Here is a 56,321-nt window from a genome sequence, read left to right as displayed (position 1 = left end):
GAGCTTTGCCAGTTCAGATTCTGCATTTCTTAGTTTTTCGTGACAGAGTGCGGATAATTCCATTCCAAGTTTGTATTCTGCGAGTGCTTCTTCAAGCGGAACATCTCCTTCTTCCAGACGAGCTGTAATTTTTTCAAGTCGTTCCATCGCCTGTTCAAAACTTAATTCATCAAGTTTCATCTCTATTCCCCCTGATTAATTGAACGTCTGTACAGAGTGTTCCATCTGCAAGACGAACACGGATTTGATCCCCTTTTTTGACGTCTTTCACCGATTTAATCAATGTATCATTTTCACTGTACGTTAAACTGTATCCTCGTTCCATTACTTTGAGCGGACTGAGTGCATGAAGCATCGAAATTGAATTTTGAAAACGAACCTTTTTGTCATCGACCGCAGATTCAGCTGAAAATCGAAGTCGCCGATTCAACTGCTCCAACTGTGATCGTTCCACTTGAATACGCCGCTGAGGACCTATACGCCGGAGCTGGATTGCTGTGTGATTTGCTGCTGTTTTTTTTCGGTCTAGAATCGATTTTACACTTCGGATTAACTGTTCAGTCTGTCTGTCTGTCTTCTCGGATTGCTGTCTGTACAATGCCTGCGGGTTTCGGATAATATACGAGTTCATGGCCGTTTGATGACGGTTTCTCGACACGCGTATCGTTTCGGCTGCCGCCCGTATTAGACGGTTTTGTTTTGACTGAAGACGTTCGAGAACTTCCTCTATATGCGGCACCGCCATTTCTGCAGCAGCGGTCGGTGTTGGAGCTCTCAGATCAGCCACAAAATCGGCAATTGTAAAGTCCGTTTCATGGCCAACGGCTGAAATAACGGGTATACGCGAGTCAAAAATCGCTCTGGCAACCGCTTCTTCGTTAAATGCCCACAATTCTTCAATCGACCCGCCGCCGCGTCCGGCAATCAATAGTTCTGCCCGTCCATCCGTATTGGCTTTCTGGATTTGTGAAACAATCGATTGAGCAGCCTTGTCTCCCTGAACAAGAGCCGGGTAAATCAATATGGCAACAGCGGGATAGCGGCGTTTGATCGTCGTGATAATATCACGAACAGCGGCACCGGTTGGCGAAGTAATCACAGCCACACATGTGGGGTACGCTGGAAGAGGACGTTTCCGTTCTGCTTGGAACAGGCCTTGCTGTTCCAATTTTTTTTTCAGCTGTTCATATGCAAAATAAAGATCACCGACACCGTCTGGCTGCATTGTTTTTACGTACATTTGATACTGGCCGCTTGATTCATAAACGGTAATCTCACCAGTCAGCACAACCTGCATTCCGTTTTCTGGACGAAATTTTAATGCGCGATTAGAAGCAGAAAACATAACAGCCAGAATGCGCGCACTGTCATCTTTTAGCGTAAAATACATATGCCCGCTTGAGTGATGCTTAAAGTTTGAAATTTCCCCTTTTACGGCGACATTTTTTAAATGTGGATCTGCATCAAATTTTCGTTTTATGTATTTTGTTAAAGCTTTTACAGTCAAGCATTGATTGGCTTCCATCTCTGTTCACCTTTTTCTTCAAATAAAAAAACTGTCTTTCCGATTATAGCATGATCGGAAAGACAGATTCATCAATCGGTTTCGCTGTTTATTTTACAGCAAATGCTTTTGCTGATTTCACTGTATTGTATAGAAGCATCGTGATCGTCATTGGACCAACGCCGCCTGGTACAGGTGTAATCGCTCCTGCAGCCTCTTTTACTTTTTCAAAGTCAACATCTCCGCACAATTTGCCGGCTTCATTACGGTTAATACCCACATCAATGACGATAGCACCCGGTTTTACATGATCAGCCGTAACGTAACTTGCTATCCCGACCGCAGCAATAATGACGTCCGCTTGACGTGTAATTGACGGTAGATCTTTTGTACGTGAGTGGCAAATTGTCACAGTTGCGTTGTTCATTAATGACAGAAGTGCTGCCGGTTTGCCGACAATATTACTGCGGCCGATTACCACTACATGTTTTCCTTCAAGTGAGATATTTTCGTGTTCAAGCATTTTTATGATTCCATATGGTGTGCATGAATAAAACGAATCTTTCCCGATTACCATTTTACCAACATTAACCGGGTGAAAACCGTCGACATCTTTCTCTGGTGCAATCGCATCAATTACTTTATCTTCAGAAATATGCTTTGGGAGCGGCAATTGGACGAGAATACCATGAATGCGGTTATCATTGTTCAATTCCTCTACTTTCTGAAGCAGTGCTTCTTCTGAAAAATCTGCTGGATAGCGGTGAACTTCAGAGTGGATGCCAATTTCTTTACTGCTTTTTTCTTTGCTATTCACATACGTATGTGACGCCTGGTCATCTCCCACAATGACAACGGCTAGGCCTGGAGTAATGCCAGACTTTATTAAAGCGTCTATTTCTTCTTTTAATTCAGCACGAATATCTTTTGCAATTGCTTTTCCATCAATAATTGTTGCTGTCATAAAAAAACCCCTCACTTATTTCATCGATTGATTTATTTTCGATAACACACCGTTAATAAATTTACCCGCGCGTTCATCACTGAAACGTTTTGCTAATTCGATCGCTTCATTCATTGCGACTTTCGATGGGACATCTTCAACATATGTCATTTCATATACAGCCAGCCGCAAAATATTCCGGTCCACTTTTGCAAGACGATCAAACGACCAATTTTCTAGATTTTCTTTTATGCTTTTGTCAATTTCTTCAAGATGGTCTTCCACCCCGAGAACAATGTTGTGTAAATAGCCGCTCTCACTGCTGTCACCGTTCAGAACGTTTTCAATTGCTTCTGCTGCTTCCGCTCCACTTAAATCCATTTGATAAAGTGCCTGGATGGCCTTTTCACGTGATGCCCGTCTATTCATTCATGTTAACTCCTTTTTATTTAATGCCCTTCTGATCATAGCATAAATCAAGACGGGGGAAAACATGAGAAAAACGCCCCGGCTTTGCCGGAGCGTCATTTTAAACTTCATCTTGATATTCAGGTTCCGGCTGCTTTGTTTCAAATTGAATGCCGACAATGTGAATGTTCACTTCATCCGCTTCGAGCGCTGTCATATTAAGAAGCGTCTGACGGATTCCTTCCTGCATTAACTTCGCAACACGAGGAATTGACACACCAAATTTCACGACACAGTAAACATCTACTTTAATGCCGTCCTCTGTGAGATGAACGCGCACACCTTTACCGTGATTTTTTTTCCCAAGACGTTCCACTACGCCCGATGCAAAACTTCCGCGCATTTTTTCAACGCCATCGACTTCTGATGCAGCAATACCAGCAATGACCTCTATCACTTCTGGAGCAATTTCAATGCGGCCATGACCATTTTCCCCGTCACTCATTTCAAGCACTTGATTTGTTACATCCTGTTCTGCCATGTTACAACACCTCCGAAATTAAGATTGGGATTTCATCACGTCATACGTTTCAAGAAACTTAGTGTTGAACTCGCCGTTGATAAACACGTCATGTTCAAGCAATTTTTGATGAAAAGGAATGGTCGTATGAACGCCCTCAACAACGAATTCAGACAGTGCCCGTTTCATGCGTGCAATAGCTTCCTCACGCGTTTTGCCATGAACAATCAGCTTCGCTACCATCGAATCATAAAAAGGCGGGATCATGTAACCCGGGTACACAGCTGAATCGATGCGTACGCCATAACCGCCCGGTGGCAAGTAGCCTTCCACGCGGCCGGGAGATGGCATAAAGTTTTTCTCCGGGTTCTCTGCATTGATCCTGCACTCAATTGCCCAGCCGTCAAATGTCACTTCATCTTGAGTAAGCGAAAGCTTTTCACCGGCTGCAACACGAATCTGTTCTTTTATCAAGTCAACTCCTGTAACCATTTCCGTTACGGGATGTTCTACCTGAATACGTGTGTTCATTTCCATAAAGTAGAATGAATTTTCGTTTGCATCATAAATAAATTCTACTGTACCAGCACCTGTATATTCAACCGCTTTAGCTGCTTTGACTGCTGCTTCGCCCATGGTCGCTCTCGTTTTAGAATCGAGTGCAGGTGAGGGCGTCTCCTCAAGAAGCTTTTGCATCCGCCGCTGGATTGTACAGTCACGCTCTCCGAGATGAATAACGTTTCCATACGTATCTGCAAGCACCTGAATTTCTACATGACGGAAGTCTTCAATAAATTTTTCTAAATATACACCCGGATTTCCAAATGCAGTTGCCGCTTCCTGCTGCGTCATATTCACGCCTTTTTCAAGCTCTCCAGGGTCCCGGGCAACACGGATTCCTTTCCCCCCGCCGCCTGCTGTCGCCTTAATGATTACCGGGTAACCAATTTGTTCAGCGATTTTCAGGCCTTCTTCCACGTCTTTAATGATACCGTCTGATCCTGGAACAATTGGGACACCCGCTTTTTCCATCGTATCCCGTGCTACATCTTTCGTTCCCATCTGTGTAATTGCTTCAGGAGATGGACCGATAAAAATGATATTACATTCACGGCATAGTTCCGCAAAATCGGCGTTTTCTGCAAGAAACCCATATCCCGGATGTATGGCATCCGCTTCTGTTAGTTTTGCGACACTGATGATATTCGTAAAGTTTAGATAGCTGTCTTTTGAAGCTGTTGGTCCAATGCAGTACGCTTCATCTGCTAGTTGAACGTGTAAAGCATCCCGATCTGCCTCAGAAAATACTGCAACTGTTTCGATATCGAGCTCTTTGCAGGCGCGAATAATGCGCACTGCAATTTCACCGCGATTGGCAATTAACACTTTTTTAATCATTCACATATCCTCCTTATTCGGGTTTCACTAAAAAGAGCGGCTGTCCGTATTCGACGAGCTGTCCATCTTTAACAAGGATTTCAACGATTTCGCCGTCTACTTCCGCTTCAATTTCGTTAAATAATTTCATTGCTTCAACAATACAGACTATGGAGTCTGAATTGATTTTATCACCTGGTTTTACGTACACATCAGCATCCGGTGATGGTGATTGATAAAATGTTCCTACCATTGGAGACGTAATTTTATGTAAATTAGAATCGTCTGCTGCTGATTTCGGTGCTTCCGGAGCCGGAGCATCTTGTATAGCCGGTGCCGCCGGTTTTGGTGCTTCTTGAACTGGTGCAGGCTGTGCAACCGGTGCTTCCGGTGCTGCAGCGTATGTAGTCGTGCCTGTTGATTTTTTCATTTTCAATTTGCTGCCTGCTGATTCAAAAACGAATTCCTCAATCCCCGATTGATCAACGAGTTTGATTAGTTCTCTAATTTCCTGTACTTTCATCTTTAAAACACCCCTTCAAAAATAAATGATTTCCGGAACATCTTCATTAGAAAATGAGGAAACTCCTTATCTCATTTTATCTTTTTTTCGTCAATTAGCAAATACGAATCAAAACGAAAAAGGGCTCACCCGTTCAAAGGCGAGCGTTTTTTACCTATTTGAAGGGCTGAAATTCAACAGAAACAGGCATTTTTTCGTCCATTTCTTCTTTTGCAAGCCGGATAATTTCATTCGCGGCTTCAGCTGAATGACTGTCCGCTTTCACCGTAATCCGAACTTCACCGTCACTCGTCCGCACAAGTGCATCTTCGTAGCCTTTCGATTTAATAAGCGTCTCTAACATTTGTTCTTTCGATGCCAGTGCATCAAGTTCCTGTATTTCGTCATAAGCTTCGTTTTTCGCTTCAGCGGATACGTCAGCAGATGCTACTTTTGCCGTTAATTCCTCTTTTAATCTACTGCGTTCATCTTCCGCTTCAAGCCGGATAAGCTCAAATACTTCATCACCCGCAGTTTCTTCTATCTTCACATCTACATCCTCTGCAGGAGCGTCCGGCATTGATTCTTCAAGTGTAGATGCTGGCAGAAGTTTCTCGGGGCCTGTCACATAATACACGCCTAAAACCGCCGTTAAACTTACCATTGTAAACAGCCAGACTGTTTGTTTTTTTGGCATCACTCATTCTCCTCCATTTTTTCCCGGCATAACGGCAACGCGATGTACTGGTACCCCAAGCACGCGTGTCACCGCTTCAATGATCCGTTTTTTCACTTGCACCTTTTCCGCTCCTTCTGCGACAATTAGAACGCCTTGAATCTCCGGCTTACGCACTTCTAAAATAACCGGATTTTCTGCGTCTCCTGACCGGACAACAGCCATCTGTTCCTCTTTTGTTTCATCATCACTTCCTTTTGACGATGAAGTATTTTTCTCCAGCACTTTCCGTTCAGATGATGCAAGATTTACAATGACTGATACATTTTTAGCTCCCGCAATTTCATTTAATGCCATAGTAAGCTCCCGCTCATATGCACTTTTTACGTCGACTTCCGAAGTGGTTTCTTTATCCGTTTTTTTTTCGTTTTCCGGTGGATCGGCTCCTTGTAAGTCCCCAAGTGCCATTAAGGCAATGCCGCCACCAAGCAGAATTGCCGCCCATTTTAACGGCTTGTCTGCTTTGCCTTTTTGCAGAAAGGAAAATAGACGCTTCCGCTCACTCACCTCCCGCATCCCCCTTTTGAATCACAATATTCAATTGACCGGCATCCATATTCCACTTTTGTGTCAACACATCCATTATTTTTTCTTCCGGACAGCCGCCCCTTTCAACTTCCTCAACCGTGACTTGTAGATGGTTAAGGTCATTTTGCTGAACGTCCGCTTCAACGTGTCCTATCAAACATGATGGATAGGATCGAAGAGCTGCTTCTGCTTCAGCATATACTTGCTGTTCCATATAAGGATTTGCTGTTAAGGATTCCGTTTCCATTAATTGATTAAGCTGGTCATCCGTTTGCTGCTGGAAAACATTTGTTCTTTGTTCGTTTTCCAGCTGTAATGAAAAATCAACATTAGTTAGGAGTGAAAAAACAGGTGAAACAATCGCCGTCATAATAACAAGACCAGTCACAAGGCGAACGTATTTTTGCATGACTGACTCTGGAATCAACATATCGATGGCTGCGGCGCATAACAATATGGCGAGTACACTGGTCAGCCAGTCAAAAATCGATTGCATATACTCACCTCATCATGTATGCTGCATTGCCAGCTGCCACGACGGCTGCCATCATTAAAAAATACATAAACGATACAAGTGCCAGCGCTGCAAGAACAAAAGACATCGTTTTCCCAATTATTTCCAGGCAGGATGCAGCCGCGGAGTCTCCAAGCGGCTGAAGGACTGCAGCTGCGACTTTATACAAAAAAACGAGTACCATAATTTTCACTACGGGAAACATTGCCGTTAATAAAAGCAGCCCGATGCCAGCGGCACCTGCAGTATTGTTAATCATTAAAGCTGCACCAGAAGCAGTATCGGCTGCGTCTGCCATCATTCGTCCAACAACCGGGACAAATGTGCCGCTTAAAAATTTAGCGGTTTTCACTGTCAATCCGTCCGCTGTTGCCGCAGCCATGCCTCTCATTGTGATAACAGCCAGAAAAACCGCCATAAATGCGCTGAGAAGTGATACACTGAGTGTCCTCAACAGACCAGCAATCCGGTCGGCCTTATAATGATCGGACAGAAGCCCGACTAAACTGAATAAAACCGAAAAAATAAGGCTTGGCAGTACAATTTGATCAATTAAAATACCCGAGGCATTCATCAAAAACAAAAGCAGTGGAGGAAACAGTGCAGCTGAGGCAACTGCTCCCGAAAGTGTAAGCAACGCAATCAATACCGGCATAAAAGCGGTCATAAAAACCGTCATATTTTCAATTGCACCGGATGCTGATTCGACCGCAAGGCGGAATGTATTCATCGCCAGAATGAAAACGGGAATCAATATGGCGGCCTCTGCTGTTTTACTCACAGTTTGATGTCCGAATGCATGTCCCATCGTTTTTAATACAGATGCTAAAACAGATAGCAAAAAAATGATCGATAAAAGCCTTATATGTTCTGTTACTTCAAAGAGAATATATGCTTGGATTGCATCAATCCATTTCTCTAATGAAAAAAAATCAGCTATGTTAAGATTATCTGTATCCATTTCAAATTGTTGAGGCAAAAACGAGCCATATGTTTGCTTTATTTCACGCCACCGTTGTTCAATTGCTGTTAAATCTACATTTTCCATTAGCGGCTGCATTACTTGTCCCATTTATTCACCGCCCCGGCAGCATTGCGATAACCGTTTCAATGAGCATTGCTAAAATTGGTAAAACGAGTGTCATAATGATGATTTTTCCTGCTATTTCCATTTTTGATGCAAGTGCATTTTGACCAGCATCTCTTGCGATATTTGCGATAAACTCAGAAATATAAGCAACTCCAACTGCTTTTAACACCGTTTCGACATAAATTTTTTCCGCTCCGGCATACGCAGCCATTTTTCGAATCGCTGCAATAAGTGATCCCATTTCTCCAGCGATACCGTATAAAAGCAGACCGCAGACGAGAAATACAAACAACAATGAATAACCCGCACTGTATTCACGCAGCAAAACAGCAAGAAAGACGGCAACGAGAATAATGGCGGCGATGTGTGTGATAGCAATGGTTTGACCGCTCCTGTCACTGGAATAAAAATACTGATTTTATTCTGTCAAACAGCTGTCCAACAATGGTTGCTGCCAGAAATAAAATGTACAAAAAGCCAAACAATGTCACCCACTGGGCATATTCTTTTTTGCCAAGCTGTTCCAAAATAGTATGCAAAAAAGCGGCGATGATCCCGATTCCTGCTATTTTAAAAATTAGATCTATGTCCACATTCATGTCATTCCCCGCCTTACATAAGCAAAATGGCTGTCAATAAACCCGATAGAACGCTGACAGCACGAACCATTCCCCCAAAACGTTGTTCTTCCGCAACCGCTTCTTCCCGCCTTTTTTCAAGCTGCTTGATCACATGTTTCAACCTTCGTTCTTCGGCTTCCTGTGTACAAGATCCAAGCATGTGACCCGCTTGTTCAAGAAGACGTATATCTGTCGGTTTGAGAGCCAGCAGGTCTTGGTTTTGCTGAAGGGTACTTGTCCATATATGATCCGCACTCGTTTCACTTGATGCCAGCCGATCTGCAAAGTCACGAAAAAATACCGAAGCCGGTTTTTCACCTGTTTCTGAAATAAAGCGGGCGGTCGTTTCAATTGAATCCGCCCCGAATAAAATAGCGGATTCCATCGTCAATAAAGCCGATTCAAATTGGCGAATGTTCCTCACCCGGTCCATATAGGTTTTTGATTTTTGCATGCCAATAAGAAAAGATGCGAAAATAATGAAGCAAGCGCCAATCCATTTCATGAGAATGTTGGAGCCGATTTTATCGCCCTGCCATGCAGGTCACGAACAACATATTCGTGCTTCGGCTTTATATCAATATATCTGCTGAACAATCCACTCTCTTTTATCTCACGAATGACCGGCCGGCGAATGGCCTCTTCATAAGAATGAGCATGAACCGTTGCAATGACGGCAATCCCCGCGTTAAGGGCTTCCGACATCGCGTATGCATCTTCCGTACGTCCAATTTCGTCCGCAATTAATAGTTCCGGGCTCATCGACCGAATCATCATCATCATACCTTCAGACTTGGGACATCCATCAAGAACATCCGCCCTTTGTCCGACATCCAGCTGTGGAACGCCATTCAGGCAGCCGGCAATTTCAGAACGTTCATCCACAATAGACGTTTTACTTGCCGGAATTCCATAATCCCCCTGTCCACTTGCTGCAATCCGGGCAATGTCACGGAGTAGTGTTGTTTTACCCGAACGCGGCGGACCAATTAAAAGTGTGCTTTCCCATCCATTTTCATATAGAAAAGGAAGCAAGTGACGTGCGATTCCTTTTTTTTCTCTCGCAATACGAATGTTAAAAAATGAGAGGTTTGTCATGGAGTGAATGAGACCTTTTTTTAACACGGCCTGTCCTGCCAGCCCGATGCGATGCCCGCCTTCAATCGTGATGTAGCCTTTTTTCATTTGTTCTTCTAGACGATAAAAGGAATGCTTCGTCAATTTATGAACGAATGCCAAACGTTCTTTTTCAGTAAAAATAACCTGGAGAAGATGTTGTCCCGTTCCCGTTAGTTCTACAGGCTGTCCAGTTCGAAGCCTAATTTCTTCTATGTTCGCATCCTTTTTTAAAATCGGTGCTACTGCCCGGGAAATCGTTTCAGGTAAATACGGCAAAATGGCTTCATACGGCATTTAGTAGTGTCGCCTCCTTCCTCTCTTTTCACACTGTATGAGAAAAAGTAAAAAAATATGAAAATAAGGAAGGATAAATGAGATGTAAATGAGTTTTGATTCAGAAAGAAAAAAACCCGCCGTTGGAAATGGCGGGCTGCTTTCCTATAATCGTGCAAGGGAGATGGCTTCCTGTGCTATTATCCGGTAAGCGATGTCGTCCATGGGCGGGTTATGCAGACCAGCCCGGACATGCTGCCAGTAGCGATGGAGTGGGTTTTTCTCAGAAAGACTGCGGGCCCCGACAATTCTCATTGCCATATCCGTTACCTCAATCGCCGTATTTGTGACGAAAGATTTCGAAGCGGCCATTTGCGTTTTAATCGACACATCAGGTTCACGGTCATACAACTCGGCTGTCCGATATAAAAACTGCCGTGCAGCCATTAACTTCATGTCCATTTCACCAATTAACTGTTCTGTGACAGGCAATGTGCCGATCGGCTGATCAAGAGAGGCTGGTGTATAATCGGCCGCAAATTGAATGGCATAATCTCGCGCTGCACCGGCAATGCCGATGTAACACGCGGGAATATGCAAAAGCGATCCTTTTCTGCGGAGTTTTGCCCCTTGGTCCAGCTTTTCTACAATATAATGTTCTGGAATACGGACATTTTCCAGAAGCAGATCATGGCTTGCAGTCCCACGCATCGCGACGCTGTCCCATGTTTCACGAATCGTTACACCTGCATTGGCTGCTGGAACGAGAAATACTGCAGATTCTTCCGATCCTTGAATAGTCGCAGACACAAAAATATAATCCAAAACGGGCGCAGCCGAGGTGAATGTTTTTTCACCGTTTACTATATATTCTTTACCATCGAGTACAGCGGTCGTTTTAAATGCAGCCCCCCGAAGCGGACTGCCGGCATTTCTTTCGCTCGCTGCTGCATTTATAAGCTTACCTTTTTGTATTTCTTCCCGTAAAAACTCTTCAACATCCGGATTCCAATGCCCGTGTTCCACAAACTCCATAAGCAGACCTGTATGCCAGCCGATCGAGAGCGCAGTTGCACCGCATCCTTTTGCAATCGTCTCCTGACATTGAACATATTCGATTAGCGACATTCCACCATTTTCCGTCAGCATCGCTTTCGTATAGCCAATTTTTTTCAAGTCTTCTATATTTTCAAACGGAAATGAATTCAGTTGATCGAGAGCCGGTTCTCTCTTTTGAAATACCGGTATAAGTGTTTGTAATTTCTCTAACATTTCCATGAATTGTCCCCTTCTTTCTTTTGTCTTCTTGTATCGTACGAAGAACAGCCTCATAACGCAAATAAAAAGGAGCGCACCCACAGTAGGGTACACTCCAACTTATTACGCGCGAGAAACGTAGGATCCATCCGTTGTATTGATGATAAGGACATCACCTTCGTTAACAAAGAATGGAACGTTAACAGAAAGGCCTGTTTCAACGATTGCCGGTTTTGTACCGCCTGAAGCTGTATCGCCTTTAATGCCTGGTTCCGTTTCCGTTACTTTCAACTCAACCGTGTTTGGAAGCTCAACACCAAGTGTTTCTGTTCCATACATCATAATAGATACTTCCATGTTTTCTTTCAAGAACTTCAATTCGTACTCGATTTGAGTTGCCGGAAGTTCGATCTGATCGTATGATTCATTGTCCATGAAGACATGTTGATCGCCATTCGCGTACAAGTATTGCATACGACGGTTATCAATTTGTGCTTTTCCTACTTTTTCACCGGCACGGAATGTTTTTTCCTGAATCGCGCCTGTCCGCAAATTGCGCAGTTTAGAACGGACAAACGCTGCACCTTTACCTGGTTTTACGTGCTGAAAATCAACAACGCGCCAGATTCCGCCGTCCGTTTCAATTGTTAAACCTGTACGAAAATCATTTACTGAAATCATGTGTTGTCCTCCTGAAAATTACAAAATAATAAGTTCTTTTGCGGAATGTGTGAGCAGTTCGTTTCCGCTCTCAGTCAGTAGAATATCGTCTTCGATCCGTACACCGCCAATTCCCGGCAAATAAATGCCCGGTTCAACCGTTACGACCATGCCGCATTCAAGCGGCTTATCGTTTCGGAATGAAAGTGTCGGGTTTTCGTGAACTTCAAGTCCGAGCCCATGTCCGGTCGAGTGACCAAACGCCTCACCGTATCCTTTTGCTTTGATGATGTTACGCGTTACAGCGTCCGCTTCCTTTCCAGTCATACCCGGTCGAATTTGATCGACAGCAGCCATCTGTGCTTCTAGAACAATTTCATAAATTTCTTTCAGTTGTGATGATGGTTCACCCACAGCCACAGTGCGCGTTATGTCAGACGCATACCCTTTATGAAAGGCACCGAAATCAAGTGTGACAAAATCCCCTGATTCAATTATTTTATCAGTCGCTACACCGTGAGGCAGAGCCGATCGCACACCTGAAGCAACAATTATATCAAAAGAAGAGGATGCAGCTCCGCATTTTCTCATGAAAAACTCAAGTTCATTGGCCACATCAATTTCCTTTACCCCCGGTTGAAGAAAATCTAGAATGTGTTTGAACGCTGTATCCGCAATATCACACGCTTCCTTTAATATCTTAATCTCTGAATCCGTCTTAATCAAGCGCAAGTTTTCTACGATTCCAGCTACCGGCTTGAGCGAGCCATTAAATTGTGCGTTTATGAGTTCATACTCTTGGTACGTCATGTACTCCTTTTCAAACCCGAGCCTGTTAACACCAAGCTTTTCAGCATATTCCATTGCCTCCTGCAGAAGAGGTTTCGTATGCTTGACAATTGTAAATTCAACTGCCTGCTTGGCAGCTTGCTCAGTGTAGCGAAAATCTGTAAAGAAAACGGCATCATTCTGCGTAACAAGTGCCGCGCCTGCTGTGCCTGTAAATCCCGTTACATAACGGCGGTTATATGGACTCATAATGAACAGACCATCGATGGAATCTTCCGTTAGCTGAACACGGATTCTTTCAAGTAAAGACATGTTTATTCCCCCCGATTGATTAAAAAGTCAAGCGCCATTTCGTACCCGTACAGACCAAAACCACAAAGTTGACCGGCCGCATGAGGAGCTACAACAGAATGATGCCGAAATTCTTCACGCGCATGAATGTTTGAGATATGTACTTCTACGACCGGCACATTAATGCCCGCAACCGCGTCGCCAATAGCGTGGCTATAGTGTGTGAATGCTCCAGGGTTAAAGATAATTCCGTCCATGCCTTCATCTTCTGCCTTATGAAGCCGTTCCACAATCTCACCTTCGAAATTGGAATGGAATGGTATAATTTCCACTCCCGCTTTTTTGCCGCGCGCAACCACCCGTTCTTCCAGTTCCTTAAGTGTCGTATAACCGTAAATTTGCGGCTCACGCTTACCAAGCCTGTTTAAATTAACACCATTCATCAATAAAAACTTCATTCGTCCATGTCTCCCGCCTATTCCATTTTCCCGAATATTTTACCATATTCAACTGTTAAAATACTACCTGCCCCGTTCATGAATCCATGAGATAGACATACTGATGAACACACAATAACATAAAAGAAGACAAAAGACTGTTATCATATTAAGCGTACTATGAGAAATGAATGAATATAACAGTAAAAAAAGGACGAAGCCGAAAACGATTCCCGTAATGAAAGGCTTTCTTTTCCTAAGCAGTGCATAGTATAATAAAGAAAGAATGATGGAAATTAATACAATACCAATTATAGCAATGATATCTTGAATGACCGCTGAGCGATGCAAGGATAGAACAGGGGACGCTGGATCAAATTTGGAAAAATGAAATGTATTCGCAAGCCAGCTGAAGAAAAAAAATAGAATACCGGCCACAATGCCCGTTTGTATCGTTTTTCCAATAAAATAATCTGAATGTTTAGAATCGTTTTGTTTGCCCATTCTTGTTCCTCCATCTGATAAGTCTCGCTTTTATTTTTGCCTCATTCTCGATAAAATATGATTACTACCTGTCTTGTTTTGCCAAGATGAATGAAAGAAGGAACTAATGAATGAGTAATGAAAAGCCGGTTTATGGAGGTCAGGCCGTTGTTGAAGGCGTGATGTTTGGCGGCAAAAAACATACGGTAACAGCAATCCGGCGCAATGACGGATCGATTGAATACTTTCATTTGCCCCGTGTTGTTCGCCCCGCGCTTCAAACGATTAAAAAAATCCCTTTTATACGCGGCATTGTGGCAATTTTAGATGCAGCAGCTACTGGTTCAAAACACTTAAATTTCGCCAATGATCGATATGATGTTAAGCCGGGTGAAGAAGAAAATGAGCCAGCAGAAGAACCATCCAAACTGACGCTTATTTTAGGTGTGGCTCTTGTGGGGATTTTATCGTTTTTATTCGGCAAGTTCGTTTTTACGCTTGTGCCTGTCTTTCTGGCCGAACTAACACGCCCCGTTTTCACTGGTGATTTTGCCCAAATTTTAGTCGAGGGAGCATTTAAGCTTTTGCTGCTGCTCGTCTATATTTATTTTATCTCGATGACGCCGATTATTAAACGGGTATTTCAATACCATGGAGCGGAGCATAAAGTGATTAATGCGTATGAAAACGGTCTGCCGTTAACGGTTGAAAACGTACAGAAGTCATCACGCCTTCACTACCGCTGCGGATCGAGTTTTATTTTATTTACAGTAATCGTCGGTGTGTTTGTGTATATGTTTGTCCCGCTTGAACCGCTTTATGTCCGCGTCTTAAACCGGATTGCGCTTATTCCAGTCGTACTCGGTATTTCATTTGAAGTATTACAGCTGACAAATAAAGTCCGAGATATACCTGTATTGAAATTTCTTGGCTATCCTGGGCTATGGCTTCAGCTTCTGACAACGAAAGAACCATCCGATGATCAAGTCGAAGTAGCCATTGCATCTTTTGAGAAATTAATTTCCATCGAAGAAAGTGTTGAAAAGGGGTTAAAATCAGACGAAATTGTCTAATATGTAAGTAACACTATTTCCGGGAGGTGGCTTTAATGAATATTCGTACTGTTGTAACGTCCGTGATTGTCGCGTTTGCTGCCATTGGTCTTCTATCTATGCTGATCACCTCTCCCGGGCAGCTCATGCGGCAGCTTATTTTCACCGTTGTTTCCGTTGCCATTGTGATCTTTTTGTTCCGTCTGTTTATGAGAAAACGCACCGGCAGCATCAACGAGGACCGCGCGTATTCAAAAGCTGTCAAGCAGTCAAAAAAACGGCACAGCCCGAAAACAAAATATGCGCCGTTCCGTGCTTCTTCTCTTTCACCTAAGCAAAAAAAGAAGCCGGTCCGACGCAAAAAACCTTCTCACTTAACAGTTATAGAAGGCAATAAAGGGAAACGCGGCACACGCGCTTCGTCTGAATGATTCCGCCAGAAAAACTGGTGGTTTTTTTTATGTTAAGTCTAAAAAGGAGCCGCTCCATACCAGGAGCGGCTCTTTCGTTTTTATTTATAGTCCACATTTTAACTGGGCGCCGCAGTTTGTGCATGTGTTGCAGCCACCTAGTTCTTCTACTGTACCTTTACGGCAGACCGGGCACGTATTCCCAACCTCACTGCCGATTGTAACGTCTGTTGAACGAAGATCCTGAATCGTATCAACAAGCACGACATGGTTTTCAAATTCTTTTGTTTCTTGTTTTGATTCAGCATCAAAGTCGTTTTCTTCCGCTTTAAGCGTCAATACTTGAGCGTCACGGCTTCCGTCAACATATACGGTACCACCTTTTGCTCCGCCTTTATACAGACGCTCATAAACGTCCTGTACTTGATCAACAGTGTAACCGCGTGGAGCGTTTACCGTTTTTGAAATAGAACTGTCAATCCAGCGCTGGATGACACATTGAACATCCGCATGCGCTTCTGGAGCAAGACTCATTGCTGTAACAAAGTACTCTGGCAATTGTTCCGGATCCGCCTCCGGATTACGTGCAAGATAATCGGTTACGATATCTGCTTTTACCTCGATAAATTTACCGAGACGTCCGCTGCGGTAATACGTGAATGAGAAATAAGGTTCGAGTCCCGTTGACACGCCTACCATTGTACCAGTACTGCCTGTTGGCGCAACTGTCAATAAATGAGAGTTGCGAATACCATTTTCGACGATTGCCGCGCGAACATCTTCAGGCATTTTCTTCATATAACCTGTGTTAATGAAAGCATTGCGAAGGCGATTTGTCTCCTCAAGGGTTTCTCCTTCAAGGAATGGGAAGCTGCCCTTTTCTTTTGCAAGCTCAACAGACGTTTCATACGCTGTTACAGCGATTGCTTCAAATACTTGGTCGACAAGTTCGTTGCCTTCCGGCGAGCCATACTCTTTTTCACAATAAATGAGCAAGTCCGCAAGACCCATCACCCCAAGTCCGACACGTCGTTCGCCAAGCGCCTGCTTTTGGTTCTCTTCAAGAAAATAAGGCGTCGCGTCGATTACGTTGTCCTGCATACGTACACCAGTGCGGACCGTTTCTTTCAGCTTTTCGAAATTCACTGTTTTCGACTCTTTATTCGCCATCTCAGCAAGATTTACCGCTGCAAGATTACACACAGAGAATGGTGCAAGCGGCTGTTCTCCACACGGATTTGTTGCAACAACTTGTTGTCCGTATGCTTTAGCGTTCGTCATTTCGTTTGCATTGTCAATAAAGAAAATGCCCGGTTCTGCAGAGTATGTCGCGCAGACGTTAATCAAGTTCCATAATTCGCGCGCGCGGATTTTTCGATACGTGCGGATTTCATGACCCTGTTTTTCCCATTCACGAACGTCGCCTACTTTGTGCCAGTTTTTATTATAATTGTCCATTTCCTCTTTGCTGTATTTTTCAACAGCCGGAAAACGGAGAGCATATTCAGCATCGTTTTCGACCGCTGCCATGAACTCTTTCGTTAAGCAAATCGAAATGTTCGCACCGGTTAAAAATTCAGGGTTGTGTACACTGTACGTGCCTCCTGTGCGAAGCTTTTCTTCTGCTTCTTTAAAGATTTCAGGGCTGAAACCGCCATAGCCTGGTATGTTTTTGTAGTTTACAACGCCCTGGTACATTTGCTCTTCACGTTCTGTTAACGGTTTAAAGTTAAGCTTATCTTTCGCCGCTTTTTTAATTTGTTCGTCTTCTGTATTTTCAAGCAAGTACCGCAAAATACGCGGATTTTGCATTTTTGAAATAATGAATTCAACAATGTCTGGGTGCCAGTCCGCAAGCATGATCATTTGAGCTCCGCGTCTTGACCCTCCTTGTTCAACTAGATGTGTCAATTTCGCTATATCATCAAGCCATGAAACAGAACCGGATGATTTCCCGTTCACACCCTTAGCGAGCGTGTTGCGTGGACGAAGTGTAGATCCGTTTGTGCCGACACCGCCGCCACGGCTCATGATTTCCATCACCTGTTTGCGGTGTTCAGAAATGCCTTCGCGTGAATCAGCGACAAATGGCATTACGTAGCAGTTAAAGTACGTTACATCTGTCTCAGCACCCGCTCCGTACAAGACGCGTCCAGCCGGAATAAAATTCAAGTTTACAAGTTCGTTGTAAAACTTATCGAACCATTCTTTACGCTTTTCTTCTGTTTTTTCAACAGAAGAAAGACCGTATGCATTTCGTTTCGCAATTTGCTCGTAGAATACTTCAAGCGGTTTTTCAATGACATCAAGATTACGCTCAACAATGCCTGTTTCAGCTTCCTCTGGGTCATCAATCGCACTTCTATACTCTTCGTCAATCAATATAGAAGCTTTTTTGGCTTCACGGTCTATTGATGTAATAAAGCCAGTACCACGAGCCGGAAATTTCGGATCTTCTTTAATCGTCAGCACGACAAAATCACCTTCAGTGAGCGTGATTTTTTCCGTATCTTTAAACGAATAACGGTCAATCATGACAAGACGGGAAACACCTTTGTGTGTGATATTCATATCAGGTGTTATTGGGTGAACCTGAGGAAAAATGCTGATGTCCTTATTTAAATTGTCGACATTAATCGACATTTGTTTCGTGGACGCAACAGACATATAAAACAACTCCTTTATCATACTGTTTCATTAACCTATACCCATGTTTGAGAAAAAAAAACGAAAACAAACACAATATATTGTGTTTGTTTTATTATTTACATTCTATATATTGATTGAGAAACATAGTTTTGTCAAGGTGCCTGCTCATGAAAAAAGCCGCGAAAACGCACGCTTCCTGTAAAATATACGTAAAAATATATTTTTTTGGACCGTAAAAAATTCCCGGCAAAAGCCGGGAACATTATCTCCGGAGATTCCAATCATTATTTTCATAACGTTCTTTTTGAATCACTTCAATTTGATAAAGTTGCTTCTCCGTTAAAACAAGCGGCTTCAAATTGACGTTCAAACCTATTTCAAATCCATTTTTAAACGCAGCACGAGCCTCATCCAGCGTTACACGACGCGGACTGATTGCATTGATCGCTACTGCTTTGTCTTTGAATGCCCGCTGCATCCTTTCTTTCACCCGGTCGTTCGCATAATGGAAAAGGCTAAATAGCTTGTCTTCATCAATATCAAGTAATATTGAGCCGTGCTGCAAGATTACCCCTTTTTGTCTTGTTTGCGCACTTCCGGCTACTTTTCGTCCTTCAACAACAAGTTCATACCAGCTCGGTGCATCAAAACAGACACTTGAGCGCGGATTTTTCAAACTGGCTTTTTCCTCTTCCGTTCTCGGAATGGCAAATTCAGCATCAAGACCAAGCAAACGAAATCCTTGCAGTACGCCTTCCGAAATGACGCGGTACGCTTCTGTTACACCATCTGGCATTTCAGGATGCTCTTCACTGACGATGACGCTGTATGTAAGTTCATGTTCATGTAATACGCCTCTGCCGCCGGTCGGACGCCGTACAAAACCAAGTCCGTGCTCCTGAAGCGCATGAAAGTTCACTTCTTTTTCTGCTTTTTGAAAATAACCAATCGACAGCGCCGCAGGCTCCCATCCGTAAAAACGGACAACTGGCGGGATTTCCCCTTTGCTATGCCAGTCCAGCAACGCTTCATCTACAGCCATATTATAGGCGGCACCATGGTTTCCAGTATCAAGAAATGCCCACGTTTCTTTCTTCACTTTAAACGCCTTCTTTTCGTTGTGAATTCCCTCATACAGTCTAACAAATCATGCGAAAAAATCATAGCCTTGAACACTTCTTTTTTAAAGAGAATTTTCTTTTCATCTGATATCGGGATAGATATAATATAAGGAGCAGTTTATTCGAAAGGGGAACACCACATTGCTTTACTCTATCGCCGCAGTGCTCGGAGCGATTATTTTTTACGCTCTATTTATGTATTTTTCCCAGAAACGCGCGGTTAAGCCGCTTAGCCAGGAAGAATTTGTGCAAGGGTACCGGAAAGCGCAGCTCATCGATGTGCGCGAACCGAATGAATATAATGGCGGGCACATTCTCGGTGCACGCAATATTCCCGTCACGCAAATGAAACAGCGCATGAAGGAGATTCGTTCTGACAAACCTGTTTATTTGTATTGCCAGAGCGGACTTCGGAGCGGAAGAGCAGCGCAAATGCTGTATCGAAAAGGGTACCGCGACATTTACCATCTGCAGGGCGGTTTCAAAAAATGGACAGGAAAAATCAAAACGAAATAATAAAAAAGCAGCCTGATATTTCAGTGCTGCTTTTTTATTATTCATCCAAACCGATCTTCTCTGCCGGTATGAAATTCATTCATATAATCTGCTCAATCGGGCATACTGTTCCCATCAATCTCTTTTAGTAAGCATCATCATATGGTTCAGAAACTAGATTGGAAAGGAGGCAATGTAAATTGAAACCACCGATAATTTATGATGATTCATGGGAACAACAGCTGCCTGAGCGTGTACAATCTTCAAATATTATCAGCAGCTGGCCGCTTTTCAAATTAACCGTAGAAACGAAAAAGCAAATCATCCCTGATGATTTCCATGGATTGCTTACGCCTTCTTTTCTTCCTTCTATCGATTTTCTCCCGCATCAAACAGCTGCAGCTCGCACCGTTATGGAAGAAATGAACGGAACAGCTATTTTAGCTGATGAGGTTGGACTCGGGAAAACGATTGAAGCTGGACTAATATTAAAAGAGTATATGCTTCGCGGTCTCGTATCCCGCGCCCTTATTTTGACGCCAGCCTCACTTGTAAATCAGTGGGCAAGGGAACTAAGAGAAAAATGCCAAATATATTCACTCATTCAAAAGAAGAATCCGGACTGGTCATGGAACGGCGTGCAAATAGCGTCTATCGATTCTGCCAAACAGCCGAAAAATGCGGAAATGATTGCCGATCTTTTATTTGACATGGTCATTATCGATGAAGCGCATCGTTTGAAAAATCCGGCTACATTAAACTATCGATTCGTCCGCCGATTGAACAAAACATATTGCCTTTTGTTAACTGCGACACCTGTACAGAATAATGTTGACGAACTATTTCATCTTGTTTCATTGTTAAAACCAGGACACTTTGGCAGCAATGTGTCCTTTAACACTCGTTTTAAAAGCGGGAAGCGTTCCATTCAGGATCAGGAATCATTTAAGGCATTATTACAGAAAGTGATGATCCGAAACCGGCGTGATGAAACGGAACAGCAGCCTGTCAAACGCTTCGTTGAAACAATCAGGATTAACCCGTCTCCAGAAGAAAAAATATTTTATGACGCACTCGCCCGCCTAAAAGATGCTGTTCCAAATGCGATGACATTGTTAACACTGCAACGTGAAGCATGCAGCAGTAAATTTGCAGCACTCAGCACCATTCAGAAACTGCCTGGGCAAGAACGGGAAGAAGTTTCAAAGCTCGCCGAAGACATTACAGTGAATTCGAAAGCGGAAAAAGCGATGTCTATCATAAAAAAGCAGCCTGAAAAAACCATCATTTTTACACAATATCGGGCTACACAGCGCTATCTGGAACATTATTTTCACGAACAGGGAATACCGGCGGTTTCATTTCAGGGTAATTTTAAAAAAGGGAAAAAAGACTGGATGGTTGAACTGTTTAAAGGACCGGCTCAAGTCTTAATTGCAACAGAATCAGGCAGTGAAGGTCTTAATTTGCAATTTTGCCGCCGCCTGATAAACTTTGACCTACCCTGGAATCCGATGAAGCTTGAACAGCGGATTGGCCGGATTCACCGATTCGGGCAGGATCAGGATGTACACATCTATCATTTGGCGTATGAACAGTCAGTGGAAGATCGGATGCTTACACTCCTTCATGAAAAAATTCATTTATTCCAGTCAGCGATTGGCAAGCTGGATGATATTCTTGATCAGAACTGGATTGAAGATCATTTACACGACGCATTTCATAATTCAAAAAGTATTCGTGAGTGGGAAATAAAAGTTCATAATCTTGCTGCCGCACTGGAGTGATTACCATGATGTCTTTTCTCAAACAGTTTTTTAACGCCTGTCACTGCCAAATCATCAGCCATGATGATCAATCCATAACTGTAGAATTAACAGAAGAAGCGGACCGTGCCTTCATGAACCGCCCCTTTTACTGGTATTATAAGGATCGGCTGAACGAAAAGGGAGTACCAATGACCATTTCGTTTTTTGTAAAGAACACAGGTAAATCATTTCGTCCGCCTGAGGAGTACATTAATTTCGGCTCTCCTAGATTTCACCAGCTGCTCGATTATGCAAAAAAACAATCTTCATTTGTTCGCTTATATGAACAATGCAGCTCAGTAAAACCGATGAAACTGGAGCCGTGGCTATTCGTTCACTTTTTAGTTTCGTATGAAGCAAACGGAAAGAAAGAGCGTATCGAATCGCTAGCGATTCATTTAATCAGTGGCGTTATTTATCGTGACTTTTTATCAAAAATTTCCGAACTGCCTTTTGATCATACGATCCCTTCGTTTCATTACGTTCTTTCTCCGTTCATAACACCTGTAAGCGGCCTAAAGCGCCTTCGTCAACTTTTAGAGAATGAACTCGAGCAAGAAGACAACGACTGGTCAATACAGGCCAAAGAAAAACAAGAAAAAGAACTTGAACTTCTTCATTCATTTTACGAAGATTCTGAGAAGGACAACGAACTATATCAAAAGGAAAAAGAAGCAATCATGAGGCGGTTTGAACCTGCTATCCGCCTTTCTATATTAAACGGAGGACTTTTTTATTTATCTTCAGACCATTTTCATTCTTTTAAAAATGCTCAGTCCTTTTCGTAATTTGGCCTTCTGCTTTGTTATAAAAAAATGTTGAATAAAATGGCCTTCCCGTTCTATATGTCGTAATACGAATTCTCCGCTCCGTTGCTGAGCTATCTGTTATTTGCACCATTGTTGTCCCTTTATTTGTTTCCATCGAAAAAGAAGGAGCATCAGGATTTTCAAGCATATTCCGAATCGCCATTAATTCAATAATTCTCAACTCATAATACTCCGTTAGCTGGTTCGCTGTATTTATTTTTGTAACTGACGCTTCTGCTGCAATGACGGCGGCCGCACTCACCAGAAAAAGCAGTAAAAGCACATGCGGGTATATCATTCCCTTCTCATTTTTACGGAGTCTCTCTGTTAAAATGATAAAAAGAGGCTTCTTCTTCTTCTCCGTTTTGAAATGTGGCATGAATATATAGTTTCCCTCCTTCAAAAGAAAACACCGCCGTTTTAATATGCTGAAGCATGACCTCGTGGCCTCTCCCATTTATTTGCCGCCTCAGCTTGTCCTGATACTGGCTAATCGAAGTGAGGGCATCCGCCTCCCCGTAATACAATTTCCCGCCTGAAACATGCCAATTTTTAGACATTTGCATTTCATTACGAAGCTGTACAACAAATATTTCCCATTCCATATTTTTTTCGGCTTTACTTGTCTCTATTGCACGGTATGCTGCATCGTACAAAAGTGGAAATGAGGCTGCACAAGCTAAAAAAACGATCAGAGCAATTAGTGCTTCTATAAGTGTAAAACCTCTATTGCTCTGAAACACATTTTGTTTTCGCCGGGGTTGACACACACGCCTGGTCTTTTCCATTCTTTGTCTCCCAATAAATTCTGCCAGTAAAATTCGAACCATCCATTTCTTTCGAGAAAGAAGCCTGCTCGTCAATCCGTGATTCTGCTTTTTCATATAACATTCTCATTCCTTCCTGCTGCTCCCACCTGTATGAAGTTTCAGCGGTCATCTTCATACAAAAAGGAAGGATAACCGAAGCTGCGATTAATAGTGCTGACAATGAGAGAATACTTTCAGCGAGAGTAAATCCACTTTCATTCTTCCAGAAAATAAAACCGTCCCCTTCCAATTAAAAAGATCAACTTTGTTCTTTTCTTATTTGTTTTAAAATAAACGGTCCCAAACTTGTTTGTCATACCCGATTTTAGGAACATAATATCTGGCATGCTTCCTTTTACCGGAATAAAATGATCCGGAATAGTCCGTTCAGCTAGTATCTGGCGATTAGACTCATACGTAGAAATACTGTATTTATGTTGTCCTGCTTCAAAAAAGTAGACGATAACGCCCACATTATTTACAATGGCATACGACTGCGCCTCCAATAAATCACGCTCAAGTTGATTGAAAAATTGCTGATCATTTACTTCATCAACTATATTTAATAGCGGAATAAGCGCTGCGCCAAAGCAAACCATAAACACAGTTAAAACAAGCATCATCTCGAGCAGCGTAAATCCTCCTTCATTACGAACCACTTACCTTTACTTCTCCTTCGCCATTAATCGTAATTGCAGCACCACCGGGACATTTTGTTTCATCCTTTCGCAAATACCCATCTGCTACCATCGTATCAATTGAATCAGGGTATTTATTATTATCAATACGATACGCCTGCACCTGACCTTGCACCATATGCTTAAATGCATCACAACCTTTGTTGTTAATATTTTTGCTTTGTTTTGCAACATTTGGAATGGCAATAAAAAGCAGTACAGTAATAACGAGCAGAACGATCATCATTTCTATTAAGGTAAAAGCCTGGTTATTTTTCAGCCAATTTTTCATTACCCGCTCCTCCTTTTTATACCGAGCCGATCATTTCGAACATTGGCAGCATAACTGATAAGTACACTGCCATAACAACTGTGCCTATAAACAAAAAGACGGCTGGCTGAATAATACCTGTCAACTTTTTAATTTTTTCTTCAACCAATTCATCACAAAATTCTGCATAAATGAGCAGCTCTTCTCCAAGACGCCCATTCGCGCCCCCATGTCCAATTAAAACCGACAGCTTATGATCAAACCACGGAATCTGTTTGATGGATTCCTGCAAAGACTCACCGTTCATTAACCGTTCATCAATCATTGTAGAAGCTGCAGTGAGCATCGGATAAATCGTCTGACGCTCAAATACTTCAAGCATTTCATTTACCGCAAAACCACTGTTTAATAGCTGTGCAGATTCCCGTGCAAAGAGCCGTGTAAAAAAAAGTTGAAAAAAAATTCGAACATACGGTATGCGGCTGAGCATATCTGCCCGTTTTTTCGGAGAAAGCATGCGATATCTTCCATACAAAAACATCGAAACGCCTATTACCCCAGGTATTAGCAGGAGTGTGAGCGGCGGCGCCCATTCTAGAAAGAAGAGAAGGACTAAAATCAGTCCAGCAGGCCTGTACCCCATTGATGCATGCAAATCATGAAACTGCGGGAGCACAAATGTATTTAAAACAGTCAGAAGGATAACTAATAAAAATAAAAGAAAGAGCGGATATTGAAGCAATTTCAACAATTTTTCCTTTGACTGTTCTGATTTTTTCCACTGCAAACCTGCGTGAAGAAGTGTGTCCTGAACATTCCCATGCTTTTCAGAGAAATATACTTGAAGACAAATAAGCGATGGTACGTGAAGGGTTTGAAGAATTTCATGCAGAGGTGTGCCAGTCTGAAGGATTTGCCGAACATGTTCCATTTGTTTCCGATTTAATCCAGGTATATTCATCATTAAAAAATCAATTGATTCACCAATTGTAAATCCTTTTTTCATCATTTCACCAAGCCGGTATATAAAGTCAGCCCCATTTTTCGCTGACATCCGCTTCCTCAAAAACCCAGCGAACCCACTCTTCTTGAGAGAGAAATCCATAGGCTATCCCCTTCCCAATTTCGTCTTTTAGCTTTTTGTACAATATTTTCCGCTCTCCAGTTCTCACCTCATTTAATATAGATTCAAGAATTGCCCCGGATAACAATTCACAAACAATTGCCTGTCTGGCTCCTTTATCACAATTAGGCTCACACTTTCCCTTACACAACGGACAATGAATACGGACAAGCCTTTGCGCTGTAATACCTGCGAGTGTCTGCCTGATTTCATGATGAGAAACACCAAATTCAAGAAGACGGCCAATTACACCGGCCGCATCACGCGCATGAATGGTTGATAAAACCAAATGACCGGTCAATGAACTTCTAACTGCCATTCGGGCCGTTTCTTCATCACGTATTTCTCCTACCATAATGACGTCCGGGTCGTGGCGCAAAATCGCCTTTAATCCGGTTGCGTACGTAATGCCTGCTTTTTCATTTACTTGTATTTGCAATAAAGAGTCATGTTGTTTTTCAACAGGATCCTCAAGGGTAATGACATGTTTGTTTAACTTTGAGGCACATTGCTGGATCATCGAGTAAAGCGTGGTGGATTTGCCGCTTCCAGTTGGACCGCTAAGCAAAATAAGCCCTGTTGAATGGTTCAATAAAGAAGTTAATTTTTTGGCAGTATGAGGGAAAAGAGTTAAATGAGAAAGAGCAGGTACCAGTTCTTGAGGAAGGAGCCGGATGACAAGACTCTCTTTTTGAGGAACAGCTGGGAGTGTTGAGATACGGAGTGATGTAGGTATGCCATTAATCGTTTGTTTAAACGATCCACTTTGGGGTTTACGTTTTTCACCTATGTCCATTGACGCTGTGAACTTTAAATACGAAATCATCTTTTCACCTTCACGAATTGAAAACGAATCAAAGACGGTTAGTATGCCCCCTGTCCGCATTTTCATTTTATAGCCGTTTACTTTCGGCGTTAAATGAATATCAGTTGCCTTCATTTGCACGGCAGTCTTTAATATGTGATCAATTCTTTGTTCAACTTGCAATCTATCACCTTCCCTCTTTTATTACACGATACTATATTTATCAGAAAATTTCATTACTTATTGACAACATTTACAAATTTTTAACAAAAAAAGCCTTTAAAGCAATTTGCTTTAAAGGCAGGAAGCGCTTTTAATGACCGCCGCTTCCAGGAGTCATCATAAATGTTGACCAGTATGTAAAACCTGCAAAAGCAACAGTCAAATACGCTCCGAAAACATAAATATACATGCGTTCAGAAAGACGTAAATAACCTAATAACAAGAAAAATCCAGTTTGACCTAAGAAAAGCAACGCTGTTTTATCCATGTGTCCGAGATAAAACATTAAAGCGAAGACCCCCGTCCAGAATGCCATTACGCGAAACATGCGATCCATTATGTATCCCTCCTCTATTCGTATACTACATCAATTCATATTATATAGGAATGAATATGAAATTGTAAATATTTCTTTAAATCAGTTAAAAAATGATAAAAAGAGAGGACCGGCCATTCGGCACCTCTCTTTTAATTAAAATCCATTTAAAAATGGATTGCTGTCCATTTCACTGATGATAGACGTAGCAGGTCCATGCCCAGGCAATACTATTGTTTCTTCTGGCAGTGCCAGCAGTTTGTTATGAATGCTATTAAGAAGTTCCTGATGATTTCCTCCTGGAAGATCCGTCCGTCCGATGCTTCCCATAAAAAGAGTGTCTCCCGCAAATAATGCACCGCCCTCTTCAAAATAAAACGAGAGGCTTCCTGGAGAATGACCGGGTGTATGATACAGCTTAAATTGAAACGGGCCGATTTCAAGCTCTTCTTCCAAATGCAAAATAAAGTCAGCGGGAGATGCTGTAATCGCACCCAGCCCAAACCGATTCGAACCGTTTAATTCAGGATTTTCCAGCCATTGCTCTTCTGCTTTGTGAACATAAACCGGGATGTTAAACGTCTGCCTAATATGTTCAACTGCACCGATGTGGTCAAAGTGAGCATGTGTCAGCAAAATAGCCAGCGGTCGTAAACTATTTTCATCCAGCCACTTAGCAAGCGTTTCACCTTCTGATCCAGGATCAAAAATGACGCATTCTTTTCCATGTGAAAGTACGTAGCAATTCGTCGCAAGCGGACCAAGCGGTAATTGTGTCCAATCCAAAAGAAAATCTCCACCTTTCCTTTTCCATACCTAATCATAACAGGAAATCTTGTATGTTAAAAGAACAATCCTTTTTCACTCTCGACAAAAATGGAAAAACAATATACAATATTTGTGTATGTACTGAATCTTTACATAGTTTTTATTGAGTTATTATAGAAAGGGGTTTCATGAAATGAACGGTTTAACGATTATATTCGCTTTAGTTACAATTCTTGCTGTTTTCAGTACGATCAGTGCTTTGAAAAACAAAAACCCTCTTGGTATTTTCTTTGGTCTCGGCACCGCCGGCGTGATCGGCTGGTTCACAATCATGACGATTATCAACCACGGTTATCCAGCAGCCCACTAAAAAAATTGGCATCTGTCAGAAATGACAGATGCTTTTTTTATGCAAAAAAACTGCCCCGAAAGGCAGTTTTTTATTCTTCTTTTTTTGCAGAATCCGGATCATAGAAACGAAGTAAATCTCCGTAAATAACACGGTCGGAATAGCTCAACTCTGTTGCTGCTTTTTCGATATAAGGCTCACAGTAACTATTATCTGTTGGCTGTTCCGTTTCTTTATCCCAACACTTATTGTCGGCGTACACATAGTCTTCTGTTATAAATCGGCCATCGCGGAATGCCGCGAAGCTTTCATGTTCTTCTGACAGTAAATCCTGACCGAATTGAATATCACCTTTCGTTTCAATTCCGAGCAAGTGTAACAATGTCGGACGTACGTCAACCTGACCACCGACAGTTGAAATTTCCTTTCCATCTACACCTGGAATATGAATCATAAAAGGTACTTTTTGCAGCTCTGCAGAAACAAATGGTGTCACTTCTTTCCCTAAATACTGCGACATGGCTTCATTATGGTTTTCAGAAATACCGTAATGGTCACCGTATAAAACGATGACAGAATCCTCATATAAACCTGATGCTTTCAATTCTTCTACAAAACGTTTGAGTGACTCATCTGTATAGCGGACCGTTACAAAATAACGATTGAGTGTGCCACTGTTTGAATTGTATTCATCGATCATTTTATCTTCTTCATCATAATAAAATGGATGATGGTTTGTAAGAGTGATCATTTTTGAGTAAAAAGGCTGTGGCATGTCTTTCATTAACCCGACAGACTGTTCAAAAAACGGAACGTCTTTCATCCCCCAGTTAACACTGTTGTCTTCAGTTACATTGTAATCAGATACTTCATAAAACCGCTCGTATCCAAGTGATTTGTACATGATGTCGCGGTTCCAGAAACTTTTATTATTTGCGTGCATCGCATTAGAATAGTAGCCGTTCTCTGCAAGCTTTTCCGCCATTGAAGTAAATTCGTTTCCAGAGTGCGTAAAGAATACAGCACCGCGGCTTAGCGGGTAAATCGAGTTCTCTGTTAAAAATTCTGCATCGGACGTTTTCCCTTGTCCGGTCTGATGATAAAAGTTTGTAAAGTTCAAGCTTTCTTTTGCAAAATCGTTTAAGAACGGTGTAATTTCCTGACCGTTCACTTCATTATTTAAAACAAAAGCTTGAGTGGATTCAACAGACACCATAATTAAGTTTTTGCCTTTTGCAATACCAAACAACTCATCATCCTGTTCAGCAAATTTTGCATCCGCAAAGTTCTCAATTTCTGTCAGTTCACTTCCATCTGCGAGTGCTCGCTGTGCAGAAGATTTTGACTGTAAAAACACGTCATAAATATGGTAATTGAATGTACCAATATTTTTAACAAGCATTTCGCGGTCAAAAGTCCTCGTTAAGAGTTGCGGACGTTCTACTTCTGCAAGGCCAAGGTTTAAAAACATAATGGCAACAGCTGATAGAAAGTATGCACGGCGGTTCATTTTTGACATTGGGCGGAATTTCACAATTGATGGCTTGAATTTTAACAAGAGGAATAAAATAATGACATCTGCAAAATATAAAATGTCAAATAAATTAAATTCTTCTGTTACGCTATTTCCAAGATCGGCAAAGTTGCTTGTTTGAAACAATAGCGGCATCGTAATGAAATCGTTGAAAAAACGGTAAAAAACGACGTTTGCATAAAGCAAAAACGTTAATAGGAAGCTCGTAAAAAGCAAATAGCGGTTGCGCGTTTTATCCGTTTTAAATAAAAAACCGATCCCCATTGCCAGCATAATGAAGCTTAGCGGGTTAATCAGCAAAATAAACTCTTGAAGCGCATTTTCAATGTCCATGTTAAAACTTGTTTTATAGACGATATATGTTTTCATCCATAAGAACAAAACGGCTACAGCAATTAGCGAAATGTTGCTGCGAATTGTTCTTTTCATCTTTCTAACCTCCTCGTTACATCTGTAACATTGTTCCGGGGTCGAACTGATCTTTCAACCTTTGTAAATTGCCTTCCACAATCTTAATACTTTTTTTACAAAAAATCAAACGGAATAAAACAGAAAATCAATATACTAGACCCATGACGGTTCTATATTAAATGAATACGTGTAGATTGCTAAAAAGTTTCAAAAAAAGTTCCAGCCCAGTAAACGCGGCTGGATTTTTTTATTAAACTGTCATCACTTTTGCCAGATAAGCTGCTCCAATTACACCGGCATCATTACCCAGCTTTGCTTTTTCAATTGAAAGAACATCCATCGCACGTGGAAAAGTAAATTGGCGCACATATCGTTCAAGCGGAATAAGGATTGCATCCCCCGCTTCAGATACGCCCCCTCCTACAACCACTTTGGCCGGGTTCATTACATTTGCAATATTTCCGATTGCAAGGCCAAGATAAAATGCACACCGGTCAATAACTCGTTTACCCGCTTCATCGCCTTCTGCTGCCCTTTCGAATACGGTCCGGGCATCAGGAGCATCTTTTCCCTCCATTTTGTAAAGGTTAACAATACCTGTCGCCGACGCCACTGTCTCCAAGCAGCCTCTTTTTCCACAATTGCACAATAACCCATTTTCTGGCATAACGGTTATATGGCCGATTTCACCCGCTGCTCCATTTACACCGGTAATAATCATCCCTTTGGACACAACACCGCCGCCAACCCCTGTACCGAGTGTTACGCACACAACATCGCCTGTACCGTTTCCGGCACCTCGCCACATTTCACCGAGTGCGGCACAGTTTGCATCATTTTCAACAAATACAGGCAATTCAAGCTCCTCTTCCAGCAATTTCTTCAAAGGGTAGCCATTCGCCCAGCCGATATTAACTGCGCCAGAAATCGTTCCTGTAACTGGATCAGCAGGACCAGGTGCACCAACTCCAACAGCTGATACATTTGCTGTTGTCAATCCTTCTGAATCGAGCTCGTTGTAAAAAGAACGTGAGATATGTGACACAATGTGTGCACCGCTGTCTGTCCGATCCGTCGGAATCGACCATTTACGAATTATATCACCGTCCGCTGTTAAAAATGCCATTTTAATGGATGTTCCACCAATATCACATGCTGCAAGCCATTTTTCTCCCATTATCCATTCTCCTGTTCCTTCTCTTTTTCAAGTGCAGTTTGCTGACGCAGAAGTAACAACGCCATTTGATATTCCTTTGTTTCAACAAGTTGGGACTGATAAAGTTCTTTCAGCTCAACTTCCATCATCTGCAGATCAGCTACTCGGTTGCCAATATACACAAATACGCCGTAACGTTTTAATAACTGCTGTACATCATAAATCGTTCTCATGTTTGTTCACCCGACCCATTAATCAAGTTTTTTCAAGAGTTTCTCATATTGCTTTTCATCAGGAGCATATCGATGCGCTTCAGCTATGGATTGCTTTGCTTTATCAAGCTCCCCGCTTTCAATATATATAAGTGTCAAGTTATAATGTGCTTCATGAAAATTTGCCCTTTCTTTAACTGCTTCTTTTAAATGGTTTTCCGCTTCATCTAAGCGGCCGTCCCTCATCTCAAAAAGCGAAAGAAAAAAATACGTTTCAGCAGAAGGGGTACCGCCATTCTCTATAAACGATTTTAACATTTGCTCTGCTTGTGCTTCATTACCAGCATTCATTTCATGCTGTACATGCAAATTAATTGAATTGGCATCAAGTGCTGCATAGCCGCTTTGAAAACCAATGAAGAGACCTGCTGCTACTGATAATACAGCAGCAACGCTAAACGCAAATTGCTGAAGGGCACGCCGCTTTTTCGGAAAATGAACGACGCCTGTTGCAAGAAATCCACCGATTAGCCCGCCTATATGACCAGCGTTGTCTACTCCTGGTACAGAGAAGCCGAATATTAGATTAATACCAACCACAACAAGTACGTTCATACCCATTGTACGAAAAAAAAGTTTCGGCTTAGTAACACCAAAATACAGCAGCGCGCCGAATAAGCCAAAAATCGCACCGCTCGCACCGGCTGAGAGGTTAGGTGTCAGTAAAAAACTAAGCAGGCTTCCGGTGAATCCTGAAAACAAATAAATCCATAAAAAACGGAGACGTCCATATATTTGTTCCACGGCCGTACCAAGATAATATAAAGCGAAAGAGTTCATGACGAGATGCAGTAATCCAATGTGTAGAAACACTGGTGTAATAAAACGCCACCACTCCCCCTCTAAAATTAGCGGATTAAATTTGGCACCATATTCAATCAATACTGCCATATTCGTACTGCCGCCTGTTAATGTCATCATCATAAACAAAATAAGGTTAATCGCTGTGAAGAAGTAGGTGAAGAATGGTTTTCCATAATGAAAAAAGCGCTGTTCTTCTTCTTTTCGCTTTACTTCATGTGATAAAACAGCTCTTTCATAAGCGGTTGCTTCGTCCTCTCCCCCATTGAAATCAAGACGCTCGGGAACAGGGGATAAAATCGTTTCAAGACGTTCAAGCGAGCCGTCCAGATCATTATCTGTAAAAAGCAGTGTCACCGCTTTTGTTTTACCACCTTTGGGCGATAAAACTGGCTTTAAGTATTGGGTGTAATCATCGACCGGTGGGTGAGGAGACACTACGATATTCAATAAAGACAATTTTCTTCCACCTATTTTTTTGCGAATTTGGTCAGCGTTCCAAACAATTCTTTCAATATCCCTCCGCAGTCCTGCTGCCCATCCGAGGTTTTGATTTGACAGCCGAACAAGAGAGGCGTGCTTAATTGACCGATTTTCAAGCCACATTTCCTGTCGGTCCGGGCTTAAGCGGGCAATTGTATATTCTTGCTCAACGACGAAAAAAAAGGCTAATCGCCAGAAGATCACATTTGTTTGTACATTCATTTCATCACTACTTTCGTACATCCTGTTGTTCTCACTATAGCGGAACACACTAAGCCGGTAAAGTACGAAGAATCAATTCGAACAATTTATGATACATGAGTCGGTTACAATTTTTTGAACAGGGAAATCATGGAGTTCAATAGGCACAGTATCACGCAGCTGGAACGAGCAGGCAAGTGACACCGTATCCCCTTTATATCCGGCTAAAAAACGATCGTAATAACCCCCGCCAAATCCGATTCTGTAGCCCTTTTTATTAAACAGAAGTCCAGGAACAACGACAAGATCAATCTTATCGCATGGAACAAGTTTTGTTTTACAAGGTGACGGTTCGTATAAACCAGCATACACTTTTTCAAGTTCCAAAAAATCAGACAGCATATAAAATTTCATTTCTTTCGTTTCCGGCAGACATTTTGGGACACACACTTTTTTCTCACTCATCCACGCCTGACGAATAATCGCCCATGTATCAACTTCAAACGGCGCTGACACTGTTATGGCAATGGTATCGGCAGCCTTCCATTCCGAAAGCGTATACAAACGTTGAGCAATTAAATAGCATCGTTGTTCGTATTCCGGTTTTTCAAGTGCAGATAATTGTGCTTTTATCTCTATTCGCATTTGTTTTTTATTCATCAGTACCTCCAGACAAAAGAAAAAACAGCAGGAGGTCTCCTGCTGCTTACTTTGTTTCGCGGTGCAATGTAACTTTTTTCAATCGCGGGCTATATTTTTTCAACTCGAGACGATCCGGGTTGTTACGTTTGTTTTTAGTTGTGATATAGTTGCGATCACCGCTCTCAGTGCAAGCTAATGTAATATTTACACGCATGATTCATTTCCCTCCAAACTTAGTCTCGCTTATTCTTTTCATTGCGACTTAATTATAATAGCACCTTTTCATCATAAATGCCAGCCTGTTTTTTCAAGATCGGTGAATATGAATCTGCCAGTGCAGCATGCTGTATTTTTTCATGAAAAAACGGTGCTGAAAAACTACTTGATAACGGATAAAATTGTTTCAGAACGGTAATTCCCGGGATTCCTCGTTTTAACCTCTTTTCAGCAAGAGAATATTGCCTCATAGTTCCCACATCCTGCCAATATGCGTTTGTTTCATATACAAAAACAGGTTCTCCGTTCGAAAGCAGTAATGGAAAAACATCTCTTGCAAAATCAACTTCTCCAATAAATTCATAATCAGAAAAGAGGGAGGATTCGATTAAATAAATACCTGTACTCACTTGATTTGTCAACAAGCGTGGTTCATCCGGTTTTTCCAGAATGGACAAAAGACGTCCTTCACGATCTGCCAAACAGACGCCAAATTGTTCCGGCCTTTCTGACGGTGCGGTAACGATAGTAACTCGCGCTTTTTTTGCTCGATGAAATGCATAGACATCGCGAAGTGGCACGTTTGTTAAAGCATCCCCGCTCAAAATAGCAACTGTTTCTTCCAACAAGTCACTTGAGGCAAAAAGGCTTCCTGCTGTCCCAAGTGGTGTGATCTCTTCTATATACTGTATGTTCATTCCAGATTCTTTTCCCGATCCAGCATATTGTTTGATCATTTCTTTTTTATAACAAATAGTCATAATAACTCTGCGAATTTCGTTCACTTTAAATACGTTCAAATTGTAATCAAGCAAAGGTCTGTTCAACAAAGGCACCATCGGCTTTGGAATATGATCTGTCATTGGCCGGAGACGTTTCCCTCTTCCTCCTGCAAGCAATACTCCTATCATGTGCGAACACCTTCCATTTTTTTGATGAAAACGGTTTGATCGTACACTTTTTCTGTCTGCTCACTAATATGTTTCCAGCTATAAAGTGATTTTGCGATTTCATGTCCATTTGCACCGAGTTCTTTTGCAAGCTCAGGACGGTCTAAAATCGTGGTAATTTTTTCCGATAAATCACCTGCATTTCCCGGCTCGAATAAAAGACCTGTTTGCTCGTGAAGAACAAATGACTTTAATCCACCTGTCGCAGAAGCAATAACAGGCTTATGAAACGCCATTGCTTCAAGCGCTACTATCCCGAATGGTTCGTAGAGACTTGGAAAAACGGCTGCTTCACACGACTGAAACAATGCCCTCCTCTCATTATCACTCACATACCCAACAAAATGAATACAATCTTCAATACCGCGTTTCTTCACTTCCGATCGCCACTTTTCTAAAAGTGGTCCCTTACCGGCTATAATAAACTGAATATTCTTTTTTTTCAAGCTTTTTAAATCAATATCAAAAAATGTTTGAAAGCCTTTTTCGAATACAATTCGTCCAATGGAAAAAATAAACGGTTTTATTTTGTTAAAACGCCCTTCTATCATCACATGCTCTTCAAATTCAACACCATTTGGAATAACAAAGATGTCTTTTTTTCCTGCATCGTAAAAAACACGGAGTTCTTCTTTCATAGGCTGACTGCAAACGATTACTGTATTGGACGCGGAAATTAGTTTTTTTTCTTTTGATGCAATTGAGTATTGAAGGTCATTATGAATTCCATTGTTACGGCCAAATTCAGTTGCATGTATGGTTGAAACAAGAGGGAGCCGGTAATTTTCTGCCAACAGGACGGCTGCGTCGCCTGTCAGCCAGTCATGGGTATGAATAACTGATATATCATGGTTTTGTAATAATTCTTCACCTTTCTGATATAAACACAAATTCAAGTCGGCTACTCTGTGCATAAAGTCGTATTCTCCTTCATGAAGAGGACCGGAGCGGTATATGTGTACACCGTTGACACATTCGTATTCTGGAGCCCCTTGATAGGAAGATGTAAGTACAATGACATCACGCCCGGAATGGGCCAGGGCCTCAGCAAGTCCATGCACATGCCTAGCCATTCCACCTATAATGTTTGGTGGATACTCCCACGTTAACATAAAAACAGCCCCATCCATTCCAGACAATTCTTCACATAATAACGTTGGAATAAGTTCTACACCATAGTGAAGCCGCATTCTTTGATGGGCATAATCAAAGTCAGGAAAGCCTTTACGTGCTCCGTCAAGCAGGTAGTTAAGCGAGTCAACTGCACTTTCTAGTTCTGTTTTAAGATCATTTAAACAAGCATATAAACAGAAAGTCCATTCTAAATCGAGCACACCGCCTGTTTCGCTCATTTGAAACGCCACACTATCATCCCATTCGTGTTTCATTTGAAAAACGGCTTCACATCGGTTCAACTCTTCAACGGTTAGTAATGGCTTCCCTTCATTCATACGATTATATATAAGTGGAATATGAATGATCCGCTCATAAAATTGTTTGGGGGAATGATTAACTGCTAGTACCTCAACCTGTTCAAAAAAACGCCAGACATTCTCATTTGTTAACTGAATAACAGGTGGAACAGTCAGCTCATTTTGCCCATTTAACTGCCCGTACTGATACGGCAAAATGGGTAAGCCGTGCGGGGAAATCCAGTGAAATTTATCCCGTTCATGCGCAGGAAAAGCATCACTTTGAATCAAGACAAATAGGCAGTCTTCCTGTTGAAGGATTTTATCTATTCCTGGCATATAGGCACCACGTGGAAGCCAAATAGATAGCGGTCCTTCCCCGAAAATCCCTTTCCACATTTTAACTGTTCTTTTAATATCTTCAGAGGCAGCTCCTTTTAAAGGATACGACGTGAGTGGAAACTGACTTAGCGCCATCGGTACAAGCATAAGCCGGTTTTCTCTCATTAACATTTGGCACAATTCAATAAACGACCCATTATATTCACGTAATAAGGCAGCAGCAGGGTGATTCGGGTGCTGCTGTAAAAACGAGTGAACAGCCATCTTGCCCCGTACACCATTTAACCATCCAAGTGTAAATAAATTGACAACTGCAGCGACCGGTTTCTCCGCTGTCGATTTTTTGGCAGCAGCGATGATATAACCGTATAGATCCATAACTTTTGTTATTTCTTCACTGTTCATGCTTGAACCGGCAAGAACGAGAGGTCGAAACGAACTGTCCGCCAGCACCATAACAGAAAACGGATATTCCATTTTAGGTTAACCTCCAATTCATTTTCGTTCAAGAATCAACAACGGCGTCTGGATGCTCTATCCAAGGAAGAAAACATGCTGGGAGTTGGTAATATTGTTCTACATCGGGCAGCCTTTGAACATAATCCTCGGTGCTTTGAAATGGAGTGTGAATAGGGTGTGATTGCAGGATTGGGAAAAATCGATAATCTTCCGTTAAAAATCCCAGTTCACAAATATACGAACGATTTCTCTTCAACCCTTTTATCGTCCAAAACTGATCGTCCTTACTTACTTTTATACATGTAACGGAGTGGGCATTCACACCATTAAAATAAATATCAGTAATATCAAATATTCGCAAATCCAATATCTCTGAATTGAGTGGTTTCCCGCAATGAAAAGCTGCTTTTAATGTAGAGGGTGCGAGACTCCATCGACAATACAAAAGATCATCAGATAAAAAAACAGCATACAAGTCATGACCGGATTTTTTCATGGCAGATTTTCGAACATTTAATTTTGCTATATTAATGGACTGATTCATCTGATCGGCATTCTGTTTCCAGAATATATTTCGATTTTGCAAATGGACAATGTCTTTAATCAATATGTATCACCCCGCTCTCCAGCAGATTTTTCTTATTTAATTTTATATAAATATCGTATCACTTTCGATACAGCACAGCAATCTGCAGTCCCCTCACTTTACACTGCTAAAATGTGGTATAATAGGCTAACGAGTATCAAGGAGGGACTATCAATGAACGGACTGATTATCGGACTAGCTGCTTCAGGTGCTGGATTTATTATTTTGTCTTTTTTTATGAAAGACAAACAGCGGAAGCTTGAAAAAGATCTAGAAGAATTGTCTATGCAAGTTTTGCAGGAACATTACCAATTAAACAAAAAATTAAAAATTATTGAAGAAGAGCTGTTAATAAGTGACCCCACTCCATCAACAATTAAAACATCCCCTGTTAATCAAATCATTCAAAATCAGGTGGTGGCTCTTTACAATCAGGGTATTGATCTGCAGCAAATCGCCGGACAGTCTTCTTTAACGGTTGATCAAGTGAAAAAAATATTGGCTGTTTATCAGTCAAAGCGAAAGGAATCCGGTGTATGACGAAGCAATCCTTGCGTTCATTTGGTTTCGGTCTGCTAGCTGCTTCAGCCGCTCTTTTCGTATTTGATTACACATCAACTGAAAAGACATTGACAGAAGAAGAAATGATAAGTGCGTTAGAAGAAAATAACTATTCAGTACAAATTGAGGAAGAAAAAAATGAAAAGCTTGAAAAAAAACCGGTGGAAGCGGAACCTGTAAATACAGAGGCACCTGTTAAAGGTGAATCACCCGAACAGGAACAGCAAAATGTTGAAAAAAATAAAATTAAGGTCACCATTGAAACCGGTATGTCCTCTAAAGATGTTGTAAATGAACTAGCAGAAGCTGGTGTGATTGATGACGCTGAATCATTTAATACATACTTAACAGAAAATGATTTTGCTTCCGATCTTCAGATAGGCACATTCACCTTTTCTCCAAATATGTCCGATGAAGAAATCGCAAAAACTTTAACTAAATAAATAGAAAAGCCGGTGCTTGCAGCACCGGCTTTTTTCTTATCCGAATCGACCTGAAATATAATCGTTTGTACGACTGTCAGCAGGGTTGTTAAAGATCGTATCCGTCGCATCAAACTCAACAACTTCTCCGTTTAAGAAAAATGCTGTTTTGTCCGAAATACGTGCAGCCTGCTGCATGTTATGCGTTACGATAATGATAGAATACTGTTCTTTTAACTCCTGGATCAACTCTTCAATTTTGAGTGTTGATACTGGATCAAGAGCGGACGTCGGTTCATCCATTAAAATGACATCCGGCTCAAGAGCAAGGCAGCGTGCGATACAAAGACGTTGTTGCTGACCACCTGAAAGTCCGTAAGCAGGCTCATGAATACGGTCTTTTACTTCATCCCAAAGAGCTGCGCCACGCAAACTTTTTTCAACCGTTTCGTTAATAATTTGCTTATTTTTTATCCCATGAATTTTCAAACCGAATGCGATGTTTTCGTAAATTGATTTTGGAAAAGGATTTGGCTTTTGAAACACCATTCCCACCCGCGTACGTAGTTCTTCAACAAGAAAATCTTTATTAAAAATGTCCCGGCCGCGGTATTCGATACTACCGTTTGTTTTAACACCAGGCACAAGGTCAATCATACGGTTTAATGTTTTAATGTATGTTGATTTCCCGCAACCTGAAGGACCAATAATTGCCGTGACATCTTTTTCTTTAATTTCAAGGTTAATGTTTTTCAATGCGTGATGATCGCCATACCACAAATTGCAATTTTTTGTATTATAGACAAGCACTTCTTCTGACTGTGTGCTTTGATTATCTTTCTTTGAATTAACTGCTGTTAATGCCATTTTAGGTTCCCTCCAAATATAAAATCAGATTTCCTTAAAACAAACAACTTATCTGCTCTGGAATCGGTTTCGAATCCATACCGCTACTGAGTTCATTAATATAAGCACGACGAGAAGAACAATGATTCCCGCAGCAGCAAGATTGTGGAACTCAATTTGAGGACGACTGGTCCAGTTGTAAATTTGCATTGGCAATGCAGTAAATGAATCGAAAATCCCTGATGGTAAAAATGCAACAAATGTCGGAATTCCGATTACTACTAGTGGTGCTGTTTCCCCAACAGCCCGTGAAAAAGCAAGAATACTTCCCGTTAATATACCTGGAAGTGCATATGGAAGAACAACGCGAGAAATTGTCTGCCATTTCGTTGCACCAAGTCCATAAGAAGCTTCTTTTATCTCTCCTGGAACCGCACGAATCGCTTCCTGTGCAGCAACAATGATCACGGGGAGCACAAGTAATGCCATTGTAAACCCTGCTGCAAGAATACTGTTGCCAAAACCAAATAACCGAACAAAAATTGTCAAACCGAGCAAACCGAATACGACAGATGGAACGCCAGCCAGATTCGAGATGTTCATTTGAATCCAACGTGTTACAGCGTTTTTCTTCGCGTATTCTTCCAGATAAATTGCAGTGCCGACACCGAAAATCGCGGCAGAAGGGATCACAACAGCCATCATCCAAATCGTTCCGATGACTGCTGCTTTAATACCCGCCTGCTCTGGACGGCGTGAAGCAAAGTTTTGAAGGAAGTCCCATGATAAATAAGGAGCACCCTGCGAAATGATACGTACAAGCAGTACAATAAGAATAATCGATGTGAATGCTGTCGCAGCAAAAAAGAGACCTTTTACGACTTTATTTTTAGCAAGCCGGCCATCTATACGGCCGACCATTTCTTCTGAGTTAATACGTTCCACCTTCTCCATCAGTATTCCTCCCTAAAGCGCTTCGAGATGAATTGGGCCAATACATTCATTGACAATGTAAAGATAAACAATGTGAACCCGACAGCATAAATGCTGTAATAAATCGTTGTTCCAAAACCGGCATCACCTGTCGTTACCTGTACAATGTATGAAGTCATCGTTTGTAAAGATGATGTTAAGTCAAGTGCGGCAGAAGGTGTTGAACCTGCTGCAATTGAGACGATCATCGTTTCACCGATGGCACGGGATACCCCAAGAACAATCGAAGCAAGAATACCTGATAGAGCTGCAGGAAATATAACTTTTGATGCTGTCTCCCATTTTGTGGCACCTATCGCAAGTGCGCCATTACGTACCGGTTCGGGTACTGAAGACATTGCATCTTCCGATAAGGATACGATTGTTGGAATAATCATGATTCCCACTACAATCCCGGGGCTGATCGCGTTAAACATTTCAACTGTTGGAAATAAATCACGTAATAGTGGTGTCACAAATGTAAGGGCAAAAAATCCGTAAACAATTGTTGGGACACCCGCAAGCACTTCAAGAATCGGCTTCATAATTTTTCGTGTCCGGCTGCTAGCATATTCGCTTAAATATAACGCTACAGCAAGACCGATCGGAACAGCAAACAATGAAGCAATCAATGTAATTTTCAGCGTACCGAGCACCAGCGGCCAGATGCCGTACACGGCTTCTGTTTCAGAGAATGGATACCATTCAGTTTTTGTTAAAAACTCAACAATTGATACATCTCCAAAAAAGATAAATGTTTCAAAAATCAAGGTTAAAACAATGCCTATGGTTGTTAAAACTGATACCGCCGCCATTAAAAAGAGAACGACCGGTATCACTTTTTCACTTCTGTTCAAAAAGCCGCCGTTATATTTTTTTTCGAGCAGCTGCTGAACCGGACTTAGTTCTTTTTGTGTATTTTTCAACCCAAATACTCCTTTCAACCCGAGTACACCAATGAAGGTATAAAACCCTCATTGGTGTACGTCATTTCCTTTATCCGCTTTTTTTATTTTGGACTTATTTCAAACCTTCAAGTGTTGAAATTTGTTCGTCATACTTCTCTTGTGGAAGCGATACATAACCTACATCTTCAGAAAGGACACCTGCATTTTCAAGCAAGAATTGGACATATCCTGCAACTGCTTCATCTTCTTTAATCGCTTTATTGCTTACATAAGTGAAGAGTGGGCGTGAAAGTGGCGCATATTCTCCGCTTTCAATTGTTTCGTGTGTTGGCTCTACTGCTTCACCACTCTCACCAACGATCGGAACAACTTTCATGCTATCTTTATTTTCAAGGTAGTATGCATATCCGAAGTAAGCAATCGCGTTTTTATCACCTGTTACACCTTGGACAAGTACGTTGTCATCTTCTGACAATGTAGCGGACTTATCAATTTGCGCTTCTTCAAGAATCACTTCATTAAAGTAATCGTACGTTCCTGAATCTGTACCTGGTGAGTAGAATTTAATTTCTTCTTCCGGCCATCCTTCGCGAATGTCAGACCATTTTTTTGCTTTACCGTTATCAACCCACATTTTCTTTAATTCGTCTACCGTTAATTGATCAACCCAGTCATTATCTTTATTTACAGCAACCGACAAACCATCATATGCAAGTTCTAATTCAGTGTATTCAATCCCTGCTTCTTTTAGCGCCGCTGCTTCTTCATCTTTAATAGGGCGGGATGCATTACTCATTACTGTTTCACCAGCGACAAACTTTTCAAAACCGCCGCCTGTTCCAGATAAACCAACAGTTACTTTTACATCAGGCTGTTCCATCATGAATTCTTCGGAAACAGCTTCCATAATAGGATAAACAGTTGAAGAACCATCAACCGAGATTTCGCCTTGAAGCTGCGCATCGCCTGTTTCAGCCTGCTCAGTATCTTCTTTTCCTGGTTCTGCGTCTGCTCCGCCGTTACAAGCCCCGAGCACAAGCGCCGATCCAAGTAATGCTGATAAAGTAAGGACTTTGACTGGTTTCATTTCTTCATTTCCCCCTGCAATTTTGTTTTTTGTTATTTGCTACAATACATACAATAACGGAACAGTATTAATAAGGTTTTAATGAAATGTTAAGGTTTTGTAAAAACCAGAAAAGACGTCCATAACGAACGTCTTTTTTCTTCATTATTCCGATTCAGTTTCTTTTTTATTCACAATATCTTGTTCAATAATAGCATTTACTGGCTTGTCAATTGACTTTTGTTTTTTCAATTCAAAATACTTATCCATTGCCTTTCTGCCGATATGGTGATTAATCGGAATGGAGTTTCCGCTGCTTTCATATGCCCATGGCACAACAACTGCCATTGCAACTTCCGGATTGTCATATGGTGCATATCCGATGAGCGTTACGTTCCAGGTCAATTTATTTTTATAATTTTCCCTTAATGGCCCATCATAAACCCCTTCTGCTGTTCCTGTTTTCGCTGCCATTTTATATGGCGCATCACCAAAATAACTTGAAGCTGTTCCTTCCGAAGCTTGTGCCACAAGGCGGAACCCTTCCTGTACACGTTCAATCCAGCCCGGTTCCAAGTCGAGTGTATTCAATACTTTCGGTTTAATTTCTTTTGAAACCGGTCCAATTTTATTTGTATCCGACATTGGCTGGCGAATTTCTTTTACGATATGCGGCTCCATGCGGTAGCCGCCGTTCGCAATCGTCGAGACGTACTGCGCCAGCTGAAGCGGGGTATACGTATCAAACTGTCCAATTGAAAAATCGAGTATTTTCCCTGGTTCTTTCGGGTCGACAATCCCCTGATAGCCCGCCTGTTCATTAGGCAAATCAATTCCTGTTTTCACACCGAGGCCAAATTGATTAAAATGCTTTCTCATCGTGCTGAAAGCTTCTAAATCAATTTTCAAGCCTCCATTTGGAACATACTTTGCTCCGCCAATTTCCATGGCCGTTTTAAACATATACACGTTTGAAGAACGCATCAATGCATATGTGTCGCTAATGCCAAACGCGCCGCCACGGTTAAACCATGAGCTTTTAGGAGGAGTATCAGCTAAACGGATCGGCTCATCAACAATATATTCTCCAGGTTCATTTACCCCCGTCATATACCCTGTCAAAATAGTCGCTCCTTTAACAGTAGACCCCATTGCATAAGACGTCGTCATATTGCCGAGCGCAAAATCGAGCATTGCAGCTTTGCCGTCATCCACTTCATATTTTTTACCGGCCATCGCTAAAATTTCACCTGTATTCGGATCCATCATTGTGACGAAGGCGCGGTCAAGCAGAGGATGACTACCCGTTCTTTTAGCCTGGCCAAGCTCTTCTTCAATGATTTTTTCGACAGCTATTTGTAAATCCATATCGATGGATAGAACGAGGTCATTGCCCCGCTTGCCTTCAGTAATTATTTCCGACTCCAGCAAGTTGCCTGATTTATCGGTAATATTTTTCATTTTTGTTTTCTGACCACGGAGCACATCTTCATACTGATACTCAAGATAACTTTTCCCTACACGGTCATTGCGGCTGTAGTCGCGGGATAAATAATAATCAACCATTTCTTTCGGAAGTCCTTCTTTAGAAGAAGAGATATTGCCCAGGACAGTCTTTAATGTATTATTATAGGAATATGCACGTTCCCAATCTGTCGCCGTATTCACCCCAGGAAGCGATGATAGGTTTTCACTGACCACCGCGTATTCAACATCTGTCACATTTTTATTTTTTACAATTTGTGGAGTCATCGCATAGCCGGCTGTAAATTCCCGATATATAGCAAGTACTTCAAGTTCGTCAGCTGTCAGTTCACGTAAATCTTCTTCTGTAATACGTTCCAGCTGCATATCATAAATCTCATCTTCTGTGATTTCATCGTTTTCATAAGCTTCCCATTCTTTGTCTTTTATTTTCATCTTTGCTTTTTCTTCATTTTTTCCGATCCAGAAATCTTTTTTATCACGCTCAGTTACTTGATCTGTTTCCTTCTCAATAAGCTGAGCCAGCTTTTCAGCAGTTTTCATCATTTCATCCGGATCCGGACTTTGCGCCCTTGTATACGTAATGGCATTCTGGGGCATATTATCAACAACAATTTGTCCGTCACGGTCAAAAATCTTTCCGCGTGGGACGCTCGCATTTACAGTGATATCTTCTGTTCGTTCAATTTTCCGCTGGTAATCTTCACCCTGTACAATCTGCACAATCCCAAGACGGAAAATCAGCGCAGAAAACAGTACAAATACAATGAAAAACAACATATTCATCCGAAACGGAACGTGTGTTCTTTTCTTCTTTTTATTTGCTTTTTTCAACCGTCTGTTCCTCTCTAAACTCTTTTTTGTTTATTTTCATTGTAACGAACCAGCCGGTTTTTTTCCACAAAAAAACCGGCCCAAAATATGGACCGGTTTAATAGAACTAAGTATTAAAGAGCTGCTTCGTAACGTTTTGATACCTCATCCCAGTTTACTACATTCCAGAAAGCCGCAATGTAATCCGGACGACGATTTTGATAGTTCAAGTAATAAGCATGTTCCCAAACATCAAGACCCAGAATAGGTGTTTTACCTTCCATGATCGGTGAATCCTGATTTGGCGTGCTTGAAAGTTCAAGTTCGCCATTTGCAACAGAAAGCCATGCCCAGCCAGAACCGAAACGAGTCGCGCCTGCTTTTGCAAATTCTTCTTTGAATGAATCAAAGCTGCCGAATTTTGCATCAATTGCTTCCGCAAGCTTGCCTGAAGGAGCACCGCCGCCATTTGGAGAAAGAAGCTGCCAGAACAAGCTGTGATTTGCATGACCGCCGCCATTGTTGCGAACCGCATTACGTGCAGATTCAGGAACTGCATCAAGGTTCGCAATCACTTCTTCTACCGATTTAGAAAGAAGTTCTTCGTTGCCTTCAAGTGCAGCGTTCAAGTTTGTTACGTACGTGTTGTGATGTTTTGTGTGATGGATGTTCATTGTTTCTTTGTCAATGTGGGGCTCAAGTGCGTCGTACGCGTAAGGTAGTTGTGGTAGTTCAAATGCCATTGTGTAATTCCTCCCAAAAATAAGTTAAATCAACTGCTTTCATTAACAAGATTAACAAAATTGTGAACATGGCGCAATAATTATGCCTGCAAAAAAAGAAGCAGCCAATCATGGCTGCTTCGTTTATATATCACGAATCCCAAGGACAGTTTCAGCAAGGTTAACAGCATGGTCGCCCATTCTTTCCAGATTAGAAATAATATCGACAAATACTATGCCTGCCTGCCCTGTACACTTACCATTGTTTAAACGTAAAATATGCTGCTTTCGAAGTTTTCGTTCCATTTTGTCAATCTGTTCTTCCTGCTCTGCAACTTCCCTTGCTAAATCCCTATCGTTTGAATCAAATGCATGAATCGACTTTGTTACCGTTTCAATCGTCAAAATAAACATTTCATCTAAATCAGCGGCTGCTTGATCAGTCATTTGCACTCTATTAGTTTGTTGATAATCAACTAGCTCACAAATATTTTCAGCGTGATCACCAATCCGTTCAATATTGCGAACTGCATCTATTAATATTGCATGCCGCTCTGATTCTAGGCCAGTCAGTTGTGTTGTCCCAACCTTCACAAGATAATCAGTAATTTTTTGATCAAGGTTATTAATCGCTTCCTCTAATTGATTCGCCTTTTCTGCATTTTTTTGATGCTTTGTTTTCAAATACTTGTGTGATTCCTCCATTTCTTGAATTGCAAAATGGCCCATTCGAATAATCTCCTCTTTTGACTGACTCAGCGCAATAGATGAAGATTGTTCAATAAAAATTGGATCAAGATATTTCGGTTTATATTCTATATATGAATCATCACCAGGAATTAATTTTGTTACGATCATGGCCAGCACCGCCACAAAAGGGAGTTGTATGATCGTATTCGTAACAGTAAATGTTCCATGTGCAAATGCAATTGTCATTTCCGGATTCAAATTCATGGATTCCTGCAAAAATGCGATGAATGTCATATAGACCGGTAAAAAAATTAAGAAAATAACCGTGCCGATAATATTAAACAAAACATGTGTTGCAGCTGCACGCTTTGCCGCAACGGTTGCACCAAGAGAAGCAAGGACTGCTGTAATCGTTGCGCCAATGTTGTCACCGAATAAAACTGGGAGCGCTGCATGTAAATCGAGCAATCCTTCTGAAAATAAGCCTTGAAGAATTCCAATTGTTACACTAGAACTTTGAACAATCATTGTAAATATGGTTCCGACGAAAACACTAAGAATCGGGCTGTTTGACATATTTAATGACAAATCATGGAACGATTGAAAATCAAGAAGCGGGTTCATACCAGCACTCATTAATTCAAGTCCATAGAAGAGCGCACCAAATCCATAAATAATCCGGCCAAAATTATTTGATTTCTTATTTTTAAAGAAGAAAATAAACATTGATCCAAGCGCTAAAATGAGAAGCGAATAATCACCGATATCGATCCCGATAATAAACGCCGTGACGGTCGTTCCGATATTTGCCCCCATAATGACACCAATTGCTTGCTTAAGCGTCATAAATCCAGCACTTACAAGTCCAACTGTTATAACAGTCGTACCGGAACTGCTTTGAATAAGAATGGTTACAAGAATACCTGCAAAAACCCCCATGACCGGGTTGGTTGTAAATCGATCCAGAATCTCACGAAGACGGTCACCCGCAGAAGCTTGTAATCCATCTCCCATTTGCTTAACACCATATAAAAATATTCCAAGTCCGCCTAAAAATTGAAACAGCACTTCTTGGAGATTGATTTCCATTTTTTCAGCTCCAGTCACTAATCTTCGGCAAAATTCATTCCAATTATGAAGATATAGTAAGGACAAAGTAAATACTTATAAAGAAAATTTACATTGGATTAATATTAGGGGTTTTATGTTACGAAAGTGTTACAATAGGTCGTTATGATCATTTGTAATCCTTGATGAGAAGGCGTAACAGAACTACAATGAAAGAAGGCTTGTTTTACAATGAAAGGAATGATTTACTATATCTATTTTCAAGCAATTATTCAAAAGTTTATATTCACCAAAATATATCGCTGCATTTCGAATGCAGGGGATTGGAAAAACGATCAATTACCTTTTTTTCCTTGCACTACTTATGTGTGTCCCAATGATTGTTTACTTATTTTTCTATATAACATCCGGGAATGAATCAATGAGATCGATCATTGATACGAAATTACCCGTACTTGCCATCCTAGAAGGTTTCATAGCGGACAATTTAATTACTATACCGATTGTGCTCATAATATACTATTTGCTGGTTTCTTTCCTATTATTTGTGAAAGTGTCTATCTTTGGCGCCATCGGGTTATGGATGACCCGATTTATGAAAAAACGTGCAGAATACAGACATATATTCCGAATGGCTGCATATGCTGTTACGCTGCCATCTCTTCTTATTGTCATAATTGAACTGGCAGGTTTTACTTTGCCGGCGGGTTATTTATTTGACTGGCTGCTGACTTTAACAATACTGGCTGCCGCCACACGTCTTTTACCAAGCAGACCAAAGTAAACGCAATTGTTGTCTGATCGGTCTTTCCTCTGATAGAATGGGAAAAGAAATATATTTAGATTAATTTTAAAGGAGCGAATCACCATTGAGTGAAATCACCCACCGCACGAAGACCCGTCCCGTCAAAGTTGGCAACTTGACCATAGGCGGCAACGATGAAGTCGTGATTCAAAGCATGACCACAACAAAAACACACGATGTAGAAGCAACAGTAGCGGAAATTAACCGACTTGAAGAAGCCGGCTGCCAGATCGTCCGTGTTGCCTGTCCGGATGAGCGCGCGGCTGATGCCCTTGCTGAAATTAAAAGCCGGATTAACATTCCTCTCGTTGCGGATATTCATTTTGATTATAAACTTGCATTAAAAGCAATCGAAGCGGGCGTCGACAAAATTCGGATTAACCCGGGTAACATCGGCCGGCGGGAAAAAGTAGAAGCTGTTGTCAACGCAGCAAAAGCGAAAGGTGTGCCGATCCGTATTGGCGTTAACGCCGGAAGCTTGGAACGCAAAATTTTAGAGAAATATGGATATCCTACTGCGGATGGCATGGTTGAAAGCGCCCTGCACCATATTAAAATTTTAGAAGACCTCGATTTCCATGACATTATCGTCTCAATGAAAGCGTCCGATGTGAATTTGGCCATTGAAGCTTATGAAAAAGCTGCACAGGCTTTCGATTACCCTCTTCATCTAGGCATCACTGAATCCGGCACGTTATTTGCTGGAACAGTAAAAAGTGCCGCCGGACTTGGAGCTATTTTAAGCAAAGGAATCGGGAACACACTTCGTATTTCATTAAGTGCCGATCCTGTAGAAGAAGTGAAAGTCGCTAGAGAGTTGTTAAAGTCATTCGGGCTTGCTGCAAATGCTGCCACGCTGATTTCCTGTCCTACATGCGGCCGGATTGAAATTGATTTAATTTCGATTGCGAACGAAGTGGAGGACTACATTTCTACAATTAAAGCACCGATTAAGGTTGCCGTACTCGGTTGTGCCGTTAATGGCCCTGGTGAAGCTCGTGAAGCGGATATCGGAATTGCCGGTGCCCGTGGGGAAGGTCTTTTGTTCCGCAAAGGAAAAACGGTACGAAAAGTGCCGGAAGAAACAATGGTCGAAGAACTAAAGAAAGAAATTGACTTGATTGCGGAAGAACATTACCGTAAGCAGGCACTTGCTGTTGAATAGTGAAAAAATTGAAAGAAAAGCGGTTTGGCATTGATATCGATGGAACGGTAACGTGTCCGACCAGCCTCGTTCCATTTATCAATGATGCGTTTTCCTTAAACATTACCTTAGAGGATATAAAAAAGTACGACTTGTCTGAAGCACTCAATATTCCCCCGGATAAAATGCGAGACTGGTTTGATAAAACAGAACCTGAAATTTATGCGTCTTCTCCTCTGGCAGAAGGTGCTGGCGCGGTTTTATCAAAATGGCAGCATCAATTTCATTTGTTGTTTATCAGCGCTCGTCGGCAGCATTTATTTGACATTACCGAAACGTGGTTTAAAGATAAGAGCATCCATTATGATCATATCGAATTAATCGGTTCCCACAATAAATTGGAAGCCGCAAAACAATATGAAGTCGATATCTTTTTTGAAGATAAACATGATAATGCCGTAATGCTCGCCGAAGAGTTGTGTATCCCAGTTATTTTGTTTAACACACCGTATAACCAGGATCCGATCCCGAAAAATGTGATTCGGGTGAATAACTGGTATGAAGCGGATTCTTGGGTAAATCAATGGTGCAAAACAAAAGAAATTGTCCCACTAGCGCGTACGTAAAAAACCGTGATCAAGATTTATCTTGATCACGGTTTTATACATTCCTTACATTGTCCATACACTTCAAATTTATGACCCGTAATTTCACAGCCAGACAATTCCTCCATCTCATTCATTGGGCACATATATATTTCTTTCGTTTTCCCGCATGCTAAGCAGATAAAATGATGATGATGATGGTTGTGAGAGCAGGCAAAGCGGAAATGACGCTCCCCTGACAATTCTGTTTCTTCTAAAATATCCATTTCAGCAAACAACGCCAAATTCCGATAGATTGTATCGAAGCTCAGACCAGGATAATCTTCTTTCATTTCTTCAAGCACATCTTTTGCTGTTAAATATTTATCATGACGAGCAAAAAGTGCCAGCATCTCTTCTCTTTTTCCCGTTTGTTTATAGCCTTTTTCTTTTAATATTTCAATGGCTTTTGTCATATTCATGATGCAGTCTCCTTCCGTTCAGTTCAGTTCCTCTCTTTTTTCCACATAATAATAACAAGCAGCAAAATGATCGATGTGACCACAATTGTGCCACCCGGTGCAAGATCAAGATAAAAAGCACTGAAGAGCCCGACGAGAACAGCTGTTTCACCGAACAGGACAGACAGCCAGATTGTCTGCTTAAACCCTTTGGCAATCCGCATCGCTGCTGCCACTGGAAGCGTCATAAGGGACGAGACGAGCAGGATTCCTACGATCCTCATCGACACTGCAATGACCAGTGCAGTTAAAATGATAAATGCAAAGTGAACAGCCTTTGATGGAATGCCGGATGCTTTAGCGTATTCCTCGTCAAACGATAAAATAAACAGCTCTTTGTATAAAAGAAAGACTGTCAATAGTACAATGACACTAATGGCCATGACTGCAAATAAGTCTCCCCTGCTTACCGCGCTGACACTGCCAAATAAATAACTAAATAGATCAGTATTAAATCCGTCAGCAAGAGAAATAAAAATAACACCAGCACCAATTCCGCCCGACATCATAATAGGAATCGCGAGCTCCTGATAGTGTTTATAGACACTTCTAAGCCGCTCAATTAAAAGGGATCCTCCGATTGAAAAGATCATTCCGAAATAAAGAGGATTAACCGCACCAAATGAAGGCACTGCTTGTCCAAGGTATAGACCTGCAGCAATACCTGACAGTGTGACATGGCTTAATGCATCCGCAATGAGCGATAGCCGCCGGACGACAATAAAAGCGCCTAGAAGTGGAGCAATGATCCCAATAATTGCTCCTGCTAAAAATGCATTTTGTAAAAATTCGTATTGAAAAATTGCTTCAATCATATCTATTTTCCCTTCAATGATCGTGATGATGATCGAGCAGCCGGATCCCGTGCCCGTACAAATGAGATAACTCCTGCTCATCCAGCTGAATAAATTTCTTCATACTTCCGTGAAAATGCAAATACTTATTCAAACAAGCTACATGTGTAACTTTGTCGGAAATCGTGCCGATATCGTGCGTCACGAGCAGTAATGTCATCCCCAGTTCTTTATTTAAATACGTAAGCATATGATAAAAAGACTCGACATTTTGGCTGTCCACTCCAACTGTGGGCTCATCCAAAATTAATATGGACGGATTGGAGACGATCGCCCTTGCAATAAAAACACGCTGCTGCTGTCCGCCGGATAAATCTCCGATATTTCGTTTTAAATAGGGTTCCATGCCAACAGCTTTTACCGCTTTTTCAACCGCTTCTCTTTCGTTTTGACGAGGACGCCGGAAAATGCCTATTTTTTTTGCCAATCCACCCATGACGACCTCAAAAACGGTCGCCGGGAAGCCAGTATTGAATGAGTTTGCTTTTTGCGAAACGAAACCAATCTGGTCCCAGTCTTTAAATTTATGCTGCGGGATGCCAAATAACTCAACTTTCCCTTCCTTTACTTTTAATAATCCAAGAATAATTTTTAAGAGTGTTGATTTTCCCGACCCATTAGGACCAACGAGACCGACAAACGCTCCCTGCGGCACTGACAAGTTAATGTGCTCCAGAACATTTTCGCGGTCATACCTGAAACTCACGTCGCGAATGTTGATGACGGTCTTTTGTTCCATTTTAATGTGACTCCTTTAACAGTAAGAATGATTACGATTTAAATATAGTAAAGTATACAGGATGAAGGCTGTCAAGTAAATGAAGTTGAGTAAAGAAAGGAGAATGAGAATGCAGCCACTTCATGATTTGGTAAATAAGCGCGTCCAAAACATCACGAAAAAAGAACTTCTTGAGCAAGCCGCGAGATTTCGGGTGGCGGTTAACGATAGGCAAGCAGATGAATTCATTGAATGGCTTTCAACCCATCAAGTAGATATCTTTTCTGAACAAAAACGGACAGAGCTGTTCCAAACAGCTGAACGCATTCTTGGCAAGAAAGAAGCGGCTGTTCTGGAAGACATACTCCGTCCATATAAACACTTTCTTAAACTGTAATACCTGCCTGAATTTTTCCCCGCACTCCTTCATCAAATGTCTTCGCTTTCAGCATCGCGATTTCATGAAGGTATGGCGGTTTTTTTGTGTTTTTATCTTCACCGATGTACGGCGTTTCAAGTATTTTCGGTATGTTTGTGAGCTGTGGATGGTGCACAATATAATTTAACGCGTCAAAACCGATATGACCGAACCCAATGTTTTCATGACGATCCTTCCCGGCGCCGCGCTCATTTTTGCTGTCGTTAATATGCAGAACTTTCAAGCGTTCAATGCCGATAATACGGTCAAATTGATCCAGTACACCGTCAAAATCCTCTTTAATATTATACCCTGCATCATGTGTATGACATGTATCAAAGCAAACAGATAATTTGTCGTTTTCGTGAACCATATCCATGATCATGGCAATCTCTTCAAATCTCCGGCCGCATTCAGTTCCTTTACCGGCCATCGTTTCAAGCGCGATTTGAATCGTTTGATCATTCGACAAGACTTCATTCAGGCCTTCGGCTATCTTTTTAAGCCCGGCTTCTGTGCCCGCTCCAACATGGGCACCAGGATGGAGTACAATTTGATGCGCACCGACCGCGCTAGATCGTTCAATTTCCATTTTTAAAAAATCGACGCCAAGTTTGAACGTTTCTGGCTTCGTTGTATTCCCAAGGTTAATAATATACGGTGCATGAACGACAATATCCTGAATACCGTTCAATTCCATATGGCGAAGCCCCGCTTCAATATTTAAGTCTTCAATCGGTTTTCGGCGCGTGTTTTGAGGTGCGCCAGTATAGACCATAAATGTCGTTGCACCGTATGAAACAGCTTCTTCACTTGCTCCGAGCAGCATTTTTTTACCACTCATTGATACATGAGATCCAATTTTTAACATTCTATAAACTCCCTGTTACTTTTTATTCCGGGCATCAATGCGGCGCTGCCGCTTTTCAATCTTCGCTACTTCTGCTTTACGCTTTTTCTTGTAACCCGGCTTTACTTTTTGTGGACGGCTCGTCAAAGCCCTTACTTTAGGGTTTACGACGTCGTCTTTTTTCTCTCTCTTTTTACGGCGGTTCCGGTCAGCTGTTTTAACCATTTCGCCGTTCTGAACATCTCCGTTGCTGAATGTAATGTCACGTTTTTCAAGCTTTGCCAGTGAATCCTCATCGGAAGGCATATACACTGTTGCGCAAATTCCCGATGCCCCGGCACGCGCTGTCCGCCCAGCTCTATGAATATAAAAGTCAAGATCAGATGGAAGCTCATAGTTGATCACATGACTTACTCCTTCTATATCAATTCCCCGTGCAGCTAGATCTGTCGCGACAATGTATCGGTACTCTAAATCGTGAATTTGCTTCATCATTTTTTTTCGTTCACGTGGCGCTAAATCACCGTGGATACGGCCCGTTTTCAATCCTTTTTCAGAAAGTTTGTCGGCTACTTCATCCGCTTTTTGCTTCGTGTTTGTGAACACAACAGCAAGATATGGATTAAATGCCAGAAGCAATTCATGCACCACATCGATTTTGTCCCTGCTTTTCGCCGGGATGAGTAAATGATCGATATTCGCCGCGGAGACACGTTTCGGTTCAATATGAACGTATTCCGGGTTTTCCATATACTTTTTCAAGAATGGTTTAAGCTTTTCTGGTATTGTCGCTGAGAAAACGAACATTCCAAGTTTTTCCGGCATTCCTGATGCGATCCGGTCAACATCATTAATAAAGCCCATATCAAGCATCAAATCCGCTTCATCGACGATGAGCATCTCTGCCTTATGAACTGAAACCGCGTTGTCATGTATTAAATCAGCGATGCGCCCTGGTGTTCCGATCATAATATGTGGAGGGGTTTTTAAACGCTCAACGTCTCGCTTTTTATCTGTTCCTCCGACAAAATGACGTACCGTAATTTCTTCTTCTGATTCTTTAGCGATTTTTTGAAACGCCTGATAAATTTGAGTTGCAAGTTCACGTGTCGGTGCTGTAACGACAGCCTGAACATCTTTTCTATTCACATCAATTCGGTTTAAAATAGGCAATACGTAGGAATGTGTTTTACCTGTTCCTGTCTGAGACTGTCCAATGGCACTCTCCCCTTTTAAGATAAGAGGGATCATATTGCGCTGAATCGGTGTCGGTTCAGTAAAACGAAGTGCCTCTATTCCTTTATAAATAAACGGTTTTAATCCGTATTGTTCAAATGTATGGTTTGCCACGGGGCTTCTCCACCCTTTCATGATCAAAAGTTTATGCACGTTATGATGATATACTAAATGAAGCGATAAAGCAAAGTCTCCTTCCCTTCACAGCCACGTCCACTTTTGAATATGATAGAGAAAAAGGAAAGGGTGACTGTTTTGTTGCATCGACATGCTCCAAATTTTGGCCGGCGTCCTTATTACCCATATCCTCCCCGACGATCTGTTCCGACTATTCCATCTATTCCAACGGCTTCACCGAAGTCAACAGGGAACTGGCTTGAACAGGCTCGCCAGGTAATGGTTGCGGCCGAGCAGATGAAGCCGCTTATAGAACAATATGGTCCGTACGTGAAAAATTTGCCCGCTATGTGGAAACTGTACCGTGCTGTTCGATCATCACCGGACTCTGAGGATCAAGATGAACGGCCTTCCCGGGAGCCGAATGAAACGAAAAGCGTTGTAAAAAGAGAAGTGAAAAAAGAAATCAAAAGTGAAGAAAAAAGAAAAGCAAGAAGAGAAGAGACATTTGAATCGACACCATGGTTTCCCGGACGCGATCGTTGAATACTTTGTTTTCTAGGATTCCTCCTTTATAATAGAAAAGAGAAGAACGAGGAGGCTTATTACATGGAAATTATAAAGATTTCACCACGCGGTTACTGTTACGGTGTCGTTGATGCGATGGTTATTGCCCGGAACGCCGCTCTCGATAAAACACTCCCGCGACCGATTTATATTCTCGGTATGATCGTCCATAACAAACATGTGACAGATGCATTTGAAGCAGAAGGCATCATAACGTTGGATGGAAAAAATCGGAAAGAAATCATCGAACAGGTCAATGAAGGGACAATTATATATACAGCGCATGGTGTCTCACCGGAAATAAGGGAAATCGCCCGGAAAAAAAACTTAACCACGATTGATGCCACTTGTCCGGATGTAACGGTAACACACGATTTAATCCGCACGAAAAAAGCGGAAGGCTATCACGTGATTTATATCGGAAAAAAAGGGCATCCCGAACCGGAAGGCGCCGTCGGAGTCGCACCTGAAATTGTCCATCTCGTAGAAAATACGGCAGATGTACAGGCATTAACAATCGATAGCGACCACATAATCGTGACGAATCAGACAACAATGAGCCAGTGGGATGTCATGGATATTATGGAAGCGATCCAGAAAAAATATCCCCATGCTGAAATGCATAAAGAGATATGTCTCGCAACACAAGTCAGGCAGGAAGCTGTTGCCGAGCAGGCCGGTGATGCAGATGTGTTAATTGTTGTCGGGGATCCGAAAAGCAACAACTCAAACCGTCTGGCGCAAGTATCAATTGAAATTGCAGGAACGACGGCATACCGTGTATCTGATGTTTCAGAAATCGAAATAGATTGGCTGAAAAATGCAAAAACAGTTGCGGTGACTGCCGGTGCCTCTACCCCGACGCCGATTGTGAAAGAAGTCATTCAATTTTTAGAAGCATTTAATCTAGATGACGAATCTACGTGGATGCGTGAACGGAAAGTACCGCTTAATAAAATATTGCCGAAAGTAAAAAAATCAACTTTAACATCACGTTAAAAAGCAGATCCGGCAAACCGGATCTGCTTTTTATATAAATTGAAAGGGATCAGTCGGTGTCGTTGAGGCAAAGAATTTTACATCGAACTTTTTCGCTTTTGCCATCTCACTTAAATAGACCGCCGTTCCTTTTTTCATGATTTTCTCTACATTATGCCCTGGATCAACGACTGCCAGTCCTTCTGCATCGGCGTCTTGTGCTGTATGATAGTAAAAATCACCAGTTACATACACATCTGCCCCTTGCCTTTGTGCATCACGCCAGTATTTATTGCCGTCTCCACCAAGCACCGCTACTTTTTTTACAGATCGAGTAAGGTCACCGACAACTCGCACACCGCCAGATTCAAGGCTCTCTTTCACATGACGGGCAAATTGCTCAAGCGTCATCTCTTCAGGCAAATAACCGATCCGGCCAAGACCAAGCGACTCGCCTTTATTATGGAGCGGTAATATGTCATAAGCTACTTCATCATAAGGGTGTGTTTTCAACATGGCGGACAATATTTTTTTCTCCAAGCGAGCCGGATAGATTGTTTCAATCCGCTCTTCAGAAACAGCTTCTACTATACCAATATTGCCTATAAACGGATCAGCCCCTTCCTCCGGCTGAAAACGTCCTGTTCCTGAGTGTGAAAACGAGCAATGGCTATAATTTCCGAGGAAACCGGCACCTGCTTTTCCGAGCGCATTACGAAGCGTATCGGCATGGCTTTCCGGTACAAAAACGACGAGTTTTTTCAAAGATTCCTCAT

At 41.8% G+C, this 56,321-nt stretch carries 67 protein-coding genes (2 of these 67 only partly in view); 14 read left to right on the top strand and 53 right to left on the bottom strand.

The features are described 5' to 3' along the window. The 20 genes from xseB to BTO28_RS07085 form a co-directional block, all read right to left on the bottom strand. A protein-coding gene (xseB, locus tag BTO28_RS07180; RefSeq protein ID WP_076764847.1) for an exodeoxyribonuclease VII small subunit crosses the window boundary here: on the bottom strand, positions 1-180 show its 5' portion. The gene continues 48 nt to the left of window position 1, outside the view; the window shows 180 of its 228 coding nt (coding positions 1-180); it begins with the start codon at positions 178-180; its stop codon lies beyond the left edge, outside the window. After that, positions 170-1,525 carry an exodeoxyribonuclease VII large subunit gene (xseA, locus tag BTO28_RS07175; protein ID WP_076764846.1) on the bottom strand — a complete coding sequence of 452 codons (1,356 nt, stop codon included), beginning with the start codon at positions 1,523-1,525 and terminating at the stop codon, positions 170-172. Before xseA ends, xseB begins: the two co-directional genes overlap by 11 nt. A gap of 88 nt (positions 1,526-1,613) precedes the next feature. Further along, positions 1,614-2,468 carry a bifunctional methylenetetrahydrofolate dehydrogenase/methenyltetrahydrofolate cyclohydrolase FolD gene (gene folD, locus BTO28_RS07170; RefSeq protein WP_076764845.1) on the bottom strand — a complete coding sequence of 285 codons (855 nt, stop codon included), beginning with the start codon at positions 2,466-2,468 and terminating at the stop codon, positions 1,614-1,616. A gap of 15 nt (positions 2,469-2,483) precedes the next feature. Next, positions 2,484-2,876, bottom strand: a complete 393-nt coding sequence (nusB, locus tag BTO28_RS07165; RefSeq protein ID WP_076764844.1) for a transcription antitermination factor NusB — start codon at positions 2,874-2,876, stop codon at positions 2,484-2,486. Between the two features lie 100 nt (positions 2,877-2,976). Further along, positions 2,977-3,396 carry an Asp23/Gls24 family envelope stress response protein gene (locus tag BTO28_RS07160; protein ID WP_076764843.1) on the bottom strand — a complete coding sequence of 140 codons (420 nt, stop codon included), beginning with the start codon at positions 3,394-3,396 and terminating at the stop codon, positions 2,977-2,979. Positions 3,397-3,414: 18 nt separating this feature from the next. Beyond that, positions 3,415-4,773 (bottom strand): acetyl-CoA carboxylase biotin carboxylase subunit, encoded by a 1,359-nt coding sequence (gene accC, locus BTO28_RS07155; protein WP_076764842.1) that lies wholly within the window; start codon positions 4,771-4,773, stop codon positions 3,415-3,417. Between the two features lie 13 nt (positions 4,774-4,786). Further along, a complete protein-coding gene (accB, locus tag BTO28_RS07150; protein WP_076764841.1) occupies positions 4,787-5,275 on the bottom strand; it encodes an acetyl-CoA carboxylase biotin carboxyl carrier protein in 489 nt (162 codons plus the stop codon). A gap of 154 nt (positions 5,276-5,429) precedes the next feature. Continuing rightward, the gene (locus BTO28_RS07145; RefSeq protein ID WP_076764891.1) at positions 5,430-5,951 is read right to left on the bottom strand and encodes a SpoIIIAH-like family protein; all 522 of its coding nucleotides are present in this window, start codon (positions 5,949-5,951) and stop codon (positions 5,430-5,432) included. A gap of 3 nt (positions 5,952-5,954) precedes the next feature. Further along, positions 5,955-6,497 (bottom strand): hypothetical protein, encoded by a 543-nt coding sequence (locus BTO28_RS07140; RefSeq protein ID WP_076764840.1) that lies wholly within the window; start codon positions 6,495-6,497, stop codon positions 5,955-5,957. Continuing rightward, positions 6,490-7,014 (bottom strand): stage III sporulation protein AF, encoded by a 525-nt coding sequence (gene spoIIIAF / locus BTO28_RS07135; RefSeq protein ID WP_076764839.1) that lies wholly within the window; start codon positions 7,012-7,014, stop codon positions 6,490-6,492. Before spoIIIAF ends, BTO28_RS07140 begins: the two co-directional genes overlap by 8 nt. Before the next feature lie 4 nt (positions 7,015-7,018). Then, the gene (gene spoIIIAE, locus BTO28_RS07130) at positions 7,019-8,104 is read right to left on the bottom strand and encodes a stage III sporulation protein AE (protein ID WP_076764838.1); all 1,086 of its coding nucleotides are present in this window, start codon (positions 8,102-8,104) and stop codon (positions 7,019-7,021) included. Positions 8,105-8,108: 4 nt separating this feature from the next. Next, complete coding sequence (locus tag BTO28_RS07125) at positions 8,109-8,417, bottom strand: SpoIIIAC/SpoIIIAD family protein (RefSeq protein WP_083711370.1); 309 nt, start codon at positions 8,415-8,417, stop codon at positions 8,109-8,111. 100 nt (positions 8,418-8,517) lie between these two features. Beyond that, positions 8,518-8,721, bottom strand: a complete 204-nt coding sequence (gene spoIIIAC, locus BTO28_RS07120; protein WP_076764836.1) for a stage III sporulation protein AC — start codon at positions 8,719-8,721, stop codon at positions 8,518-8,520. A 13-nt stretch (positions 8,722-8,734) separates the two neighbouring features. Continuing rightward, entirely contained in the window at positions 8,735-9,247 is a 513-nt protein-coding gene (locus BTO28_RS07115; protein ID WP_076764835.1) for a stage III sporulation protein AB, read from the bottom strand. Beyond that, positions 9,244-10,155, bottom strand: coding sequence for a stage III sporulation protein AA (gene spoIIIAA, locus BTO28_RS07110; protein WP_076764834.1), 912 nt, complete (start codon positions 10,153-10,155; stop codon positions 9,244-9,246). Before spoIIIAA ends, BTO28_RS07115 begins: the two co-directional genes overlap by 4 nt. 144 nt (positions 10,156-10,299) lie before the next feature. Further along, on the bottom strand, positions 10,300-11,412 hold the full coding sequence (locus BTO28_RS07105) for an acyl-CoA dehydrogenase family protein (RefSeq protein ID WP_083711367.1): 1,113 nt from the start codon (positions 11,410-11,412) through the stop codon (positions 10,300-10,302). Between the two features lie 102 nt (positions 11,413-11,514). Beyond that, on the bottom strand, positions 11,515-12,072 hold the full coding sequence (gene efp / locus BTO28_RS07100) for an elongation factor P (RefSeq protein ID WP_076764833.1): 558 nt from the start codon (positions 12,070-12,072) through the stop codon (positions 11,515-11,517). An 18-nt stretch (positions 12,073-12,090) separates the two neighbouring features. Further along, positions 12,091-13,152, bottom strand: a complete 1,062-nt coding sequence (locus BTO28_RS07095) for a M24 family metallopeptidase (RefSeq protein ID WP_076764832.1) — start codon at positions 13,150-13,152, stop codon at positions 12,091-12,093. Positions 13,153-13,154: 2 nt separating this feature from the next. Next, entirely contained in the window at positions 13,155-13,589 is a 435-nt protein-coding gene (gene aroQ / locus BTO28_RS07090) for a type II 3-dehydroquinate dehydratase (protein ID WP_076764831.1), read from the bottom strand. A 63-nt stretch (positions 13,590-13,652) separates the two neighbouring features. Then, positions 13,653-14,072 carry a YqhR family membrane protein gene (locus BTO28_RS07085; protein WP_076764830.1) on the bottom strand — a complete coding sequence of 140 codons (420 nt, stop codon included), beginning with the start codon at positions 14,070-14,072 and terminating at the stop codon, positions 13,653-13,655. Positions 14,073-14,182: 110 nt separating this feature from the next. Between BTO28_RS07085 and BTO28_RS07080 the strand changes: the two genes are divergently transcribed. Together BTO28_RS07080 and BTO28_RS07075 are read left to right on the top strand one after the other, a co-directional pair. Beyond that, positions 14,183-15,124 (top strand): DUF1385 domain-containing protein, encoded by a 942-nt coding sequence (locus BTO28_RS07080; RefSeq protein WP_076764829.1) that lies wholly within the window; start codon positions 14,183-14,185, stop codon positions 15,122-15,124. Between the two features lie 35 nt (positions 15,125-15,159). Then, positions 15,160-15,534, top strand: a complete 375-nt coding sequence (locus BTO28_RS07075; RefSeq protein ID WP_076764828.1) for an SA1362 family protein — start codon at positions 15,160-15,162, stop codon at positions 15,532-15,534. A gap of 84 nt (positions 15,535-15,618) precedes the next feature. Here BTO28_RS07075 and BTO28_RS07070 read toward each other — a convergent pair whose 3' ends face one another. Both BTO28_RS07070 and BTO28_RS07065 read right to left on the bottom strand, forming a co-directional pair. Then, positions 15,619-18,180: a vitamin B12-dependent ribonucleotide reductase gene (locus tag BTO28_RS07070; RefSeq protein WP_076764827.1), complete on the bottom strand. Its 2,562-nt coding sequence runs from the start codon at positions 18,178-18,180 to the stop codon at positions 15,619-15,621. Between the two features lie 244 nt (positions 18,181-18,424). Next, entirely contained in the window at positions 18,425-19,261 is an 837-nt protein-coding gene (locus tag BTO28_RS07065; protein WP_076764826.1) for a lipoate--protein ligase family protein, read from the bottom strand. A gap of 217 nt (positions 19,262-19,478) precedes the next feature. On the opposite strand from BTO28_RS07065, the gene BTO28_RS07060 reads away from it, so the two are divergent. From BTO28_RS07060 to BTO28_RS07050, 3 genes are all read left to right on the top strand, one after another. Next, positions 19,479-19,799 carry a rhodanese-like domain-containing protein gene (locus tag BTO28_RS07060; protein ID WP_076764889.1) on the top strand — a complete coding sequence of 107 codons (321 nt, stop codon included), beginning with the start codon at positions 19,479-19,481 and terminating at the stop codon, positions 19,797-19,799. Between the two features lie 179 nt (positions 19,800-19,978). After that, complete coding sequence (locus BTO28_RS07055; RefSeq protein ID WP_076764825.1) at positions 19,979-21,565, top strand: DEAD/DEAH box helicase; 1,587 nt, start codon at positions 19,979-19,981, stop codon at positions 21,563-21,565. A 5-nt stretch (positions 21,566-21,570) separates the two neighbouring features. Beyond that, complete coding sequence (locus BTO28_RS07050; RefSeq protein WP_076764824.1) at positions 21,571-22,374, top strand: YqhG family protein; 804 nt, start codon at positions 21,571-21,573, stop codon at positions 22,372-22,374. Here the strand turns inward: BTO28_RS07050 and BTO28_RS07045 are convergent. The 9 genes from BTO28_RS07045 to BTO28_RS07010 all read right to left on the bottom strand — a co-directional run bounded on the left by BTO28_RS07045 (position 22,349) and on the right by BTO28_RS07010 (position 27,404). Continuing rightward, positions 22,349-22,693, bottom strand: coding sequence for a hypothetical protein (locus BTO28_RS07045; RefSeq protein WP_076764823.1), 345 nt, complete (start codon positions 22,691-22,693; stop codon positions 22,349-22,351). The two genes, BTO28_RS07050 and BTO28_RS07045, sit on opposite strands and share 26 nt — an antisense overlap. A 13-nt stretch (positions 22,694-22,706) precedes the next feature. Beyond that, positions 22,707-23,138 carry a competence type IV pilus minor pilin ComGF gene (gene comGF, locus BTO28_RS07040; protein WP_076764822.1) on the bottom strand — a complete coding sequence of 144 codons (432 nt, stop codon included), beginning with the start codon at positions 23,136-23,138 and terminating at the stop codon, positions 22,707-22,709. Beyond that, the gene (locus BTO28_RS17095; RefSeq protein ID WP_158068789.1) at positions 23,122-23,286 is read right to left on the bottom strand and encodes a hypothetical protein; all 165 of its coding nucleotides are present in this window, start codon (positions 23,284-23,286) and stop codon (positions 23,122-23,124) included. Before BTO28_RS17095 ends, comGF begins: the two co-directional genes overlap by 17 nt. Positions 23,287-23,419: 133 nt before the next feature. Next, on the bottom strand, positions 23,420-23,863 hold the full coding sequence (comGD, locus tag BTO28_RS07035; RefSeq protein ID WP_076764821.1) for a competence type IV pilus minor pilin ComGD: 444 nt from the start codon (positions 23,861-23,863) through the stop codon (positions 23,420-23,422). After that, positions 23,853-24,173, bottom strand: coding sequence for a competence type IV pilus major pilin ComGC (gene comGC / locus BTO28_RS07030; protein ID WP_076764820.1), 321 nt, complete (start codon positions 24,171-24,173; stop codon positions 23,853-23,855). The genes comGD and comGC overlap by 11 nt, the downstream gene beginning before the upstream one ends. A 16-nt stretch (positions 24,174-24,189) precedes the next feature. Continuing rightward, positions 24,190-25,206, bottom strand: coding sequence for a competence type IV pilus assembly protein ComGB (gene comGB, locus BTO28_RS07025; RefSeq protein ID WP_076764819.1), 1,017 nt, complete (start codon positions 25,204-25,206; stop codon positions 24,190-24,192). After that, the gene (gene comGA, locus BTO28_RS07020) at positions 25,184-26,263 is read right to left on the bottom strand and encodes a competence type IV pilus ATPase ComGA (RefSeq protein ID WP_076764818.1); all 1,080 of its coding nucleotides are present in this window, start codon (positions 26,261-26,263) and stop codon (positions 25,184-25,186) included. Before comGA ends, comGB begins: the two co-directional genes overlap by 23 nt. A 130-nt stretch (positions 26,264-26,393) precedes the next feature. Beyond that, entirely contained in the window at positions 26,394-26,639 is a 246-nt protein-coding gene (locus BTO28_RS07015; protein ID WP_076764817.1) for a DUF2626 domain-containing protein, read from the bottom strand. Positions 26,640-26,774: 135 nt separating this feature from the next. Further along, the gene (locus tag BTO28_RS07010) at positions 26,775-27,404 is read right to left on the bottom strand and encodes an MBL fold metallo-hydrolase (protein WP_076764816.1); all 630 of its coding nucleotides are present in this window, start codon (positions 27,402-27,404) and stop codon (positions 26,775-26,777) included. A 175-nt stretch (positions 27,405-27,579) separates the two neighbouring features. Between BTO28_RS07010 and BTO28_RS07005 the strand changes: the two genes are divergently transcribed. Next, the gene (locus tag BTO28_RS07005; RefSeq protein WP_076764815.1) at positions 27,580-27,756 is read left to right on the top strand and encodes a DUF2759 domain-containing protein; all 177 of its coding nucleotides are present in this window, start codon (positions 27,580-27,582) and stop codon (positions 27,754-27,756) included. A 70-nt stretch (positions 27,757-27,826) separates the two neighbouring features. On the opposite strand, the gene BTO28_RS07000 is transcribed toward BTO28_RS07005, so the two are convergent. The 9 genes from BTO28_RS07000 to BTO28_RS06960 form a co-directional block, all read right to left on the bottom strand. Beyond that, positions 27,827-29,698, bottom strand: coding sequence for an LTA synthase family protein (locus tag BTO28_RS07000; RefSeq protein ID WP_076764814.1), 1,872 nt, complete (start codon positions 29,696-29,698; stop codon positions 27,827-27,829). Positions 29,699-29,930: 232 nt separating this feature from the next. Continuing rightward, positions 29,931-30,857, bottom strand: coding sequence for an ROK family glucokinase (locus BTO28_RS06995; protein WP_076764813.1), 927 nt, complete (start codon positions 30,855-30,857; stop codon positions 29,931-29,933). Continuing rightward, on the bottom strand, positions 30,857-31,069 hold the full coding sequence (locus tag BTO28_RS06990) for a YqgQ family protein (RefSeq protein ID WP_076764812.1): 213 nt from the start codon (positions 31,067-31,069) through the stop codon (positions 30,857-30,859). The genes BTO28_RS06995 and BTO28_RS06990 overlap by 1 nt, the downstream gene beginning before the upstream one ends. Before the next feature lie 18 nt (positions 31,070-31,087). Continuing rightward, on the bottom strand, positions 31,088-32,635 hold the full coding sequence (locus tag BTO28_RS06985; RefSeq protein WP_083711361.1) for a rhomboid family intramembrane serine protease: 1,548 nt from the start codon (positions 32,633-32,635) through the stop codon (positions 31,088-31,090). Between the two features lie 51 nt (positions 32,636-32,686). Next, positions 32,687-33,253: a 5-formyltetrahydrofolate cyclo-ligase gene (locus tag BTO28_RS06980; RefSeq protein ID WP_076764811.1), complete on the bottom strand. Its 567-nt coding sequence runs from the start codon at positions 33,251-33,253 to the stop codon at positions 32,687-32,689. A 46-nt stretch (positions 33,254-33,299) separates the two neighbouring features. Then, positions 33,300-33,449 (bottom strand): 50S ribosomal protein L33, encoded by a 150-nt coding sequence (rpmG, locus tag BTO28_RS06975; RefSeq protein WP_076764810.1) that lies wholly within the window; start codon positions 33,447-33,449, stop codon positions 33,300-33,302. Positions 33,450-33,501: 52 nt separating this feature from the next. Then, positions 33,502-34,362 (bottom strand): nucleotidyltransferase family protein, encoded by an 861-nt coding sequence (locus tag BTO28_RS06970; RefSeq protein WP_076764809.1) that lies wholly within the window; start codon positions 34,360-34,362, stop codon positions 33,502-33,504. Beyond that, positions 34,359-36,632 carry a glycosyltransferase gene (locus tag BTO28_RS16790; RefSeq protein WP_083711359.1) on the bottom strand — a complete coding sequence of 758 codons (2,274 nt, stop codon included), beginning with the start codon at positions 36,630-36,632 and terminating at the stop codon, positions 34,359-34,361. The genes BTO28_RS06970 and BTO28_RS16790 overlap by 4 nt, the downstream gene beginning before the upstream one ends. A 28-nt stretch (positions 36,633-36,660) precedes the next feature. Further along, the gene (locus tag BTO28_RS06960) at positions 36,661-37,221 is read right to left on the bottom strand and encodes a DUF4912 domain-containing protein (RefSeq protein WP_076764808.1); all 561 of its coding nucleotides are present in this window, start codon (positions 37,219-37,221) and stop codon (positions 36,661-36,663) included. 153 nt (positions 37,222-37,374) lie between these two features. On the opposite strand from BTO28_RS06960, the gene BTO28_RS06955 reads away from it, so the two are divergent. Then, positions 37,375-37,740, top strand: coding sequence for a helix-turn-helix domain-containing protein (locus BTO28_RS06955; protein ID WP_076764807.1), 366 nt, complete (start codon positions 37,375-37,377; stop codon positions 37,738-37,740). Further along, complete coding sequence (locus BTO28_RS06950) at positions 37,737-38,204, top strand: endolytic transglycosylase MltG (protein WP_076764806.1); 468 nt, start codon at positions 37,737-37,739, stop codon at positions 38,202-38,204. The genes BTO28_RS06955 and BTO28_RS06950 overlap by 4 nt, the downstream gene beginning before the upstream one ends. Positions 38,205-38,240: 36 nt before the next feature. Here the strand turns inward: BTO28_RS06950 and pstB are convergent, their stop codons facing one another. From pstB to BTO28_RS06915, 7 genes are all read right to left on the bottom strand, one after another. Then, entirely contained in the window at positions 38,241-39,050 is an 810-nt protein-coding gene (pstB, locus tag BTO28_RS06945) for a phosphate ABC transporter ATP-binding protein PstB (protein WP_076764805.1), read from the bottom strand. A gap of 48 nt (positions 39,051-39,098) precedes the next feature. Next, positions 39,099-39,983 (bottom strand): phosphate ABC transporter permease PstA, encoded by an 885-nt coding sequence (gene pstA / locus BTO28_RS06940; protein WP_076764804.1) that lies wholly within the window; start codon positions 39,981-39,983, stop codon positions 39,099-39,101. Then, positions 39,983-40,927, bottom strand: coding sequence for a phosphate ABC transporter permease subunit PstC (gene pstC, locus BTO28_RS06935; protein ID WP_083711357.1), 945 nt, complete (start codon positions 40,925-40,927; stop codon positions 39,983-39,985). The genes pstA and pstC overlap by 1 nt, the downstream gene beginning before the upstream one ends. 94 nt (positions 40,928-41,021) lie before the next feature. Continuing rightward, complete coding sequence (locus BTO28_RS06930; protein ID WP_076764802.1) at positions 41,022-41,996, bottom strand: PstS family phosphate ABC transporter substrate-binding protein; 975 nt, start codon at positions 41,994-41,996, stop codon at positions 41,022-41,024. Between the two features lie 144 nt (positions 41,997-42,140). Beyond that, positions 42,141-44,246, bottom strand: a complete 2,106-nt coding sequence (locus BTO28_RS06925) for a peptidoglycan D,D-transpeptidase FtsI family protein (protein ID WP_456297749.1) — start codon at positions 44,244-44,246, stop codon at positions 42,141-42,143. 161 nt (positions 44,247-44,407) lie between these two features. After that, positions 44,408-45,016: a superoxide dismutase gene (locus BTO28_RS06920; RefSeq protein ID WP_076764800.1), complete on the bottom strand. Its 609-nt coding sequence runs from the start codon at positions 45,014-45,016 to the stop codon at positions 44,408-44,410. A 123-nt stretch (positions 45,017-45,139) separates the two neighbouring features. Next, a complete protein-coding gene (locus BTO28_RS06915; RefSeq protein WP_076764799.1) occupies positions 45,140-46,774 on the bottom strand; it encodes a Na/Pi cotransporter family protein in 1,635 nt (544 codons plus the stop codon). 229 nt (positions 46,775-47,003) lie between these two features. Here BTO28_RS06915 and BTO28_RS06910 point away from each other — a divergent pair, with 229 nt between their 5' ends. The 3 genes from BTO28_RS06910 (at position 47,004) to BTO28_RS06900 (ending at position 49,328) form a co-directional block, all read left to right on the top strand. Continuing rightward, complete coding sequence (locus tag BTO28_RS06910) at positions 47,004-47,537, top strand: DUF1189 family protein (RefSeq protein WP_332888711.1); 534 nt, start codon at positions 47,004-47,006, stop codon at positions 47,535-47,537. A gap of 85 nt (positions 47,538-47,622) precedes the next feature. Continuing rightward, entirely contained in the window at positions 47,623-48,723 is a 1,101-nt protein-coding gene (gene ispG / locus BTO28_RS06905) for a flavodoxin-dependent (E)-4-hydroxy-3-methylbut-2-enyl-diphosphate synthase (RefSeq protein ID WP_076764797.1), read from the top strand. Next, a complete protein-coding gene (locus BTO28_RS06900; RefSeq protein WP_083711355.1) occupies positions 48,723-49,328 on the top strand; it encodes a hypothetical protein in 606 nt (201 codons plus the stop codon). The genes ispG and BTO28_RS06900 overlap by 1 nt, the downstream gene beginning before the upstream one ends. Before the next feature lie 26 nt (positions 49,329-49,354). Here BTO28_RS06900 and BTO28_RS06895 read toward each other — a convergent pair whose 3' ends face one another. The 3 genes from BTO28_RS06895 to BTO28_RS06885 are packed head-to-tail and all read right to left on the bottom strand — an operon-like array spanning position 49,355 to position 51,400. Then, entirely contained in the window at positions 49,355-49,768 is a 414-nt protein-coding gene (locus BTO28_RS06895) for a Fur family transcriptional regulator (RefSeq protein WP_076764796.1), read from the bottom strand. 23 nt (positions 49,769-49,791) lie between these two features. After that, positions 49,792-50,622: a metal ABC transporter permease gene (locus BTO28_RS06890; protein ID WP_076764795.1), complete on the bottom strand. Its 831-nt coding sequence runs from the start codon at positions 50,620-50,622 to the stop codon at positions 49,792-49,794. Between the two features lie 13 nt (positions 50,623-50,635). Then, positions 50,636-51,400, bottom strand: coding sequence for a metal ABC transporter ATP-binding protein (locus BTO28_RS06885; RefSeq protein ID WP_076764794.1), 765 nt, complete (start codon positions 51,398-51,400; stop codon positions 50,636-50,638). 109 nt (positions 51,401-51,509) lie between these two features. On the opposite strand from BTO28_RS06885, the gene BTO28_RS06880 reads away from it, so the two are divergent. Further along, positions 51,510-51,776: a DUF2624 family protein gene (locus BTO28_RS06880; RefSeq protein WP_076764793.1), complete on the top strand. Its 267-nt coding sequence runs from the start codon at positions 51,510-51,512 to the stop codon at positions 51,774-51,776. Here BTO28_RS06880 and BTO28_RS06875 read toward each other — a convergent pair. Further along, entirely contained in the window at positions 51,766-52,668 is a 903-nt protein-coding gene (locus BTO28_RS06875; RefSeq protein WP_076764792.1) for a deoxyribonuclease IV, read from the bottom strand. The two genes, BTO28_RS06880 and BTO28_RS06875, sit on opposite strands and share 11 nt — an antisense overlap. Positions 52,669-52,683: 15 nt before the next feature. Continuing rightward, on the bottom strand, positions 52,684-53,997 hold the full coding sequence (locus BTO28_RS06870; protein ID WP_083711351.1) for a DEAD/DEAH box helicase: 1,314 nt from the start codon (positions 53,995-53,997) through the stop codon (positions 52,684-52,686). A gap of 141 nt (positions 53,998-54,138) precedes the next feature. On the opposite strand from BTO28_RS06870, the gene vrrA reads away from it, so the two are divergent. Together vrrA and BTO28_RS06860 are read left to right on the top strand one after the other, a co-directional pair. Beyond that, entirely contained in the window at positions 54,139-54,546 is a 408-nt protein-coding gene (vrrA, locus tag BTO28_RS06865; RefSeq protein WP_076764790.1) for a VrrA/YqfQ family protein, read from the top strand. Between the two features lie 63 nt (positions 54,547-54,609). Then, positions 54,610-55,566: a 4-hydroxy-3-methylbut-2-enyl diphosphate reductase gene (locus tag BTO28_RS06860; protein WP_076764789.1), complete on the top strand. Its 957-nt coding sequence runs from the start codon at positions 54,610-54,612 to the stop codon at positions 55,564-55,566. A gap of 30 nt (positions 55,567-55,596) precedes the next feature. Here the strand turns inward: BTO28_RS06860 and BTO28_RS06855 are convergent, their stop codons facing one another. Beyond that, positions 55,597-56,321, bottom strand: the 3' portion of a protein-coding gene (locus BTO28_RS06855) for a Nif3-like dinuclear metal center hexameric protein (RefSeq protein WP_076764788.1). 394 nt of this gene lie beyond the right edge of the window; 725 of the gene's 1,119 nt are visible here — the last part of the coding sequence; its start codon lies off the right edge, out of view; it ends in the stop codon at positions 55,597-55,599.

Source organism: Domibacillus epiphyticus, assembly GCF_001975785.1.
Lineage (GTDB): Bacteria > Bacillota > Bacilli > Bacillales > Domibacillaceae > Domibacillus > Domibacillus epiphyticus.
Note: the sequence above shows the minus strand (reverse complement) of the source record. Positions and strands in the feature narration are given on the sequence as shown.

Excerpts from the sequence above, each read along its gene's own strand:
- BTO28_RS06890 (WP_076764795.1), bottom strand. The coding sequence starts at position 50,622 with ATGATTGAAGCAATTTTTCAATACGAATTTTTACAAAATGCATTTTTA.
- BTO28_RS07045 (WP_076764823.1), bottom strand. The coding sequence starts at position 22,693 with ATGATATACCCGCATGTGCTTTTACTGCTTTTTCTGGTGAGTGCGGCC.
- xseA (WP_076764846.1), bottom strand. The coding sequence starts at position 1,525 with ATGGAAGCCAATCAATGCTTGACTGTAAAAGCTTTAACAAAATACATA.
- comGB (WP_076764819.1), bottom strand. The coding sequence starts at position 25,206 with ATGTCAGCGAAAAATGGGGCTGACTTTATATACCGGCTTGGTGAAATG.
- BTO28_RS06880 (WP_076764793.1), top strand. The coding sequence starts at position 51,510 with ATGCAGCCACTTCATGATTTGGTAAATAAGCGCGTCCAAAACATCACG.
- BTO28_RS07115 (WP_076764835.1), bottom strand. The coding sequence starts at position 9,247 with ATGAAATGGATTGGCGCTTGCTTCATTATTTTCGCATCTTTTCTTATT.
- BTO28_RS06980 (WP_076764811.1), bottom strand. The coding sequence starts at position 33,253 with ATGAATAAAAAACAAATGCGAATAGAGATAAAAGCACAATTATCTGCA.
- BTO28_RS07015 (WP_076764817.1), bottom strand. The coding sequence starts at position 26,639 with ATGGATCGCATGTTTCGCGTAATGGCATTCTGGACGGGGGTCTTCGCT.
- nusB (WP_076764844.1), bottom strand. The coding sequence starts at position 2,876 with ATGAATAGACGGGCATCACGTGAAAAGGCCATCCAGGCACTTTATCAA.
- BTO28_RS06990 (WP_076764812.1), bottom strand. The coding sequence starts at position 31,069 with ATGAGAACGATTTATGATGTACAGCAGTTATTAAAACGTTACGGCGTA.
- spoIIIAE (WP_076764838.1), bottom strand. The coding sequence starts at position 8,104 with ATGGGACAAGTAATGCAGCCGCTAATGGAAAATGTAGATTTAACAGCA.
- BTO28_RS07080 (WP_076764829.1), top strand. The coding sequence starts at position 14,183 with ATGAGTAATGAAAAGCCGGTTTATGGAGGTCAGGCCGTTGTTGAAGGC.
- BTO28_RS06985 (WP_083711361.1), bottom strand. The coding sequence starts at position 32,635 with ATGTACGAAAGTAGTGATGAAATGAATGTACAAACAAATGTGATCTTC.
- BTO28_RS07060 (WP_076764889.1), top strand. The coding sequence starts at position 19,479 with ATGTATTTTTCCCAGAAACGCGCGGTTAAGCCGCTTAGCCAGGAAGAA.
- folD (WP_076764845.1), bottom strand. The coding sequence starts at position 2,468 with ATGACAGCAACAATTATTGATGGAAAAGCAATTGCAAAAGATATTCGT.
- BTO28_RS07095 (WP_076764832.1), bottom strand. The coding sequence starts at position 13,152 with ATGTCTTTACTTGAAAGAATCCGTGTTCAGCTAACGGAAGATTCCATC.
- BTO28_RS06925 (WP_456297749.1), bottom strand. The coding sequence starts at position 44,246 with ATGAATATGTTGTTTTTCATTGTATTTGTACTGTTTTCTGCGCTGATT.
- BTO28_RS07070 (WP_076764827.1), bottom strand. The coding sequence starts at position 18,180 with ATGTCTGTTGCGTCCACGAAACAAATGTCGATTAATGTCGACAATTTA.
- BTO28_RS06995 (WP_076764813.1), bottom strand. The coding sequence starts at position 30,857 with ATGGGAGAAAAATGGCTTGCAGCATGTGATATTGGTGGAACATCCATT.
- BTO28_RS06895 (WP_076764796.1), bottom strand. The coding sequence starts at position 49,768 with ATGAATATGACAAAAGCCATTGAAATATTAAAAGAAAAAGGCTATAAA.
- BTO28_RS06915 (WP_076764799.1), bottom strand. The coding sequence starts at position 46,774 with ATGGAAATCAATCTCCAAGAAGTGCTGTTTCAATTTTTAGGCGGACTT.
- BTO28_RS06970 (WP_076764809.1), bottom strand. The coding sequence starts at position 34,362 with ATGATAGGAGTATTGCTTGCAGGAGGAAGAGGGAAACGTCTCCGGCCA.
- BTO28_RS07005 (WP_076764815.1), top strand. The coding sequence starts at position 27,580 with ATGAACGGTTTAACGATTATATTCGCTTTAGTTACAATTCTTGCTGTT.
- BTO28_RS07050 (WP_076764824.1), top strand. The coding sequence starts at position 21,571 with ATGATGTCTTTTCTCAAACAGTTTTTTAACGCCTGTCACTGCCAAATC.
- BTO28_RS06885 (WP_076764794.1), bottom strand. The coding sequence starts at position 51,400 with ATGGAACAAAAGACCGTCATCAACATTCGCGACGTGAGTTTCAGGTAT.
- BTO28_RS06930 (WP_076764802.1), bottom strand. The coding sequence starts at position 41,996 with ATGAAACCAGTCAAAGTCCTTACTTTATCAGCATTACTTGGATCGGCG.
- spoIIIAF (WP_076764839.1), bottom strand. The coding sequence starts at position 7,014 with ATGCAATCGATTTTTGACTGGCTGACCAGTGTACTCGCCATATTGTTA.
- BTO28_RS07000 (WP_076764814.1), bottom strand. The coding sequence starts at position 29,698 with ATGAAAAGAACAATTCGCAGCAACATTTCGCTAATTGCTGTAGCCGTT.
- pstA (WP_076764804.1), bottom strand. The coding sequence starts at position 39,983 with ATGGAGAAGGTGGAACGTATTAACTCAGAAGAAATGGTCGGCCGTATA.
- BTO28_RS06920 (WP_076764800.1), bottom strand. The coding sequence starts at position 45,016 with ATGGCATTTGAACTACCACAACTACCTTACGCGTACGACGCACTTGAG.
- BTO28_RS06875 (WP_076764792.1), bottom strand. The coding sequence starts at position 52,668 with ATGTTAAAAATTGGATCTCATGTATCAATGAGTGGTAAAAAAATGCTG.
- pstB (WP_076764805.1), bottom strand. The coding sequence starts at position 39,050 with ATGGCATTAACAGCAGTTAATTCAAAGAAAGATAATCAAAGCACACAG.
- spoIIIAC (WP_076764836.1), bottom strand. The coding sequence starts at position 8,721 with ATGAATGTGGACATAGATCTAATTTTTAAAATAGCAGGAATCGGGATC.
- BTO28_RS06950 (WP_076764806.1), top strand. The coding sequence starts at position 37,737 with ATGACGAAGCAATCCTTGCGTTCATTTGGTTTCGGTCTGCTAGCTGCT.
- BTO28_RS17095 (WP_158068789.1), bottom strand. The coding sequence starts at position 23,286 with ATGTTATATGAAAAAGCAGAATCACGGATTGACGAGCAGGCTTCTTTC.
- aroQ (WP_076764831.1), bottom strand. The coding sequence starts at position 13,589 with ATGAAGTTTTTATTGATGAATGGTGTTAATTTAAACAGGCTTGGTAAG.
- BTO28_RS06860 (WP_076764789.1), top strand. The coding sequence starts at position 54,610 with ATGGAAATTATAAAGATTTCACCACGCGGTTACTGTTACGGTGTCGTT.
- accC (WP_076764842.1), bottom strand. The coding sequence starts at position 4,773 with ATGATTAAAAAAGTGTTAATTGCCAATCGCGGTGAAATTGCAGTGCGC.
- BTO28_RS16790 (WP_083711359.1), bottom strand. The coding sequence starts at position 36,632 with ATGGAATATCCGTTTTCTGTTATGGTGCTGGCGGACAGTTCGTTTCGA.
- rpmG (WP_076764810.1), bottom strand. The coding sequence starts at position 33,449 with ATGCGTGTAAATATTACATTAGCTTGCACTGAGAGCGGTGATCGCAAC.
- accB (WP_076764841.1), bottom strand. The coding sequence starts at position 5,275 with ATGAAAGTACAGGAAATTAGAGAACTAATCAAACTCGTTGATCAATCG.
- comGC (WP_076764820.1), bottom strand. The coding sequence starts at position 24,173 with ATGAAAAATTGGCTGAAAAATAACCAGGCTTTTACCTTAATAGAAATG.
- BTO28_RS07085 (WP_076764830.1), bottom strand. The coding sequence starts at position 14,072 with ATGGGCAAACAAAACGATTCTAAACATTCAGATTATTTTATTGGAAAA.
- BTO28_RS06955 (WP_076764807.1), top strand. The coding sequence starts at position 37,375 with ATGAACGGACTGATTATCGGACTAGCTGCTTCAGGTGCTGGATTTATT.
- BTO28_RS07160 (WP_076764843.1), bottom strand. The coding sequence starts at position 3,396 with ATGGCAGAACAGGATGTAACAAATCAAGTGCTTGAAATGAGTGACGGG.
- spoIIIAA (WP_076764834.1), bottom strand. The coding sequence starts at position 10,155 with ATGCCGTATGAAGCCATTTTGCCGTATTTACCTGAAACGATTTCCCGG.
- BTO28_RS07145 (WP_076764891.1), bottom strand. The coding sequence starts at position 5,951 with ATGCCAAAAAAACAAACAGTCTGGCTGTTTACAATGGTAAGTTTAACG.
- efp (WP_076764833.1), bottom strand. The coding sequence starts at position 12,072 with ATGATTTCAGTAAATGATTTTCGTACAGGTTTAACAATTGAAACGGAC.
- BTO28_RS07105 (WP_083711367.1), bottom strand. The coding sequence starts at position 11,412 with ATGGAAATGTTAGAGAAATTACAAACACTTATACCGGTATTTCAAAAG.
- BTO28_RS07075 (WP_076764828.1), top strand. The coding sequence starts at position 15,160 with ATGAATATTCGTACTGTTGTAACGTCCGTGATTGTCGCGTTTGCTGCC.